General features: G+C 64.2%; 40 protein-coding genes and 1 pseudogene. 24 read left to right on the top strand and 17 right to left on the bottom strand.

From position 1 onward, the window contains the following. The 9 genes from BLR02_RS24485 to BLR02_RS28965 form a co-directional block, all read left to right on the top strand. A partial coding sequence (locus BLR02_RS24485) for a VirB4 family type IV secretion/conjugal transfer ATPase (protein ID WP_090665002.1) occupies positions 1-2,396 on the top strand: 2,396 nt, incomplete at its 5' end. Between the two features lie 19 nt (positions 2,397-2,415). Then, positions 2,416-3,138 (top strand): type IV secretion system protein, encoded by a 723-nt coding sequence (locus tag BLR02_RS24480; RefSeq protein WP_090665001.1) that lies wholly within the window; start codon positions 2,416-2,418, stop codon positions 3,136-3,138. Positions 3,139-3,148: 10 nt separating this feature from the next. Next, entirely contained in the window at positions 3,149-3,577 is a 429-nt protein-coding gene (locus BLR02_RS29770) for an EexN family lipoprotein (protein WP_176849795.1), read from the top strand. A gap of 13 nt (positions 3,578-3,590) precedes the next feature. Then, positions 3,591-4,631, top strand: coding sequence for a type IV secretion system protein (locus BLR02_RS24475; RefSeq protein WP_176849794.1), 1,041 nt, complete (start codon positions 3,591-3,593; stop codon positions 4,629-4,631). 287 nt (positions 4,632-4,918) lie between these two features. Continuing rightward, on the top strand, positions 4,919-5,635 hold the full coding sequence (locus tag BLR02_RS24470; protein WP_090664999.1) for a virB8 family protein: 717 nt from the start codon (positions 4,919-4,921) through the stop codon (positions 5,633-5,635). After that, positions 5,632-6,483 carry a TrbG/VirB9 family P-type conjugative transfer protein gene (locus tag BLR02_RS24465; protein ID WP_090664998.1) on the top strand — a complete coding sequence of 284 codons (852 nt, stop codon included), beginning with the start codon at positions 5,632-5,634 and terminating at the stop codon, positions 6,481-6,483. Before BLR02_RS24470 ends, BLR02_RS24465 begins: the two co-directional genes overlap by 4 nt. 482 nt (positions 6,484-6,965) lie before the next feature. After that, the gene (locus BLR02_RS29765; protein WP_176849793.1) at positions 6,966-7,604 is read left to right on the top strand and encodes a TrbI/VirB10 family protein; all 639 of its coding nucleotides are present in this window, start codon (positions 6,966-6,968) and stop codon (positions 7,602-7,604) included. Beyond that, positions 7,604-8,692, top strand: coding sequence for a P-type DNA transfer ATPase VirB11 (virB11, locus tag BLR02_RS24455; RefSeq protein WP_090664996.1), 1,089 nt, complete (start codon positions 7,604-7,606; stop codon positions 8,690-8,692). Before BLR02_RS29765 ends, virB11 begins: the two co-directional genes overlap by 1 nt. A gap of 564 nt (positions 8,693-9,256) precedes the next feature. Continuing rightward, positions 9,257-9,592, top strand: coding sequence for a hypothetical protein (locus BLR02_RS28965; RefSeq protein WP_143018288.1), 336 nt, complete (start codon positions 9,257-9,259; stop codon positions 9,590-9,592). On the opposite strand, the gene BLR02_RS24450 is transcribed toward BLR02_RS28965, so the two are convergent. From BLR02_RS24450 to BLR02_RS24420, 5 genes are all read right to left on the bottom strand, one after another. Next, positions 9,589-9,888, bottom strand: coding sequence for a hypothetical protein (locus BLR02_RS24450; protein ID WP_090664995.1), 300 nt, complete (start codon positions 9,886-9,888; stop codon positions 9,589-9,591). The two genes, BLR02_RS28965 and BLR02_RS24450, sit on opposite strands and share 4 nt — an antisense overlap. A 125-nt stretch (positions 9,889-10,013) precedes the next feature. Continuing rightward, positions 10,014-10,289: a hypothetical protein gene (locus BLR02_RS29760; protein WP_176849792.1), complete on the bottom strand. Its 276-nt coding sequence runs from the start codon at positions 10,287-10,289 to the stop codon at positions 10,014-10,016. A 443-nt stretch (positions 10,290-10,732) separates the two neighbouring features. After that, entirely contained in the window at positions 10,733-11,686 is a 954-nt protein-coding gene (locus BLR02_RS28955) for a hypothetical protein (protein ID WP_143018286.1), read from the bottom strand. Between the two features lie 72 nt (positions 11,687-11,758). Further along, on the bottom strand, positions 11,759-13,282 hold the full coding sequence (locus BLR02_RS28950; RefSeq protein WP_143018285.1) for a DUF559 domain-containing protein: 1,524 nt from the start codon (positions 13,280-13,282) through the stop codon (positions 11,759-11,761). 48 nt (positions 13,283-13,330) lie between these two features. After that, positions 13,331-14,281: a tyrosine-type recombinase/integrase gene (locus BLR02_RS24420; RefSeq protein ID WP_090664993.1), complete on the bottom strand. Its 951-nt coding sequence runs from the start codon at positions 14,279-14,281 to the stop codon at positions 13,331-13,333. 453 nt (positions 14,282-14,734) lie between these two features. On the opposite strand from BLR02_RS24420, the gene BLR02_RS28945 reads away from it, so the two are divergent. The 6 genes and pseudogenes from BLR02_RS28945 to BLR02_RS28940 all read left to right on the top strand — a co-directional run. After that, on the top strand, positions 14,735-14,998 hold the full coding sequence (locus BLR02_RS28945; RefSeq protein ID WP_176849791.1) for a hypothetical protein: 264 nt from the start codon (positions 14,735-14,737) through the stop codon (positions 14,996-14,998). Between the two features lie 23 nt (positions 14,999-15,021). After that, the gene (locus BLR02_RS24415) at positions 15,022-15,534 is read left to right on the top strand and encodes a biliverdin-producing heme oxygenase (protein ID WP_090664992.1); all 513 of its coding nucleotides are present in this window, start codon (positions 15,022-15,024) and stop codon (positions 15,532-15,534) included. Next, entirely contained in the window at positions 15,531-17,804 is a 2,274-nt protein-coding gene (locus BLR02_RS24410; RefSeq protein WP_245704941.1) for an ATP-binding protein, read from the top strand. The genes BLR02_RS24415 and BLR02_RS24410 overlap by 4 nt, the downstream gene beginning before the upstream one ends. A 1-nt stretch (position 17,805) precedes the next feature. Then, on the top strand, positions 17,806-18,282 hold the full coding sequence (locus BLR02_RS24405) for a response regulator (RefSeq protein ID WP_090664991.1): 477 nt from the start codon (positions 17,806-17,808) through the stop codon (positions 18,280-18,282). After that, a complete protein-coding gene (locus BLR02_RS24400; RefSeq protein WP_090664990.1) occupies positions 18,279-19,736 on the top strand; it encodes an HWE histidine kinase domain-containing protein in 1,458 nt (485 codons plus the stop codon). Before BLR02_RS24405 ends, BLR02_RS24400 begins: the two co-directional genes overlap by 4 nt. Positions 19,737-19,772: 36 nt before the next feature. Beyond that, positions 19,773-19,904 (top strand): annotated as a pseudogene (locus BLR02_RS28940) (IS256 family transposase); the annotation flags it as partial. A gap of 135 nt (positions 19,905-20,039) precedes the next feature. Here the strand turns inward: BLR02_RS28940 and BLR02_RS29755 are convergent. The 3 genes from BLR02_RS29755 to BLR02_RS24390 all read right to left on the bottom strand — a co-directional run bounded on the left by BLR02_RS29755 (position 20,040) and on the right by BLR02_RS24390 (position 22,405). Continuing rightward, the gene (locus tag BLR02_RS29755; protein WP_176849789.1) at positions 20,040-20,216 is read right to left on the bottom strand and encodes a hypothetical protein; all 177 of its coding nucleotides are present in this window, start codon (positions 20,214-20,216) and stop codon (positions 20,040-20,042) included. A 30-nt stretch (positions 20,217-20,246) separates the two neighbouring features. Continuing rightward, a complete protein-coding gene (locus tag BLR02_RS24395) occupies positions 20,247-21,227 on the bottom strand; it encodes a DUF3644 domain-containing protein (protein ID WP_090664989.1) in 981 nt (326 codons plus the stop codon). A gap of 140 nt (positions 21,228-21,367) precedes the next feature. Beyond that, positions 21,368-22,405, bottom strand: a complete 1,038-nt coding sequence (locus BLR02_RS24390; protein WP_143018283.1) for a hypothetical protein — start codon at positions 22,403-22,405, stop codon at positions 21,368-21,370. Positions 22,406-22,818: 413 nt separating this feature from the next. On the opposite strand from BLR02_RS24390, the gene BLR02_RS28935 reads away from it, so the two are divergent. Both BLR02_RS28935 and BLR02_RS24385 read left to right on the top strand, forming a co-directional pair. After that, positions 22,819-23,514 (top strand): hypothetical protein, encoded by a 696-nt coding sequence (locus BLR02_RS28935; protein ID WP_143018282.1) that lies wholly within the window; start codon positions 22,819-22,821, stop codon positions 23,512-23,514. A gap of 7 nt (positions 23,515-23,521) precedes the next feature. After that, positions 23,522-24,085, top strand: a complete 564-nt coding sequence (locus BLR02_RS24385) for a recombinase family protein (protein WP_090664987.1) — start codon at positions 23,522-23,524, stop codon at positions 24,083-24,085. 7 nt (positions 24,086-24,092) lie between these two features. On the opposite strand, the gene BLR02_RS28930 is transcribed toward BLR02_RS24385, so the two are convergent. The 5 genes from BLR02_RS28930 to BLR02_RS24370 all read right to left on the bottom strand — a co-directional run bounded on the left by BLR02_RS28930 (position 24,093) and on the right by BLR02_RS24370 (position 34,504). Further along, the gene (locus tag BLR02_RS28930; RefSeq protein WP_143018281.1) at positions 24,093-24,869 is read right to left on the bottom strand and encodes a hypothetical protein; all 777 of its coding nucleotides are present in this window, start codon (positions 24,867-24,869) and stop codon (positions 24,093-24,095) included. Between the two features lie 167 nt (positions 24,870-25,036). After that, a complete protein-coding gene (locus BLR02_RS24380; protein WP_090664986.1) occupies positions 25,037-28,501 on the bottom strand; it encodes a DUF7146 domain-containing protein in 3,465 nt (1,154 codons plus the stop codon). Between the two features lie 195 nt (positions 28,502-28,696). Beyond that, the gene (locus tag BLR02_RS28925) at positions 28,697-28,912 is read right to left on the bottom strand and encodes a hypothetical protein (RefSeq protein WP_143018280.1); all 216 of its coding nucleotides are present in this window, start codon (positions 28,910-28,912) and stop codon (positions 28,697-28,699) included. 243 nt (positions 28,913-29,155) lie between these two features. Beyond that, on the bottom strand, positions 29,156-33,781 hold the full coding sequence (mobF, locus tag BLR02_RS24375) for a MobF family relaxase (protein ID WP_090664985.1): 4,626 nt from the start codon (positions 33,779-33,781) through the stop codon (positions 29,156-29,158). A gap of 228 nt (positions 33,782-34,009) precedes the next feature. Further along, entirely contained in the window at positions 34,010-34,504 is a 495-nt protein-coding gene (locus tag BLR02_RS24370) for a hypothetical protein (protein ID WP_090664984.1), read from the bottom strand. 390 nt (positions 34,505-34,894) lie between these two features. Here BLR02_RS24370 and BLR02_RS28920 point away from each other — a divergent pair, with 390 nt between their 5' ends. From BLR02_RS28920 to BLR02_RS28910, 4 genes are all read left to right on the top strand, one after another. Next, complete coding sequence (locus BLR02_RS28920; RefSeq protein ID WP_143018279.1) at positions 34,895-35,497, top strand: hypothetical protein; 603 nt, start codon at positions 34,895-34,897, stop codon at positions 35,495-35,497. 2 nt (positions 35,498-35,499) lie between these two features. After that, entirely contained in the window at positions 35,500-36,360 is an 861-nt protein-coding gene (locus BLR02_RS24365; protein ID WP_143018278.1) for a hypothetical protein, read from the top strand. Between the two features lie 20 nt (positions 36,361-36,380). After that, positions 36,381-38,009, top strand: a complete 1,629-nt coding sequence (locus BLR02_RS28915; protein ID WP_143018277.1) for a coiled-coil domain-containing protein — start codon at positions 36,381-36,383, stop codon at positions 38,007-38,009. Positions 38,010-38,106: 97 nt separating this feature from the next. Beyond that, on the top strand, positions 38,107-38,664 hold the full coding sequence (locus BLR02_RS28910) for a plasmid fertility inhibition factor family protein (RefSeq protein WP_143018276.1): 558 nt from the start codon (positions 38,107-38,109) through the stop codon (positions 38,662-38,664). 328 nt (positions 38,665-38,992) lie between these two features. Here the strand turns inward: BLR02_RS28910 and BLR02_RS28905 are convergent, their stop codons facing one another. From BLR02_RS28905 to BLR02_RS24340, 4 genes are all read right to left on the bottom strand, one after another. Continuing rightward, positions 38,993-39,586: a hypothetical protein gene (locus BLR02_RS28905; protein WP_143018275.1), complete on the bottom strand. Its 594-nt coding sequence runs from the start codon at positions 39,584-39,586 to the stop codon at positions 38,993-38,995. Between the two features lie 137 nt (positions 39,587-39,723). Continuing rightward, the gene (locus BLR02_RS24355; RefSeq protein ID WP_176849786.1) at positions 39,724-41,478 is read right to left on the bottom strand and encodes a type IV secretory system conjugative DNA transfer family protein; all 1,755 of its coding nucleotides are present in this window, start codon (positions 41,476-41,478) and stop codon (positions 39,724-39,726) included. 853 nt (positions 41,479-42,331) lie between these two features. Further along, positions 42,332-42,844, bottom strand: a complete 513-nt coding sequence (locus BLR02_RS24350; protein WP_090664980.1) for a hypothetical protein — start codon at positions 42,842-42,844, stop codon at positions 42,332-42,334. A 447-nt stretch (positions 42,845-43,291) separates the two neighbouring features. Further along, positions 43,292-43,939 carry an AAA family ATPase gene (locus BLR02_RS24340; RefSeq protein ID WP_176849785.1) on the bottom strand — a complete coding sequence of 216 codons (648 nt, stop codon included), beginning with the start codon at positions 43,937-43,939 and terminating at the stop codon, positions 43,292-43,294. Between the two features lie 2,101 nt (positions 43,940-46,040). On the opposite strand from BLR02_RS24340, the gene BLR02_RS24335 reads away from it, so the two are divergent. The 3 genes from BLR02_RS24335 to BLR02_RS24325 are packed head-to-tail and all read left to right on the top strand — an operon-like array spanning position 46,041 to position 47,516. Then, a complete protein-coding gene (locus tag BLR02_RS24335) occupies positions 46,041-46,838 on the top strand; it encodes a lytic transglycosylase domain-containing protein (RefSeq protein ID WP_090664977.1) in 798 nt (265 codons plus the stop codon). Then, positions 46,835-47,161 carry a TrbC/VirB2 family protein gene (locus BLR02_RS24330; protein ID WP_090664976.1) on the top strand — a complete coding sequence of 109 codons (327 nt, stop codon included), beginning with the start codon at positions 46,835-46,837 and terminating at the stop codon, positions 47,159-47,161. Before BLR02_RS24335 ends, BLR02_RS24330 begins: the two co-directional genes overlap by 4 nt. Before the next feature lies 1 nt (position 47,162). Next, positions 47,163-47,516, top strand: coding sequence for a type IV secretion system protein VirB3 (locus BLR02_RS24325; RefSeq protein WP_090664975.1), 354 nt, complete (start codon positions 47,163-47,165; stop codon positions 47,514-47,516). Positions 47,517-47,676 lie beyond the last annotated feature (160 nt).

Here is a 47,676-nt window from a genome sequence, read left to right as displayed (position 1 = left end):
AAACCTCAATCCTCGATGACAGTGGCACCCTGCACGCGGTTTTGGCGGTCGAAGGCTTGCCGTGGGAGACTGCGGCGGCCTCGGCGCTAAACGGGCGGGTGCGTGGGTGGGCAAAGTTGCTGCGCGATCTGGCTGCAACGGCAGGCACTCACGCGGCGGTCACGGTGTCGGTGCACGTGGTGCGCTCTGCTGCTGATCGGTCTGTTTATCCGGCGGCTGAGTGTCGCTCTCCGTTCGCGGCGAAGCTGGACGACGCATATCGTCGCCAGCTATTCGGCGCGGTCCCGCTCTATCGCAACGAGCTGTTCGTAACCGTCTCCCTCGCACCCCACGCCTCACCATCCTCCCGCCTGCGGCGACTGGCGGGACACCGGCCGGCGGTGACTGAGGATCAGCTGCGTCGACTGGACGACGCGGTTGCGGTCCTGGTCAGCGGGCTGTCTGAGTACCGGCCGAGGCGGCTGGGCGTCAGGAAGGGTAAGCGTGCCGGGCAGAGAGGGCGGCGTGGTGCCTTGTTCTCCGAGATTGCCGAAGCAATGCGGCTTGTTCTCTACGGTGAGCGGTTACCGGTCCCGGTCGTCACGGGGCACCTGGGCTCCGCGATTTACTGCGAACGGGTGATTGTCGGCGCTGAGACTATCGAGTTGCGCGGGCCTGGGCGTAGCCGCTTCATGGCGATGCTGGGCTGCAAAGAATATCCCGAGAGCACTTGGGCGGGGCAGTTCGATGCCATCCTGTCGGCGCCGTATGCGTGTGTCCTGACACAATCCTTCTCGCTTCTGCCCAAGGTGGAAGCGAGGACGGTCGCAACCCGCAAACAAAATCAGATGACGACGGCGGGGGATCGGGCCGGGCACCAGGCGGCGGAGCTGTCGGTGCTGGCGGCGCAAATCGAAGGCAATGCCGTGGTGATGGGGAGCCATCACGTCTCGCTCGCGGTGTTTGCGGACAATCCGCAAAGGCTGGCTGATGTAGCTGCTGAGGCGAGGCGCGATCTGGCGGACGGCGGCGCTGTGGTGGTTCGGGAAGATCGCGGGCTAGGGGCTGCCTTCTGGGCGCAACTCCCCGGCAATGGTCGCTATCGGGTGCGTCCCGGCGTGGTTACTAACCGGAACATGGCCGCGATGGCCCCGCTGCATAACTATCCGGCCGGGGCGGCAAAGGGTGTGTGGGGCGTGCCAGTGACTGTGTTCCGCACCTCGGGCGGGACCGCTCTGCACTACCACTTCCAGCCGCCGCCAGGCGTCGGGGCGCCGGATGACGTGGGCAACACGCTCGTCATCGGTCCTACCGGTTCGGGAAAATCAACTTGGCTTGGCTTCGTGGTGGCAGAAGCGGAGCGGACTGGCGCCCGGTTCGTGATCTTCGACTACTCGAAGGGGCTCGCTATCCTGACGCGAGCCCTCGGCGGGACGTATCTGCCCTTGGAAATGGGCCGCCCGACCGGGTTTGCGCCGCTCCGTGCGCTGACTGACAGCGCAGAGGATATTGCATTCCTCGAAGCCTGGGTGACAGGCCTAGTCACTCAGGGCGGCGGGGAGGCTCCGACGACTGAGGAGAAGCGTCTGCTTTCGCAGGGCTTGTCAGCCGTCATGGCGGGGCCGATGGAGGCGCGAACCCTCTCCGAGCTGCGGGGGTTCCTCGGTCACAGCAACAAGGAAGGGATCGGCGCCAGGCTAGAGCGTTGGTGCGAGGGCGGCGCCCTGGGGTGGGCATTTGACGGCCCTGCCGATGTGCTGTCGCTCGATGCTGCGGTGTTGGGTCTCGATACGACGCACCTCCTGGATCATACCGAAGTGCGAGGGCCGGCGATGGCCTATGCCTTCCATCGCATTGCAAGCCTGCTGGATGGGCGGCCTCTGGTTCTCGTGGTCGATGAGTTCTGGCGGGCTCTCCTCGACCCCGCCTTTGCAAGCCTCGCAAACGACAAGCTCAAGGTGATCCGGAAGGAGAACGGCGCGGTTGTCCTGGCGACGCAATCTGCCCGTGATGTGCTGCGCTCGCCCATTGCCCATACGATTCTCGAGCAATGCCCGAGCAAGGTGCTGTTCGCCAACAACAACGCCAAGCGTGAGGACCACGTTGACGGGCTCGGACTGACGGACGCCGAGTGGCGGTTGGTGCGCGATGACATGCAAGGCGCGACCCGCCGGTTCCTTCTCAAGCAAGGGGCTCACTCGGTCGTCTGCGAGCTGAGCCTCGGCGCCATGCTCGACGACGTTGCCGTGATCAGTGGCCGCAAGGGGACGGTGAAGCTGATGGACCGGCTTAGGGCAGAGCTGGGCGAGGATGTGGACGCCTGGTTGCCCGCCTTCCGCGCCCAGTGGCGAGCGGTAAAGGCTGAGGACGCTGAGGAGGGTGAGGATACCGCAGAGTTTGCGGAGCTCGCGGCATGAACCAGGGAAGGACCGTAAAATGAGAAAGCGCATTCTTACCGCCGGGGTAGCTGCCCTGGCGCTCGCCGTGGCCTCTGTCCAGCCGGCACATGCAATCCTTGGCGTCGGGGATGTTGTGTTTGATCCGGCCGCCCTAGAGCAAGCCCTGGTGGAGCTCGAGGAAATGCAGCGTCACTATCAAGTGCTGCAAGGTCAGCTTCGCCAGGCGGAGAACCTCTACAACTCGCTCTCTCACACGACGGACATTGCGGGACTGGCTAATGTGCTGCGCTCGGCTGGGCTGCGGCTGCCGTTGCCGATCGATAGCGCCGCCTTCGCCAATCTGCTTTCCGGGCGAGGGAGTAGTGGGGATCTGGTGGGCCTATTGAGGCAGTTCTCTGACCGCAATCGAGTGTATGACCAGCCTGGAAGCGACTTCGCCGCAACCGAGTTGCGGCGGAACCGGGATGCCATCGCGGGACGTATGGCTGCGGCTCGTCAGCTCTATGACACGACTGCGCTGCGGGCGACGGGCCTAGCGGAGCTGCAAAACCGGCTGACTACGGCAACCGATCCGGCGGAAAAAATGGATCTGATCGCCCGCGTCGGTGCCGAGCAAGCCGCAATCCAAAATCTGCAAGTCCAGGCCCAGGCCGTCACGGTTTGGGCCTCGGCCGAGGATCGCAATGCTGAGCAACGGCGCCAGGAAGCGGACGCGCAGAGCCTTGATGCGACCGCCGATGCGCTGCTGGCCGGCAAGTAGGAGCACACTCATGCAGCGAGAGCTTAGGTACCTGAGCCTCTTTCTCCTTCTGGCAGCCTCGGTAGCTTCCGCAGCCGCCGGGGAGGAAGTGCGTGGCGTTGAATGGTATCGGCAGCATCCGACTGAGCGGGCCGCTGTCACTCGGCGGTGCGTGGACAATCCCGGCCAGCTTGAGCGGACTGCGGATTGCATCAATGCGGAGCGGGCGTCGCTCGCGGCCAAAGCCGATGCCATGGCCGGTACGGGCTCCGGATTGGGCAGAACCCCTGCTCGTCGTGGCGGTGGCCTCGAAAGCACGTCTCCGGAGGTGCTCGCGGCCAACCCGGAGGCTCGGCGGATGATCCTGGGCCTCTGCGCTCGCATGACGGCCGAGCAACAGGCCGCTTATGGCCTCTGCGAGCCCGCCCGCCGCAGCCTCGGCCCTGCACGGCGGACCTGAAGGGAGCGGTTTGATGGACCTGGCTCGCATCTTTCAAATCCTCGACCAAGCGATCCAGGCGCCGCTTCTGGCGATGGTGAGCGCCTTGGTCGGGGCAATGGTCAGCTATATCGACGGCCCGCTTCGGGCCGGCATGGTCGTCTATGTTGGCTGGTCAGCGTTTTCCGCTTGGCGGGGTCTGTCTACCGAAGCGTTTGGCGAGATCATTTCCCGCCTTATCAAGGTGGGCGTCGTCGCTTGGCTGGCGCTCAACGCAGACAACTTCCTGACTTGGATTGGGACGCCACTCCTCGAAACCTTGCCTCAGGGGATTACACGGGCGGTAGCAGCGGCGACTGGCGGGAGCGCAGACCCGGACGTTAACGCGTTTGACGCGTTGCTACGAAATGGCATCGCTGCTGGCATGAAACTGGAATCGCGCCTCTCGACGTGGGCGTTTCCAGGCCACGTGGCCGTCGTGATCTTGTGGGGATCGTCAGTCGCTGCAACGACGATTTCGTATGTGTATTTTATCGGCTGCCGCTTCGTACTCACGGCAATTGTGGCCCTCGGTCCTCTGTGGGTTGGCTGCTGGCTGTTCGGATTCTTGCGGGGGATGGCGAACGGCGCCCTGCGAGTTGCACTCACAGCGATTGTGCAACAGGCGATGCTCGTGGCGGCGGTGCAAATTATCAGCGGCGCGGAAACCATCATTATCGGTAATATTGTTCGCAACCCGGCGGTCGACCTGGGCGCGATCATCGCTCAGGCCATCGCGGGGATTGTCGTGATGTGCGTCGGTGTCCTGATGTTCCGGCGGGTTCCTCGGATGGCTGAGGGGCTGGCCGGTGGTGTGGGATTCCACTCCTCCGAAATTTGGAAGCACCTGGCCGAGCGACCGGCTTCTGCGGCGAAAAAGGGCGCTATGGCGGGCGGTGCTATGGCCCTCAACGCGACGCGCACAGCTGGTAGTGCCGCGATCCGCCGGGTCCGCGGGCCTCGGCCTGCGGCCCTCTCTGCCCCGTCCTCTGCGGCTTCTCCTAGCTCATCGAGAGAGCTTGCAGCGGCCGAGTGATCCCAAATTGAATAGATGGTAGTATCTACCATCTACCAATAATATGCGCTAATGTGGGGAGCCGGCAGAAGCCGGCTCCTCCCGTTTCGAGGTTCCGATGCTCCGCTCTCTCTCTCTCATCTCCGCCCTCGCGCTTTCGCTCGCTGCCTGCTCGACCGGCCCGAAGCCCCCGGCGAGCTGCACAGGCGAGGTCCGCCAGCTCAATCCGGGCCGGTGGACGACTGACGCAAACGCCCTCGCCGAGCCGCCGCACCCCGGTCGCTCTTTTCCAGCACCGGAGGCCCGCAATGACCGCTGATCCCTTCGCTGCTCAACCCGTCACTGCGGAGGACTTCGAGGCTTACTCGTCGCAAGTGCGGGATTTCCAGGCCTCCGCTGTGCGGTCGGCCAATCGCTCCAAGCGGGTTGCCTGGGTTCTGGCGGGTGTTGGTGTGGTTGTCGGCCTCGCCGGCCTCGGCACGGCGGCGGCTCTGGCTCCCCTCAAGACAGTGGAGCTGCGGACAATCGTTGTGGATCGCGCGACGGGTTCGGCCGAAGTGCTGCGAACTCTCGCGCAGCCGCCGGAGACAGTGGACGAGGCCCACGTCAAACACATGGCTTGGCAATACGTCCTGGCCCGCGAAGGATACAGCTCTGACACTGATGCGGACGATTTCCGCGTGGTCAATCTCATGTCCACAGCGGAGGAACAGGCGGCTTACTCCCGGTGGTTCTACAGCGCGGAAGGCCCGCGGAAAGAGATCGGATCGGGCGGGACCGCGAAAATCAAAGTCGCCTCCTTGCAGGTCTTTGCCGGCGCTGATGGGACGGCGGAGCGTGTCGTGGTCCGGTTCTCCCGCGATCTGCGGCGTGCCGGTCCTGGGCGGCCGGCTGAGACGCAGTTCTGGGTTGCAACAATTCGCTTCGGATGGTCGCGGGGTGCGATCCGCGCCGATGATCGGTTGGTGAATCCGTTTGGCTGGCTCGTCACTGACTACCGCCGCGATCCGGAGACGCCGCGATGATCCGCCCCCTTCTGCTCGCCCTCGTCACCAGCACGGCGCTCGCTGGGCATGCCTTGGCGCTGCAAGAGCCTCAACCGGGAGCGCATGACCCTCGGATGCGTGTCGCAACCTTCCGAGACGGGGAGGTGTATCGCGTCGTCGGCACGCTGCTGTCGTCGACGCAGGTCACGTTCGCTCCTGGTGAGGTGGTGGGCGAGGTCAGCAATGGTGATGCCCTGGCGTGGGCCGTCGCCAAGGCGGGCAATGTCCTATTCCTGAAGCCTGTGGTGCAGCGGCAAGGGCCAACGTCTATGCAGGTCCTCACCACCCGACCGGATGGCTCGCGGCGATCGTATGTGTTCGAGCTGGTGTCGAGGGATGGCTCTGTCGCTGTAGGCGAGCCCGCCTACTTTGGGGTTTCGTTTGTCTATCCCGAGGACGTGCGCCGGGAGGCGGCGGAGCGGGCAGCAAGGTTTCGCAAGGCCGCGACGACGGCCCGCAATGGCGACAGGCTGGAAACGGCCATCGTCTCCGGGCCGCGGAACTGGCGCTACACCGGGCAGGGCCCCGCCAGTATCGAGCCTGCTGAGGTTAGCGATGACGGCCGCCTGACGGCTTTCCGGTTCGCGGCCAACACGCCGCTGCCAGGCATCTACATCGTCGGCGCCGATGGCGGGGAAGCTCTGGTACCGACGACGGTTCGGGGTGACCTCGTCGTGGTCAACGCTGTCTCACGCGAGTGGCGCCTCCGCCTTGGCGCCACGGTGCTGTGTATCCACAACCAAGGCTTTGCTCCGTCGCCGATCGGCACGGGCGCCGGCACGATTACGCCTGAAGTAACGCGCGAACTCAGGGAGGCCCGTCAGTGAGCGATCACCAAGAGAATGTCGGACCGATCCCCGCGGATCGGTCCGTGTCTGCTGCCGGGTCGCGTGGGCCGACCATGTCGGGGACGAAGCTAGCACTGCTGTGTGGCGTGGCGACTGTCGCAGCGCTCGTCTTCATTTTCGGCCGGCCCGAGGGTCAGAAATCGGCCCCTGCCACACAAGCGGCCCTGGATCGGCTCAAAGTGGCGATGCGGGCGCACTACGAGCCGCCGCGCCCCGATCCACCTCAGCCAGTGGCTCCGCCTGCGCCTCTGGCAGCTAGCCCGGTGTCCCTGCCTCTGCCGAGCGGGGTGGCTTCGCCTGGGCCCCTGTCGGCACCTGCTCGGCAGGCAACGGCGGCGGTCGATCCTACTGAGGCGGCTCGCAAAGCGCCTCTGCTCATGGGTGGCAGCACTCAATCTCAACCCTCGCCGGATGGCGCTCCGCTGCGAGGGCGGGAACCGGGCGGGAAGGAAGAAAGCGAGTTGGCGGCGCAGCTCCGTCCGACACGCCTCGCGGGGGTCCGTGCAATGCGGCGGGAGAACCTGGCGCTGATCGTCCAGCCAGGAACCCCGCTGTCCTGCGTGATGCAAACCGCCTTTGATTCCACACAGCCTTCAATGCCGGTCTGCATCCTGACGCGGGACGTTTACGGCGCGACGGGGACGGTCGTTCTCATGGAGAGGGGGACGCGCCTTGTGGGCGAATCCCGCGGCCGGCTACAGCAGGGCCAAGCCCGCGTGTTTGTCATGTGGGAGAGGGCTATCACCCCGGCCGGGGTCGAGGTCGAACTAGCGTCGCCCGCCACGGATGCGCTGGGGCGAGGCGGCATCGGTGGTGATCTGGACACCCAGTTTTGGTCGCGCTTTGGCGGTGCTTTGCTGCTTTCCCTCGTGTCGGATGGCGTGTCTGCTGGGGCGTCTGCGCTGGCGGGAGGCTCGGGCGGCATGGGCTTTATGGGCGGTCGCACTCTCGGAACCGGGCAGAGTGCAGCGTCTGAGGCGATGCGTAATTCGGTCAATATCCCGCCGGTTCTGAAAATCAACCAAGGGGCTGAGATTGCGGTGATGGTCGCTCGGACGTTGGATTTTTCCGGCGTCTATAGCCTGGGGGATGCACGCTGATGCGGCCCGGGGAGCGCACCCTTCGCCGGTTGCTCGGCCCGATCAACGACTGGCTGGCGGATCCGCTGGTGACGGATGTTTGCATCAATAGGCCCGGCGTGGCGCATGTCGAGCGGCGAGGCCAGTGGTTGCACTACGCTGTGCCTGAGCTGGATTTCAGCCGTCTCGACACGATTGCCACGCTTGCGGCGTCCATGTCGCGCAAGGACGTAGGACCGGCCTGGCCGCTCTGTTTTACGGAGCTTCCTGACGGCGAGCGATGCCAGATTGCTCGGCCGCCTTCTGTGCGGGATGGTCTCTTGAGCCTGACTATTCGCCGGCCTCCATCTGTGGCGCCGGATTACGCCGCCATGGAGGCGGAAGGAGAGGCGACTGCGGGCCAGGGCTCTAGCTCCAACCTTGCCGCGTCTCGTGCGGTTGCCGTCGATGCCGAGATTTCCGACCTTCTGGCGGCTGGTAAGCGCCATGCGGCTCTCCGGGTAGCCGTCCAGGCGAAGCGAACAATCGTCGTCTGCGGCGACACTGGCTCCGGCAAAACCTACCTCGCCCGCGCCTTGGTCGGGCTGGTGCCTGAGGGTGAGCGGCTGGTGACGATTGAAGATACGAACGAGCTCAAGGTGTCTCGGTCGAACTCTGTTGCTCTGTTCTACGCTGGCGCAGGGCAGACGGTAAGCACTCACGGTGCCGTCGATCTGGTTGAAGCAAGTCTACGGATGCGGCCGGATCGGGTGCTGTTTGGAGAGCTGCGTGATGGCGCGGCATATTCGTATCTGCGGGCGGTTCTCGGCGGGCATCCGGGGTCGATTACGACTGTTCACGCAACTTCGGCGCGTAACGCCATCAAAACCCTTGCTACACTGGCTCGGCAATCACCCCTCTGCCACGACACGCGAGAGGATCTGACTGCCATGCTGCACGATCAAATCGACCTGGTGGCTTACCAGGAGCGGCTAGGCGAAGGGCGCTATAGCCTCTCGGACATCTGGTTTTGCGGCCAGGGCAAACGGTCAGTACCGGCTAACGACCAGGCCCTGTCGGTGAAGGCAGAAACAGGGCCAGCAGATGCACGCAGCCTCCTAGCAGGATGAGGCAGACCAAGGCGGTAGAGCCGAACCTGATGGCGTGGACCATGTCACCCTGCCAGGCAAAGATGCCCGCGGCGATCATCGCACCCAGGACGACGACGCTGAGTAATATCACAAGAGGTGTAGCGAGTAGAGCCAGCAATGCCGCCATGAACCTCAACGCAACCCCTGCAAGTCCAAGGACTGCGACAACAGGGCCCAAGCCATCTTGCGAATGATGGCCGCGACACCGGAGCGCCGGGGTGAAGTTCTCAACTCGATAAATGGGGCGTCGTGCATCTCGTTATCCTCGCTCGGCCAGAACGTGTATGGGAAGTCTAGTTTCATTCTTGGTTGCAGCTTGCAGCTGCAACCCTGCCCAAGCGGCGAGCGCGGGGATGGGGGAGGCATTCCGGCGGGCGAGGCCGGGTTGCAGACAAGCGGGGCAACGCCCGGCGCAGGCTGCGGCCCTGCCTCGCTGTAGCCGGAATGCCAGGGGTAAGGGGCAGCGCCCCTTGGCCCCTTCTTGCTTGGCACCAGAGCCCCAGACTGGCAATCCTTGGTACTGACACGGAGATACCTACGAGCATGAAGCGCCTCACCGTAACGGCCACACTAGCCGCAGCACTCCTTGGTAATGCGTCCCTGGCAGTAGCCCAGGGACAAGGCAGCAGAGAGCCGCAGAACCTTGCCGAGGCGCTGGCTGTGGTGGATAGGCAGGTGCCATCGTTGGAAGAGCTGATCTCCCGCAATGGATGCCGGGAGATTCAGACACCCCGTGACCGCGATTACTGCCTCCTGATGGCGGCGGTCGAGCAGCAGGAGCGCGAGGACAGCACGCGCCGTCTCAAAGAGGCATTCCGCCGCTTGCGTGACGCCAACTATATCGAGTTTCAGCCTACTGGTGGGAGCAGAGCACGTTAGGGGCGGCGGCCCGAAGTACGGCGAAACGCGTTTGGAGCGGGTGGCTCCTGCACTTTGAGAAGGGCTTGCTGCAGCGCCTTAGCAGCAATCTCGGTTGGAACGTTGATGCTGCAGGCCGATAGTTGGCTGGCATCCTTATGGTTCAAGCGATACCGCTGCCCGCGGACCACGATCGAGCTTCCATCCGGAAGCTCAGCGATGATCACATGCCGCTGCTCGAAACCATGCATGGTCAGCTCAAGTCGAGCTTCGTACTCTTTCAGCAACTCGTCGAACGTCTCTGTCTGCTGCATCATGGCGGTGCCTTTCCAGTCATGCCACCACAAGCCTGGGCCGTGCTTGCGGTGAGCCTGGATAATCTACTTTGCGGCGGCTCCACGCCTATAGTGAGTGGTGCCTCACCTCCGCTTGGCGCCGCTAGCTAGGCCGGTTGCCGTGCCACCATCAGGATAACCTGATCCGGCCTCAGGCTCTGCTGTGCGCTCCCAACCACGACGCCAGCATCATCAAAGAATTCCATGATCGAATTCGCGGTCGATGTGTGCTTCGCGGACTGATCTTCCTTTGGCCGGAGCACATGGATCCCGCTCGCTGTACTAGGCAGAAAGGGGGTCGCTTGGAAGGTCACTAGCCAGCCGCTGTCTTCAAATGCCTGCGCCATCTTTTCGCCCTGAGCCACTGCATCCACAGGAGACATGATAAGGATCGGAAACCGCTTCTCTGGGCGGGTGCGGGACAGGGCTGTCGTGAGGCGGTCCCGCTGTGGCTGTGTGAGCGGGTACATAGGCCGCCGCTCGAGTTCATCCGTCTTAGCCTGGCTGTCGCCTGACGATGCTCCACTGGTTTTGCCTCTGAGGTCGTCGGCTTGGCGTTGGAGCAGGGCAATGTGTGCCTGCTGGCTCTCGTGGCGTGACCGAAAGGACCAGTGAGCAATTGCCCACACTGCGAGAGCGGTGCTTGTGACCAGATCCCAGTTAGCAACGACCCTCTTGTATAGCTCTTCCATCTGCTCAGCGGCTCTCCTGTCGCGTGTGGGCCGTTTCTTTAGGGCCTACCCTAATTGTCTTATCCATGGGTATGGGTGATATGAAACGAAGTCGCGTAGAACTAAAGCGAAAGAGAAAATTCCGGAGGGTTAAATTAATCGAGCGGAAGTCCGAGCCTCGTAGTTAACACCAATTTTACTGCCTGAAGCACATCATCAAAAACATTAGGCAAATTAGGATCGTCGCCGTTGTGGGATATGTTGCTTCGAACTTTATAAGCGGTATTCATTCTTTCAGCTAGTGCTTCTTTTCCACTTATATCTAATGGCACCTCAGAGCGCACCAACGATTGAATCCGCAGCTTGATCGACTGCTCTTCGCTGAAGCCAATTTGGCTGAGTACACCTTCGATTTCCCTCTCTTCCTCCTTAGAAGAGTTCACCCTCAATTTATTAAGCCCAGATCTGAAACACCGCAAAGCATCGATGAGTTTTTGATGCCGCTTTGGACGTGGCGCCATCACTTCAAGACACATTATTAAAGTTAAAAATCGGGCTCGCTGAGATGTCTCATAGTAGCTAGCTAGGTATAAATCACGTGCAATAGCTGTTTTAGGATCAATTAGGCGAGGCGTCGCTTGCAATCCTTCAAGAAGGCTAGCCTGCGCGCTTATCCAGCCAATGCTAGTCGTCAAATTTCCTGGCTGGAAATCAATGAATGATATTTTTTTCTCGCTTTCATAAATAGAGTACCCTTCGGCTTCTGCAACGCCATCGATCGAAGCACTTCTTGCACCAAGTATATTGGCAAGATGCGCGCTTAAAGCTATCGGGCCATCGAAATAATTAATCGGGTTGCGCGGAAAGTTATGGCGATATGCGATATTGAATTTCACTGCAAGATTGAATAGAGCTAGTTTTACCTTTTCGAGAAAATCCTCTGCGTCAATCTCACTTTGGAAACCGTGCGCGGAAAGAATGAGCTGCGGCCAATTCTGCTTGATCGTCACAACGATCCTATTCACTTCGATCGTTGGTGAGCTTTCCAAGCCTGCGATTGGCTTTTCGCCTTGAACTTTTATAGAAACACGCAAGGTATAGGCTGTCATCTATCTTATTACCCTAAGGGGCCGATAGCGGTTGATGAAAAAGCTGATTGAGGAATGGCGAGCAGCTTGTTACTAAAGTTTTTTCTGGCTTTCTATGGCGGCGAAACTGATTTGATGCATGAATGTGGGATTGTTTTTTACATAATCGGGATTAGCTTTGGCCCAAGCGGAGGCGAGTTGAAAGAAGTGCGCAGCCTCAGTATCGCTTTGTGTCACACCTCGGCCATCTCGGTACATGATGCCCAAATTGCGCTGCGCTGGCCCAATACCCTGACCGGCAGCGAGGCGGAATAAGCGAGCAGCTTCGGTATCGCTTTGTGGTACACCTCGGCCGTCACGATACATGGTGGCTAAGTTATTTTGAGCTATTGCATTGCCTTGATCAGCAGAAAGGCGGCAGAGGCGAGCCGCTTCAATGTAATTTTGTTCCACGCCACAACCACTGGAGTACAATAGAGATAGGTTGAGTTGGGCCCTCGCGCTTCCTTGCTCTGATGCAAGGCGAAATAGGCGGGCAGCTTCATGGTTATTTTGCTCGACAGCTCGACCCTCTAAATGAAAGTTACCGAGATTGTTTTGAGCGTCGGCGTGTCCTTGAGTGACGGCAAGCTGATAAAGTCGAGCGGCTTCCGTGTCGTCTTGCTGAATTCCGCGGCCCTCGCGGTACATGAAAGCCAATTGGTTCTGAGCGTGTGCATTGCCTTGGTCAGCGGCAAGCCGGTATAGATGGACGGCCTCGCTGTCGCTTTGGGCTGAGCCTCGTCCCTCTCGGATTGCGATGGCGAGGTAGAGTTGAGCTTCAGCATATCCTTTCTTAGCGGCAATGCGCCACAACCGGACAGCCTCACTGTCGCTCTGCGTTACATCGCGACCATTCCAATACATCAAAGCCATTTTGGTTTGACCTTCGGCACTGTCCAAAAATCTGACGGTACGAAGTACGTCCGACGAGATGACCCGCTTATTTGGCTGTACTTTTCTAGGAGAAATCTTAGTTAATGTTAATGGTGTTTGCTCAGTAAATGCTGCGTTAAGCGAAATTCGGCCTGAAGCAATCGCTAAATTTACTTTTTCAACCGCTTTTTCTGGTGTGTCAAACACTACCTTTGCAGGTATGCGTAAGACAGCATATCCTTGTGTTCTAAGAAATTTGTCGCGCTGTTTGTCTCTGGCCACTGCCTCTGGAGATGAGTGATAAGCCGCACCGTCGATCTCCACAACCAGCCAAGCGTTTGCTAGAAAATCGAGCCTGTAAGGCTTTACGCTCACTTGAAGGTCCAATGTTAAGCCAGATCCTTTCAGGACCCCCTTATCCGGGGTGAGATTGTGCGCCTTAATCATGGCCTCAAGAAATTCGGTTTCAGCGGGTGACTCGCAGAAAGCTAGAAAGTCGCTTCTCCATCTGGGGTCTGCAGCGGTTGTCGTCCACCGCCGTGTATACCATTCATCGGGAGGCGGTGGAGGTGGGTTCTTCAGCGTTTCATAAATCGTCCAGCCTAACCAGGCCGCTACGATGAAAGAAAGAGGAAACAGAAATCCGAGTAAGCAGAGGGCTGCGATGATTATAAGTCGAATTGCTATCGTTTTGTCGTACATATCGGCTTCCTGGCGTCAATATTATTGAATACGCAGCGCGGTTTCGAATTAGAGCCCTACCAATTTAGCTGGGCTTCCACTGACCAGCCGGGCCCGCCGAATGTAGCTGCGCATCGTCCTGACGTCCTTGTGGCGGGAATGCTCCATGATAGCTTCGTCCCGAGCGCCGGCCTTGTAGGCTTCGGTGATGAAGCCCGCGCGTAGACCATGGGCGGAGAGGCGCTCCATCCCGGACGCAGTCAGCCCGGCCTTGGCCACGCGGCGGGCGAGGATCTTCGGCAGCGCATTGGGATGCAGCGGGGTCTGCTCTACCGATCCCCAACGATCGATTTTTCGGAACACGGGACCGTACTGGCAACCGGAGGCGCGCAGCCAAGTCTCCATTGCCCGGACCGGACAGGTCTCGGGCTTCGCACCGCGCGGGACGCCAATCTCAGCCCCCTGCCCTTCCTGATCCGTTTTGGCCCGGGGAATAAGCAACCGCAGTCCCTCGGCGGTGAAGACCACATGCTCCCGCTGTACTGCGACCAGCTCTGAGCGCCGCAGCGCTGCGGCAAATCCCAGCAAAAGCATGGCTCGGTCGCGCCGCCCGGCCAAGTCGCTGCCACAGGTCGCCACCAGACGCCGCAACTCGGCGGTGCAGATGGCCGCGGCCCGGCGCTGCGGCATGCCGTGCTTGCGGAAGATGCCCGCCAGCGTGTCCCGGATGGCCGGATGGGACGGCATCCAGGCAATGCCCTTCATGCGGTGCGCCCGACCGATCGCCGCCAGCCGGCGGCGCAAGGTCGCCCGTGCATGGCTTACAGCCCGTGCCGCCAGATAGGCGGCGACGGTGATTGGTTCGGCGGGCAGCGCGGTCGCATTGCGATCGCGGCACCAGGCGGTGAAATCCGCCCAGTCGGCGGCATAGGCCCGCAGCGTCGCCGGGGCGAGCGCCTGGCGGGCATAGTCTGCGGCAAGGGCCAGGTCGGCGGCCGGCAGGGTGACGAGGTCGGACATGCCGATATTCCAGGGGCTTGGGCCAATCAAGCCGGAGATTATGGCACGTCCTACTAAGGCTTGGGAAAAGGTGTTATCGAGCCTTAGTTGAAGCTCGAAGTGGGCGATGCCACAGGCGAAACTAACCGGGCGTGTCAGGTGACCAAGATCGCCGAGCGCACCAGGGATGGCATCGCCGCCGCGCTCACGCGCAGGCATCCGGGCTGCCGGCCGTTCGGCAGGTCGGCCTGGGACGGTCAACGGTTTATCGCGAGCTGCGCCGCCCAGTCCTTCAGAGAACCATCTGATGGATACTCTCAGGGCAGATATCCCGCGCGGCTGGACATAGCCGACAGGACAACGTAAGTTCCGGAAGACCAATTTCCGGAACTGTTGTTGTTGCCTCCTAAATCTCCGTCCTTTGAGATTCCTGCCGGATCCGCCGATGCGGTGGCCGAAGTCCAACTCTGCGTCATGGTCGCGCCCCCCATTCGCGCCAGGGTCCGGGCAGTCGCCAAGGCACGTGGCCTAACCTTGCGTGCGCTGGTGCTGAGCGCCTTGCGCGATGCCGGGGTGCTGGACGAACTCGGCGACGTCGAGTTCGCCGATCGCCGTGCCACTCTCGCCGCTGCCAAGGCGCGGCTGTGGCGAGAGCGTGGCGGGGCATCGGTCGAGACAGCAGCCGCTCCGGACACCTCGCCGCCCCTCGGGCGAAAGCTCGGAGGCGGCGCCACCTGACGCCCAAGCATGCCTCCTGCGACGTGCTCCGAGCCGTCGCGCCGTTCTACGTCGCGCTCGAAGACATGCTCGACGATACCGGTGCCGGGCGATGGCTGCTGGACTGGCCGCGGCGCCGCAAGGCGGGGCTGATCCGCGCCGATCTGCGTGCCCTCGGGGTGGACGAGCCCGAAGCCTCCCCCGTGCACGCGGCGGTGGCCGATGCGTTGCCCTTCCCCTGGCACGCGGGCGCCGTCCTCGCCGTGCTCTCCGTCCTGGAGGGGGCAAAGCTGGGCGGCGCCGTGCTCGCCCGCCGCGTGGCGCATCTCGGTCTGACGCGGGATCACGGCGCGTCGTCCTTCGACCCTTACGGAGCAGACCGCGGCGCCATGTGGCATGAATACCTTCGCACCCTCCAGGATGCGGAACTCGCGCCGAACGAGGAGGCGGAGTTCGGCCCTTGCGCGGCCGCGACTTTCGCCCTGTTCGCCGTGCGGGTGCCCGCGCCTTGCTTGGCGCACTTTTGCATCCCGTCCGCGCCGGCCCCGTTGCCGTGACACCGCTGGACCGTGCTCCGCTCGCCGCCGACCCGACTGCGGGATGCGATCGCGAGCCCATCCACGTCCCCGGCAGCATCCAGCCGCACGGGCACCTGCTCGCCTTCGCCGGGGACCATCTCGTCCTCACCCACGCCAGCGCCGGCGCCGGGGCGGTGCTCTCGACCGAGGTTGCCGCCGCTTTCGGACGGCCAATCGGGCAGGTTCTCGCCGGTGCGCCGGTTGAGGCGATGCGCGACGGCCTGCACTGCCTGCCGGAGACCGGCCCGATGCAGCTCGGCCGCTTCCGTGCGGCCTCGGGCACAACCTTCCAGGCTATCGGGCACCGCTCGCCCTGCGGCCACACCCTGCTCGAGTTCGAGGCGGAGGCTGAGAAGGACGGGCTGGAGGCGCGGGCCACGCTCGAGGCGCTCTACCCCGGCGTCCGCGACGCCTTCGCCCGGCTCGGGCGCGCCACCTCGATTGAGGTGCTGGGCTCCACGGCCGCCGCGGCGGTGCGGCGCATCACTGGCTTCGACCGGGTGCTCGTTTATCGCTTCGAGGAGAACTGGGACGGCACCGTGGTCGCCGAGGACAGTAACGGGCGGCTGCCCGCCTACCTCGGCCTGCGCTTCCCGGCGTCCGACATCCCGGCGCAGGCGCGGCGGCTCTACGAGGCGAACCCGCAGCGCCTGATCGCCGACGCAGATTACGCGCCGGTGCCGATCCTGCCGGCGCGTCCCGGCGATGCTTCTCTCGACCTCACCTTCGCCGGCCTGCGCAGCGTCTCGCCCGTGCACCTCGAATACATGCGCAACATGGGTACGCCGGCCTCGATGTCGGTCTCCATCCTGCGCGCCGATGGCCGGCTGTGGGGACTGGTCTCCTGCCACCACGCGGCGCCGCGCCGAGTGCCCTTCGCGGCCCGGAACGCCTGCGACCTCGTGGCGCAGATGTTCGCTGTTCGCGTCGCGGCCCGCGAGGAGATGGCCTATGCCGAGGCGCGCACCCAGTTGAAGGGCCTGGAAGGGCGTTTGCTCGCGCGCATGGCAGCGGTGCCCGGGCGCCTGGAGGACGGGCTCCTCACGGTGCCGGCGGACCTGCTCGACCTGACGGGGGCCGCCGGCGCCGCGGTGCTGACCGAGGGCGGCTGCGTCCTCGCCGGGGCGACGCCGGCCGAGGATGAGGTGCGGCGCATCGCCAGTTGGCTGGCGGAACGGCGGACGGAGGAGGTCTTCCAGACCAACTCCTTGTCGGAGTTGCTGCCCGGGGCCGAGGGCTTCGCCGACATCGCGAGCGGGCTGCTGGCGGTGCCGGTCTCTAGGCTGCACCCGAGCTTTGTGCTGTGGTTCCGCCCGGAGGTGGTCCGCACCGTGACCTGGGGCGGCGACCCGCGCAAGCCGGCTGAACCCTCGCCCGACCGGCTGCACCCGCGCCGCTCCTTTGCGGCCTGGGCCGAGACGGTGCGCTTGCGCTCGGCGCCCTGGAGCGCCGCCGAGGTCGAAGCGGCGCGGGACCTGCGCAACGCGATTGTCAGCGTCGTGCTGCGCGGCGCCGAGGAGCGGGCCGAGCTGACCGATCGGCTGGAGCGGGTCAACAAGGAGCTGGCCGCGTTCTCCTATTCGGTTTCGCACGACCTGCGTGCCCCGTTCCGCCACATCGTGGGCTTCGCCGAGCTGCTGCGGGAGAGCGAAGGCAGCAGGCTCAGCGAACGGGGGCAACGGTACGTCGCCACCATCACCGAGGCGGCGGAGACTGCGGGGCGCCTCGTGGACGCGCTGCTGAACTTCTCGCAGATGGGTCGCACGGCGCTGGCCCCGGTCGAGTTCGACCCGATGGCGCTGGTGATCGAGGTGCGCCGGGCACTGCAGCCGGAGCAAGCCGGGCGTCACGTCGAGTGGCGGATCGGGCCGATGCCCGTCGTCTGGGCCGACCCCATCATGTTGCGGCAAGTGTTCCAGAACCTGCTGTCGAACGCGGTCAAGTACACGCGCGGTCGGGACCCGGCCGTGATCGAAGTCGGCTGCGAGGCCCTTGACGGCGAGTTCGTCTTCAGCGTGCGGGACAACGGTGCCGGCTTCGACATGGCCTATGCCCATAAGCTCTTTGGCGTGTTCCAGCGGCTGCACCGTGCCGAGGAGTTCGAGGGCGTGGGCATCGGCTTGGCCAACGTGCAGCGCATCGTCGAGCGGCATGGTGGCCGGATCTGGGCCGAGGGCAGGCTTGGCGAGGGCGCAACCTTCCACTTCACGCTCCCGCGGCACGATGCGCCCGGGCCGGAGGCATTCTGACATGGCGCAGCTAAGGCCCGTCCTGCTGGTCGAGGACAGCCCGAATGACATCGAGCTCACCCTGGCCGCGCTGGAGCGGAGCCGCCTGGCCAACCCGGTGGTGGTCGCGCGCGACGGCGTCGAGGCGCTGGACATCCTGTTCCGCCGCGGCAACGCGGTGGGTGGGTGCATGGCGCCACAGCTGCCCGCAGTGGTTCTGCTGGACATCAAGCTGCCCCGGGTGGACGGCCTCGAGGTGCTGGAGCAGATAAGGAAGGACCCGAGGACCCGGTACATCCCCGTGGTGATGCTGACCTCCTCACGCGAGGAGCAGGACCTCGTGCGGAGCTATGGCCTCGGCGTCAACGCCTTCGTGGTAAAGCCGGTCGGGCACCGCGAGTTCTTCCAGGCGATCCACGACATCGGCGCTTTCTGGGCCGTGCTGAACGAGCCGCATCCGATCTCCCCAGAGGTCCCCGACGCCGGCGGCGAGGTATGACGGCCCTGCCCAGCTTGGCGCCATCTGCTGAGCAGGCGGCCTGCCGCATCCTGCACCTTGAGGACAGCCCAATCGACGCCGAGCTGGTCGCCGCGCACCTGGCCCGGTCGGGCTTCGCCTGTGTGATCCGCCTCGTGGCGGAGCGGGACGCCTACACCGCCGCGCTGGCGGAGGGCGGCTTCGACCTGATCCTGGCCGACTACGTGCTGCCGGGTTTCGATGGCCTCGCGGCTCTGGAGCTGGCTTGCGAGCGCGCGCCCGAGACGCCCTTCATCTTCGTCTCCGGCACGCTGGGCGAGGAGGAGGCGGTGGAGGCGGTCAAGCGGGGCGCCACTGACTACGTGGTCAAGCAGCGGCTCGCGCGCCTTCCGATCGCGGTCAGACGGGCCATAGCCGAGGCGCGAGCTCGGGCCGGGCAGCACAAGGCGCTCGTGGCACTGCGGGAGAGCGAGGCCCGGCTGCGCCTGGCGCTGCAGGCCGGGCGGCTCGGCGCCTGGGAACTCGACCTTCGCAGCCGCGCGCTCACCGCCTCGCCGACCTGCCGGGCCAACTTCGGCTGGGCACCGGACGCGCCCTTCACCTACGACGACCTCTGCGCCGCGATCCATCCGGACGACCGGGAGCGGATGCAGGCGGCCGTGGCCCGCTCGGTCGCGGAGGGCTCGGACTACGACGTCGAGTACCGAGCCGTGTGGCCCGACGGCGCGGTGCGCTGGGTACAGGTCCGCGGCCGGCCGGAGCACGCCCCGGACGGGACACCACTGGGCATGGCCGGAGTCTCGCTCGACATCACCGAGCGGAAGATGGCAGAGGAGCGGCAGGCGCTACTGTCGCGCGAGGTGGACCACCGGGCCAAGAACGCGCTGGCGGTGGTCCAGGCGGCGCTGCGGCTGACCAGGGCGGCGGATCTGCCGAGTTATACCCGCGCGATCGAGGGCCGGGTCGCCGCCCTGGCGCGGGCGCAGACGTTGTTGGCGCAGGACCGCTGGACGGGCGCCGACCTGCGAACACTGCTGGAGGGGGAGCTCGCACCCTTCCTGGGCGGCGACGTAAAGCGCAGGGCGTTGAACGGACCGGAGGTCTCGCTACCGGCGAGAGCGACGCAGCCGTTGGCGATGGCCGTGCATGAGCTGGCCACCAACGCCGTGAAGTACGGTGCCCTGTCGGTGGCGAACGGCTGCGTGTCGGTGTCCTGGGCCGTCGAGCGGGAGCCGGGTGGACTGGCGCTGCTGCGGCTGCAGTGGGCGGAGGCTGGAGGACCGCCTGTGGCCGGTGCGCCAGCGCGGCGCGGCTTCGGCGGGCGGGTGCTGGACGGCACCGTGCGCGTGCAGCTCGGTGGCAAGGTCTCGCTCGCCTGGAAGCCAGCCGGTCTGGTGTGCAACATGGAGGTGCCGCTCGGGCTGATGGCCGACCCGCTCGGATCCGCACCCGGGCGCCACCTCGAAGGCGCGTAGCGGAGGCCCGACAAACAGAGCGCACGGCTTCGCGGCCCCTCGGCCGAGACCGCGGCCATGCTGTTTTGGACCCTGCTCGCGTCAGGTCAGATCAGCATGCGCAAGGTCGATGCCTGGCAGAGCTTCGGTCAGCCGCCCGCCAAAAGCATGATTGACCTCGCCGTCTGACGCGATACCGCCCTCGCGCCGACGTCCCGAACTGGGGTGATGATGCCGTTCGGTCGGCCCGCCCTCGCCATCTCATGCATCCAGCGCCGCCTTGGCTGCGTCATAGCTGTGGTAGCACCACCGATCCTCATGTGGTCACCGTCCGAGCTTCGGGCTGGCGCGCATGTAGTCCGGCAGCCGCCACGTGGCTTCGGCTGCCGGCATCCTAAAGAGCGTGCGTTCGACTTCCACGGCGAAGCCGCACTCCCGCAGAATGCGGGCCACCTCCTCCTGCAGCTGCTGCCAGGTCTCGGGTTCATTCGTCGTGATCATCGTGGTCCGCTGCCCGTCTGGCCGAGTCTGCTAAGGTAGCGTCAGTGGCTCCAGCGCTTTCACGGCGGCATCGACCGCCGCATCGCTAAAGAACTCCTTGTAGACGGTGCATTTCGGGTCGCGCGGGTCGAGCCTGCGCCTGAACACGTAGCGCGGCTGCGTCTTCATCGGCCGGACCGCGTCATGGAAGGCCTGGTTGATCTTCAACCCGGGCAGCCGCTTGCGAATGCGCGCGCAGAAGGCCGCATAGTCGAGCGGCCAGCCCGCCGCGACCTGCTCATCCGTGAGACGGACCTCCGGCGCGGCTGGCCCACCAGTAATCCGCACCGGGGTGGCGTCGGCGTTGCGGGCCCCGACGATGCGGGTCTCGACCTTTACCGAGGCGGCGTAGCGGCTCCCCGCCGTGACCGGGTACATGTCCCCGGCCCGGTCCAGATATGCCATGAGGTTCGCGGCCTGCTGGGAGCGCCGTCCCGGCACGGCGAGGCCCGGCGCCGTGGCCGCCTCGAACGACAGCGGCAGGATCATGAAGCGGTGCTGGCTCAGGTCCTCGTCGAACCACTCCCCCGCCGCGACGACGAAGTTGCGGATGCAGGCCGCACCGGCCTCGTGGGTCCGGCGCGCCATCTCCGGATCATCGTTCAGGAAGTGCATCGCGTTGTCGCGGATCTCCATGAGCGACACGATGTTGGCCTCGCAGGCCTTGTCCAGCTTCTGCTTGGGCAGCGCCGCGACCCGGCGCATCGCCTCGCCGAGGGATATGGTCTGCGGGTTCTTCGCCCGGTTCAGCTTGACCCGCAGGCGCTTCGTCGGCTTGCCGTCCTTGCCGGTGACGGGCTCGATCACCTGGATGGCCTTCAGCTTGTTGCCCGCTTCCTTCAGCAGGCGCGCTTTCAGCAGAAGCTCCCATGCGTTGACTGCGAGCATGGCGAAGGTCTCATCCCGGTGCGGCATGATCGGCTTGTTGTAGATCTCGATCGCCGCGACGCAGGCCGAGATGGCCTTGCGCACCAGCGCTTTGTGACGGGCCTCTCTCACAGCGCGATCGATCTCCGACGAGAAGGCGAGCGCTACCCCATCTCAACCCGAAAAATCAAGAACTTACGGCTGTATCGGTCGTCGGAGAGAGTCGTCCTGGGTGATGTCGGCCTTCAGCCTGCCGCCGCCTTGGCAGGGCCATCGATCGTCTCCGACATCTTGTCGATGACGCTGACCATGAAGCTCTCCCAGAACGCCTCGGGCACGCCCTCAAGCGTTTTTAGGTTCTCGATCGAGAGATAGCGGCACCGCATGTGCAAAGGGGTGCTCAGCGCCTCCGCGAAGGTGGGGCGGTGCAGCTCCGAGCGGACCTTTTCCCGCCGGACGCCCGGCGCGACGATATACATCTTCATGGCAATGTTCGGCTGCAGCGTGACCAGGTCGGACATGCGCAGCAAGCCGGAGTAGACGGATGTGGTGCATTCGACCTCGAAGGCCGCCTCGAAGTCGCCGTTGCGAAGCCAAAGGACGTCAATCAGCTCAATAAGATTCTGCACGCGCGGATTGTTCGACAGCTTCGGCAGCATATCGAGCATCACATCGCTGGCCGCTGATCCGTTTAGCGCTGCTAGTTTGGCGCGATCGTTCTTCGCCACCCACACGTCCCGACCGAGCTTGCGGCCGAGCTTCACCAGCAGCGCCTGTGCCGCATGGTGCTCCGTGGTCTCGGCCTGGTCTTGCGCCACCGCGACAGCGACGGCCGGCGGTACCACGACCGGTGCCGTCGTGATCGGTAAGGCGGGCGGGGCCGGAGCAGCGACGGTGATCAGCGGCGATGGCAAACGAGCCACCGGCTCCAACCCGGCCGCATCGATCTGCTTGGCAACTTTCGCCAGCTTCAGGATGGCGTCCACGACCTGCTTGCCGTCATCCGGCGGGAAGACGTTGCCCGAGCTTCCGACGCGGCCGCGGCTCGGCACCCGCCGCCCTTCATCGCGGCCCGCCATTGTCGGCAGAAATTCGAGGCTCAGATAACGGATGGCCTCGTCGGGCTCGAGAAACGCGAGGTTTTTGATGGGCAGCGTCAGGGGGAACTGGTTTCCCCAGACGACGCTGCCGCCGTCGCGCATCGCGTCAGTCACTTCCTGCACGCCGATAAAGGCAGAATCGGGTGACGACAGATAGCACAGCAGGAAGTCACCCTTGCTCATACGGGCAACTCGACCGCGCGCGCCGTCGGGGAAGCAGGCCTCCGACGGACTCCCAGCGTCCCGCCACTCTTTATAGGTTTTGCGGGAGAAGAGGCTGATCCAGTAGTTAGGCATTTTGGCGTCAGGTCCGGAATCGAGGCGAAAGCGCGGAGCGGCGCCGCCAGCAACCTATCAGTGCCCGGCAATCGGGAGGAGGGTCGTTCGCCGTTTTGACGAACCTCCATGTACAAAACCAACGCGTTTGCTCGTGCAACGGAAGCGGATTGACGGTTAGCCCGTCGGGTTGGGTCACGCATGCCTACCCCTGTGTCCTACATTCCACCCGACATTTTAACCGGGACATAAGGATTGTGCTTCACCTTTTGTCCCAGGTGTGCCACATACCTATAGACCTTTTGTCCCAGGATAGTCCCATGTCATTGCATCAACTGGTCGATCTGCCGGTCGAGGTCCGACACGGCCTGCAAAGCCTCAAGCACCACTATTCCGACCAGCAAATGATCGAGATCCGTGGGAATGAAATCGAGGTCAACTGGTCACCCAAGGTTTGGTACACGAGGAGCCTACTGCTCCCACTCATCGTCTTGACGACAGCGATAGATCCCGGTGCAGCTCAGGCACGATGGGCTGGGGTGAGGTTTGCACAGGCATTGGCGACCGCGCCCGACCTCGATGGACCTCAAAAGGACGTCGTGGCCTCGATGGCTAGCGTCGAACCGCCTGCGCCCGACAACTTTGATCGGTTCAGCTGGCGATGGGGACATTTGGCGGACGAGCTATGCGAATGGATCGACCGGCATTCGCTTGAGGGCTCTACCGTCACTGTTGACCGGCGTCGTCTGACAAGCGGTTCGCTCGATGCACATTATGCAGTGCGGCCGGTCGTGGCCAAGGACGAGATGCCGGTGATCCTCCGCAAACTTCCCGAGGTCAGGGCCCTCGCGGGAGTTGCTGTGCTATGCCTATACGATCCCGATGTGGCCCACAGCGTGTTCAAACGCCAGGCGAAGCTAAATCCTCCGGTTGTTGACGCCATCCTGCTCCTCAAGGAGGATTCAGGCAGCTACGACAATCTGCTGCGAATGGTTGCCGCGTATCGCGGCTGGTGAGGCTACTGTGCTTGTCGGGTATGCAAGGACGTCGACCGCTGAGCAGACGGCTGGGCTGGAGGCGCAAATCCGCGATCTTCGCGCTTTAGGCTGCGAGGAAGTCTTTGCCGAGCAAGTGTCGTCTGTGGCTAAAGCAAGGCCCCAGCTCGAAGCAAGTATGCAGTTCGTCCGTAAGGGCGATGTGTTGGTTGTGACCCGGTTAGACCGCCTTGCACGCTCGCTTCCTGATCTGCTGCGCATTGTCGATAAGCTGCGGGCAAAGGGCTGTGCATTTCGGTCGCTTGACCTGGGTGCCGACACGTCGTCAGCAACTGGCGAGCTGATCCTGCATATCCTGGGGTCTATCGCTGCGTTCGAGCGTCGCCTCCTTCTTGAGCGGCAGCGCGAAGGCATCGCCAAGGCCAAGGGGGAGGGTCGGTACAAAGGGCGTGCTCCGACTGTTCGTCGTCAAGCCGCCGAGATTTTGAAATTGAAGGCAGAGGGCGTAAACGTCTCGGAAATTGCTCGCCGCCTGGGTTGTCACCGGCGAAGCGTGCATCGAGTGATCAGTGAGGCTGAGACGGAGGGATAGCTACAGTCTACGGACTGTATGCTGGCGTCGTGGCCGGCTCAGGATCTCGCGTCGGCGCCATGTCGCGCACTGGTGCCTGCGTGTTGCTGGCATTGATTGCAGCTTGTAGCGAGGCGGCTTCGGCAGGCAGTAAGTCCGCCTCGTATCTCTCAAGCTCTGCCAGTAGCTTGGGTGCGGCCTCATGGGCCATTTTGAAGATGTCCCACTTCTCGCCCTTCCGAAATGCCAGTTCCGCTCGCCGTGCTTGGTACTCGGTCACGTCAACGGCGGTTCGCAGACCGGACAGGGCGGCCGTGTTGCCCAGGCGAACGGCCTCGGCAAGGTTTCGGCGGGCATCGAGCACGTCCCGGTCGAGTTGTTCAAATCGCTCGGGATGGCTGCGGCGTACTAAAGCGGCCCATCTCGCATCCAGGTTGCCGGATCTAGGCTTATCCATCAGGCCTCGGGCCGATCGCTTTCCCAACCGGTGCTGTATCTCTGACAGACGCTCGCGAAGCAGCTGCAGTTGATTCTGTGCCTCGGCAACGGACCCTAGATAAGCGGGGGTCGCAGGCATATAGGCCGCCGCCTCCTCCATCTCGCGGTATTCCGCAAGGCGCCTAGCGTGGATCTCGGCGTCACGGACGCCGGCTGCCTGCAGAGTACGGCGGACCGCCCGCACGTCTGCTTCCCGCTCAGCTTGGCTGGAGGGCGTGGTGGCAAGCTGGTCGGCATCCCGAGCCGGTCGGCGGTTGGGGTATTGGGTAGCAGGCGGGGGCGTTGCCGATGTTCGGGTCTCGTTCATTGGCTGGGATCATAGGAGGCGGTGGGCTGCCTTGAGGTAAATGGCGCCTACCCGCTCCGGATAGCTGGCGCTCTTCGAGGTCGGTCACATCCCCCTATAAGGGCGCGGTAGCCCATACAGCGCCATCTGGCGCCCTTTGGCGCCGTTCTGCCTTTCCTGGCTGCAGCCTAGATTGGCGGCCAGTGGGGAGGCCCTATGGCCCCCTTGGCCGGCTGATGGGAGGAGGCGGCGCGTAGCTCAATCTCGGTAAGCGGCTGCGGACCTCGGTGGGGAATAGCGATCTGCCGTTCTCGGCTTGCCTCTGCCCCGGCTTCCTCGTGTTCCTGGTGCGATGGCTGCGGCTGCTCCGGCGGCACGTCAATGGTGAGCTCTGCGATCGCGCCGACATGCAGCGTGAGCCAGGCCAGTAGGTCAGGCACTGCGGATGGGTCATAGGCAAGGACTGCTGGTTTGCAGCCGGGGCCCTCCCGTCGATACGTCGCTCGGACCAGTGGAGCGGTCAGCGCTGGCGGCTCGCCGGATGCTGCACGATGGCGCTGCCATGCCATTTTTGAGGCGCTGGGGGTATTCCAGACGGCGTTGTAGGCCCTTGCCGCGTCTGTCGGAGAGGCGAGTGCGACGCCGCCGATGGCCAGCATCAGGTCGGCTGGGCTGGGTGCTAACGCCTCCCAAGTCACTAGCTCGACGGGCAATGGGATCGGTCGGTCGGTTAGAATCAGGACGTTAAGCGCATTGGCAGACGTGCGGTTGACGCCGCGGCCTCTGCCAGTGATTTGGACCAGCTCCCCCTCACAGATTTGCCGCCGAATGGCCTCGGCTACGGGATCTGGGTGTTGCTCCGTCTCGACAACGCGGGTAGTCCCGTCGTTGAGCTCGATGCAGACGGGCACCCGCGGCAAGCGGCCTTCCACTGGATTGCTGACCGCCGCGCCAGTGAGAGCGCCGGCCATGCGTTCCACATCCCCTGTCCGGGGCATGGTCCGCCCGACGACAACCAGGCTTGCCACGTTGCGCCACTCGTCGCGGCCCGCAACGGCGTTGTGGTGGGCAAGATCCACATAGGTCGGGACGGCACACTCGTCGCGCCAAACTGCCTTGACGGCCTGCTGGGCAACGATGAGGCCCTTACGCCCTCCGTGGCTCCGCACGGCTGCTAGTGCGACGGCGAGAGCCGCACGGGCATTGTACTCGCGGCGACCTTCCTCGACCTCATCGCCTGCGCAGAACTCGTCCACAACCAGTCGGGACTTGGGTAGATCGCGGCCGGTGAGCTGCAGGATGCGCATCCAGGGCGCCTCAGCCTCGATCTCGGCTGTAACCTCAACTTGGGGCCAATACGGGCGGAGCAGGAGCGGATCTAGTGTGGCGTCCAGATGGATCGTTGGGACAAGCCACCCCTTCGCTAGGCTGCGGCGTCCCCGCAGCCGAACGATGCGTTGGGGACCGGCGTCTGTCGGCTGTGTCTCTAATGCGATCCAGCCACTCGCCTCTGGACCATCCGATGCAACGAGCTTGCCCAACGCCGCGAAAAAGCGGCCGAGCTTCATAACCGTGGCGTTCTCGGCCACTTCTGCCACTGCTGCTTTACGATCTGCGGGGGTCATGTCCGGCCGTAAATCGGGGTCGGCCTTCCTCCGCCAGGTCAACGCCACACCGTCTGCGGCGGTGCAATCCAATATGTCAGCAGCGAGCATGGCGTCCCGACGCAGTGGGCCGTCCTGCAGCGTGCAAAGGGCCATGCTGACACGTTGGTGCACGTCGCGAATGCGGGCGGTATCGATGCCCTGGCGGTCGCCTGGGATGCTGACAGTTGGCCGCAGAGCTTCAAGCGAGAGAGTGATGCCTCGGCCCGAGACGCCTTCTAGGCCGTCCTGCCACGCTGCTTCGTCAACAACCAGAAAAGCGAGATTTCCGATTGCCTTGGGCTTCTGCGAGTAGATTAACTCGTGTGGCACAATCATGAGGTCGGGCCTCTGAACAGCCTGCCGCTGATAGCCACACTCGTCGAAGAAGGGGCAAAGGATCTCAGTTCTCTCGCCGCTGTCCTTGTCACGCCGAACCTGTCGGCAAACTGATGTCTGGACCGTGGCGCCGACTGCTTGTGCGTCCGCCACGGCCTCGAGGTTGCGGCACATCGCAAAGCCCGGTGCTTGCGGATCGGGCGCCCTCCGGCCTCGCCACACCGCCGCGCTAAGACCATTAGCCCGGCTTTCAGGCAGTGCCTCAAATCTACGAGCCTGCTCGTCACCTAGCGCGTGGGTTGGCACAGCAAGGGCTGCCGTGCGCAGGTCGCCTCGGTGACGCATGGCGGCCAACTCGCGGGCGATCATGCGTCGCGCATTTTCTGACTTACCAATGCCTACGCCAACCCTGATCGCATGGACCGGAGGAGGCATGGCAGGCTCATCGGCGGCCTCTGTATCGCCGCCCTCCTGAGGCGGGGTCCAAGCCCCCGCAGCCACCATAAAGCGGTCCAGTGCCTCAGTAAGCCGCACGCGGGCTTCGGACAGCGGCACCCGATGAATCGTCGGTGCGGGTGTTTCAACGTCCGCCCGCGCTGCGGCAAGACGGCTCTGCACGGCCGCCATCCCGTCACGCTGCAGAGTGTCATTAAGGTCGGATTTGTCCCCGCGCCGTTCTGCCCATGGCCAAGCGATTGCAATTTGATGGCCCGCGGCCTGCCAGGTTGCGATCCCCTTACGGAGGGTTTTGGCAGCTGGATGGTGGTGCGGATCGTCGTCAGCACAAACCAATAGCGTCGCACCATCCGGCGGGAGGATCTTGGCGATCGATCCAAGCGCGACCCACGTCTCAACACCGGTAGCGGCCCAGACAGAGAGAGCGGTCTCAGGTCCCTCGGCGAGCTGGAGCCACCGTACGGCGGCACCCGTCACAGCGCTGCGCTGTTCGGCGGGCTCGTCCTGCTGTGGCCGGGCGGTGAGCCGAACAACCGTACCGGAACCGGCGAAGGCCCCGTAACTGCGCTTTTGCTCGCCATCCGGGGCAGGCTTGTCGAGCCGCTTGCGGGCCTCTGCGTCCAGGAACACAGCCTGCACCGCGCGCACCGCGCCGGTATCGTCGGTAGCCGCCAGGATCAGGGCTTGCCGGCCTTGGTGGAACCTCACGGCCTCGGGCCAGCCGCCGGCTGGCATGGGGATGCCGCGGGTGCGGGTCAAATAAACCTCGGCCAGGGTGCCGGCGACTGGCACAGCCTCAGCCCATAGCCGCCGCGCGAAGCCGATCCGGCGGGCGGTTTCGGCACTGGCCTCAGCCTGCCTAGCAGCCTGAGTCGTCCGAGGGGCGATCTGGCGGACAGGCCGGACCCCTTCGGGCAAGCCAAGATGGGCGCGGGCCCATTCCACAGCACGGGCGAAATCGCCGCCGTTCTGCCGCCTAATAAGCCAGAAGAGGTCGCCGCCATCTCGCGCAAGGTGATCGTAGACAAGCCCCTGCCGTGGGCCAGCCACATCAACTGCTAGGGCCTTCCCGCTGCCCCATCGCCATTGGCTGCGCCCACCCCCGAGGGTCGGCTCTCCTAGCAGGGCAAGCGCAACCGAGCGCACGGAGGCTCTAAGGGCATCCCGTAGATCGTCTAGCGCGTCATCGGCGCTTGCGGCGCCATCAAGCGGCATGGTGGTCGCGACCTTTGGATCACGATCCGCCCCGGGACGTGGCTCGAACCCTTGCCGTGAGCCGCACTTTCGCGCATATTCCGCGAGAGAGAGAGTGGTTGTGCGGCTCCGAGCTTAGTACGGGGTTCGGGTCACCTACCAAGACAGTTCAGGTTAAGGGCAAGCCCCGGCGTTGGAAGCGCCGGGGTTTTCTCGTTAAGCGGTCTGCATCTCTTTCTTGTTGTCTTTGTCGAAGGCATTGCGCAACGCTTCCTCAACGATTGAGGTAAGCGTGCGACGGCTCTTGGCAGCCTGCACGCGGACAGTGGTCATTATGTCCGACGGCAGATGGAAGGCCACCCGCTCGCACTCCTGGTTGCGAGTTGGGCGACCACGGCCTCGCCGGGGTTTGGTCTGATCGTCGTGCGGCATGGAAGCCTCGTGGAATCGATGCGGACTGATACTAGCCCCCCAAATTATTGACACAAGAAAAAAAGCAAATGTCTTGATGCCTCACATCCGCCTTCGCTGGGCAACTCGTCCACAGAGTCCACAATCCGCCGTAGCGGAGCCGGCCCTTATGTGGCCGGCGCAGCGGAGACGGGTTGTGGGCCCCTGTGGGCGAGCAGACGGACAGTGGAGCCCGCGCCTTCCTTCCTTCCCAGGCAGGGAAGGCTAGAGCGTGTTGCCCCGGCTCCGCGGCATCTTCAACACTGGCGTCTGTGCGGCTTCGCGGGCCTGCTCGACAGCCTGGCCGAAAGCCCGGCTTTCAGTCGCACGAGCTGCGGCCATCAGCGTCTCCGGGGTGATAGCCTGCTCTGCCATGCCTTGACGGATCGCCTGGGCTGCCTCGGCGTAGCTGCGGGCGGGTGAGCCTGCCGGGGCTGCGGCAGCGGCCTCTGGCGAGCCTGCTAGGCGGTCGCGGACACGCTCAATGGCGGCCAGCACGTCGCCGGCTTTCCGCTGCGAGCCATCCAATCCGGCCCGCTCCGCCAGATGCTGGGCCCGCTGCTCGACGGTCAGCCCGGCCGGCACTCGATCCTCGAGGGCTTCGAGCAACGCTCTCTTGGCCTCGGCACGGTTGCCGGGAGGGGCGGCCCGGATTTCATCGGCCAGCGAAAGCCTGCCTGTGTCGACGGCGCGACGGACCTCGAGGATGACATCCTCGGCGCCACGGGACCGGCGGGCCAGCTCTGCCAGCGCCCCCTTGCCGGCGATCGCGTTCTCGCGGATTGCGAGCCAGTCCGCACCCTGGCGGCCCTCGCTGGCAAGCATTCGGCCCGCTTCGCCGTCGGCGGTCTTTACCTCGGCTGCAAGCCTGGCGAGGTAGGTTTCAACCCGTTCTGCCGCACCCCAAGCCGCAACCGGCGGCTGGACTACGATAGGCCGTTCGTCGCGCCTGGCTTCCTCGGTTCGACGCACCGCGTCGTTCTTCGCGGCATCCGATCGGGTGTATGTCTCGCCGCGCTTCGCTGCTTCAGCCATGGCGATCGCTTCCTTCGCATCTGCTGCGCCCAGTCGGCGTAGCCATTCCTTGTTCTGAGCCTGATGCAGTATCCACTCGCGCTCACTCGGGAGCGTGAGTTGTGGTGCCTCGCGTCGTAGCTGCGCGATCACATCGGGAACTTTGCTGCGGCCCGACGCGCTGGCCCGCTCGAACGCGGCACGGCGGCGCTCTGCAAAGCCCTTCCAATCGGCGGCGGCGGTCACGTTGAAAACTGCCATCCGCGCGTCCCGTGTCGGTGGGCTGTGTGCACTGGCAATCTCCTGCCGCCGGCCCTTGTGGCGCGACCGCAGAACCTCTTTCCGTAGCCACCACTCGGCTCGAGCCACGATGCCCGGTCTGCGAAGGCGATCCACGGTTTCGCTAATCCGCCGCTCGTGCGCGGCGACCCTTACTGCATGAGCTGCAATCTGACGCTTCGCGTCCCGCTCAAAGGCTCGGCGTATCAAGTCACCGGGCATCTGGCCCCGTGCAGGTGCGAGTTTATCTCGTAGGCTCTGCATCGTAGTCACCACGGCAACCATGCGGGCCTGCCGCTGTGCCGCCTGGGCCTGGGTGGGAATGTGGGAGTATGATGCGCCAAGCACCTTCCCCACAAAACCGGCCCGTTTGGCTGCTGCCTTAGCGGCCCGGTCCATGGCAGCAACGTCGCGGTCGTACAAGCGGCGCTCCTGCGAGCCGTCCGGCATCCTGACCGTGACGCCCTGGCGCTCACGAAGCTGATCCAGAAGTTCGCGGTTGCTGACCCGGATTTCCTTCTCGCCCAGGTCGGCTGCCTTCCGGCCGAGGGATGCGAGAACGGCGTCCTGGGTCCCCTCGGCTGCCATCTGCATCCGGCTTTCCGCGGTCGTCGGCACCTCCCGCCCGTCCGCCGAGGTAGCAAATGGGTCGCCGCTGTGCAGCCAAGCCTTTTTGTCCTGGACGTAATCAGATGCGTTCAGGCCGTCGCTGCTGAGTTTGGCGGCGGACAAGAACGCTTTACGGATCGCGTCCTCCGTGGCCTGCTCGCCGTTCTCTGCTAGTCGCTCCGCGATGGCGGCCGAATCAACGTAGCCGCGCACGTCCTCGACGTGCCGGGTAAACGCGACATAGGCGAGATCGGCGGACATGCCGTCTCCGGCATACACAAACGTCTGTCCGACTGTCTGCCCTTGAGACTTGTGAACACTGAGGGCGTAGGCGTGTTGCAGGACCGGTAGTAGCGGCGCTTGGTTCTGCTCGTCCCCCTGCCCTTCCCGACGTGGTGGCGTCAGTTCGGACAGGCGGAAGAACAGTTCTTGGCCTGTCCGATCCAGCCGCAAACGGAGCTGGGGATCGGCACCAGGCTCAAACCCCACAACGGTCGCTACGTCGCCATTGACGGCCTTGCGGGCCTCCTCGGGGCCTACGGTCAGCCCGATCATCACCCGGTCGCCGGCCCGGACCTCCATATCTCGAGCCTCGCCGCTGCCGTCCCGGCCGCCGGAGTGTTGGGTCCGAAGGGTGATGGTGTCGGGTCCGAGAGCGCCGCTTTCCATAAGGCGTTCGCGCAGTGTCCGATTGAGCTGGTGCACGTCAGCATTGCGACTGGCCAGCACAATCCGGCTTCTATCGGGATGTGCCTGGAGGCTAGCCATGTAATCGTCAGCGAGACGCTTCATAGCATCAAAGCGGTCGGCCGCGAACGCAATGTGCCCCTTCGCATCGTAGCGGGCCAGGCCCTCAACGCTGTTACCAAGTGCAAACTGGTAGCTGGCCTTCCGCATCCATTCCTCGGACTGCCGCCGGATCTCGTCCATGCGTGCAACGCCGATCGTGTCCGCCACGGCGGCGAAGGCCGCGCCTGGCTCTACGCTCTTGAGCTGCTTCCGGTCGCCCGCGAGGATTACGGTTACGCGGTGCTGTCGAGCATGGCGCAGCAACGCGGCAAGATCGGACGATGAAGCCATACCGGCTTCGTCCAAGAGCAAGGCAACGCGCTCACCGAGGTAGCGAACCCCTCGGTCTCCGCCGCCAGGTGGGGGGTTTCCGAACCGGATGCGGCCGGATTCCAGTCCCAGCACAAACCCCTGCAGGGCCCGGGCACTCTCAAGCTGAGCGTCGCGTCGAATAATGTCGGCGGCCTTCCAGGACGGGGCGATGCCGATACAGGTCAGCCCGCTCGCCTCTGCTGCTTCCTTGATTGCCCCCGTCGTGAATGATTTTCCGGCACCGGCCGCGCCCTCAATAACCACCACGCCGTCACCGTTCGCCGCTCGGCGGACGGCTGCCGCCTGCTGTTCGCTAAGGTTTCGGCGCTTCTTCGGATCTGGCTCGGCGGCGGCTCTGGCGGCAATCGCAGCAATAACACGCTCGGCCGCGGCCTCCTCGATGTAAGAGCCTCGGCCCCGGTTGCGGTCACGCTCGCCGCGGCGCTCTGCAGCGTCGAGAATCATGCATCGCTCGCGGTCCAGGACTTGGCGGGTTGTCCACACAGCCTCGCCAGCCTGGGTCTTGCCTGGCAGCAAGATCAGCTTGCCGCTGGCAACCGCTTGGTCAAACTCCGCATGAGCGCCGGCCGCGCCAATCCCGCGCACCTGGGCTTCCTCGGCCACCAGGCGCCGCAGCATCCTCTCTGTCACCACGGCATTGCGGGACAGAGCTGCGTCGATCGCTGCCTCGGCCGCGCTCTTGCGGGGCGCCTGTTCCTCAGCAACCTTCTTGGCCGCTGCCTCTTGCACCAGCCGTAGCACGTCCTCACGGGAGTGACCGCATGCGGCCAGTTCCGCAAGCCACCGTTTCTCAAGGTCGGTGATGCCCGGCACCTTGCTCTTGGTGGCCCGCGTCTGCTTAGTGATCCGGTCCTTCAGTTCCCGCTGCCCCTTGCCCTTAATGGGCTGGGCAGTAGTGGCGTCTACCTCGCCGCGAAGGGCGCCGTCAGTGTCCGGGGTCCGCGCTTCGGCGTCAGCCGCATTGGCGCCTTTCTCCAGCGCGGCCTTTACCCGGTCAAACTCGGTGAGGATGACCTTGCGCCGCTTGCTCCACGTTGCCACCAGATTGTCAGGGACGCCGGCAACCTTGAAACTGCGGCCGTCCTCCTCCAGTGCAGCTCCGATCCTCGCCTGCGTCCGTGCCGCCAGTTCGGCACGGAACACTGCGCCGGCGTACGTTTTCCACGCATAAAGGCCGGGGCTATCCAGCGTGCCGGTGCTGCCGTCGGCTCGGACACACACGTTGCCGATGACCGAGTGGCAATGGAGCTGGGGATCGCCGCTGCGAGCCGTGTTCTGTGGGAACAATGCAACCGCTACGTCCGCGGCTTGCTCCCGCACTGTGCTGCCCGCGCCTGTGCGAGTGACGAACACGCCGCGGTCCGCCAGGCTCTTTAGAGCCGCCCTCGCGCTTTCGGCTATGTCCTCCATGATCCTCTGCCGCTCCGCTGCGTCAGAAGTGGCCCAGATTGCCGAGACCGACTTGGGCGCCGAGAATGTCATATCCCAGCCATGGACACGGCTTCGTCCAGCCTGCTGCTGAACCAGTGATGCCGAGCCGTCGAGGCTCCTGCCGTCCAGCAAGTTGGTAAGCTGGCCGGGGTGGATCGGTGCGTTGTCCGCCGCGAGCTGACCCGTAAGGCTGAACCACCGGGCGAGGGGAGCTGACGGGTCCGCCATCTGGTAGCCTTCAGTGGCTTCGGCGGTGCCGGACTTCCCGGCCTCCCGCGCCGCAGTCCGGCGGTCCTGCTCCATCTCTTTGAGGATGGTGTCGTAATATTTTGAGGCGGCTGCGCCAGTGAGCGCGGATTTGCCGCCTCCACCGATCTTCTTCAGGGATGCGACCACAGCAGCCTCCTAACAGCGAACGAGCAAGGGCTTGCCTGTCCTGCCTTTGCTTGTGACAGCCGGCCGGGCTGCGCCGACTTGGTTTAGGGTGAGCATGAGAGGATGCAGGCTGGGGTCGCCGCTGCGAGGACGATCCCGCTCCATCTCCTTGAAGCCGGATTCGTAATAGCCGGCGATGGCTGCCGATCTGTGGAAGGGCCGGAGCGTGAGCATTGGGTTCCTCCCCCCTCAGCCTTCGGCCTCAGCGGCCATCCCATAGCGAGCTGCTACATCGGCCGCGACGGTCCCGATCCCGTCCGCAATGGCTGCCAGGTTCTCGCGGATTTCGGTCTGGGCCTCGGCCTGGACGACTACGGAAGGCACCGCCGAGGCCAGGACCTCCGCCGCCCGCTCGAAGGTCACCGCCGCTGCGGCCAGGCGGTCGACGTAGGACTGCGCAAGCATCGCGGAGACGGCCATAGGCACAGACACCGTTGCGTCCAGCGCGGCTTGCTTGGCCGGCGTCATCATGCCTGCCAGCTCCGCTACAGACGCGGAAGGTAGCGGGGTCGCCAGGTAGGCGCGGATCGCCCGAAGGGTGATCTCGCTCGGTTTCACTCTCTCGGCCTGGGCGCGAGCGTCCAGAGCCTCGGCGTCCTGCTTGGTCAGGAAAGCCCAAGCACGCGACTTGGCGCCCTCCTGGCCCTCAGTCTCCGCGGTGGCGGTCTTGGTCTTGGCGGGCATGGCGGCCTCCTGGTCAGTGACGCACGCGGTCCCGGCGTGCCTCTGGCGGCGAGCCTCAGTTGCCCGGTGGTGCCGTGAGGCACCGGCCCGGGAAGGCCCCCGGCTCTCGGAGGGCCATACTGGCGGGGCATGAAACAAACCATTCCTCGTCCGTTCTATATAGGGCCCCAAGGGTTAACTGTGCAAGAATGTGCTCCGAAGGAGCATCGCCGTGTAAAACACTTTCTACCTTTTTGGCTTGGCTTCAGAAAACGCTTTAGCTATGCTTTAGGTGCTTCAGGGTGCTTCGGTCTGCGCTTCCGAAGGCTTTGCGGCGTAAACCGCTGAAACGTATAGGAGTTAGGACAACAGCCATGTTGCATGACGCATTATCGTAAAGAGGAGGATGCTATGGCTCAGACCGGCGATCAGGACGAGGAACGACAGCGCTTAGAGGCCGAGTTGGCCAATGCTGATCTGTCCGCTTCGTCGGGGGCGAGGAGTGCCAGCGCATTCACCCAATACGTTCGGGACCATTACGACACGTTGGCTGCCCTCAAGAGCGACAACGGATTGAGCTGGTCCCAGATGGCGGTTCTGCTCGGTAGGCGCGGGCTCCGGGCAGACAACGGGACGGACCTAACCGGCCCGCTCGTAAACGCCACAATGACCCGTGAGAGATGGCGCCGCGATCCCAAGAGCCGAAAGGTCAGGAATCCAGCTCCTAGAAAATACCGCAGGGGATCGACGCTCCTGACCGAGTTGCCAAGCGAGACCCCTGCCCCGCTGGCTACTGCATCTGAACCGACGCCCGCTCCTACTGCCCCGGCTCAAGCGGCTGGATCTTCCGTAACGGGTGGCCCGACTAGGTCGGCCAATCCCTATGCGGAGTTTGACCAGCAAGTGGCCGAAAACCGGGAAAAGGAAGCGGCGAAGAAAAAATCGCGTCAGACAATCGAGGACAAGTTTGCTGCGATCCACAAACTCGAAAATCCCCCTGAGGGAAAGGACTGACCGTGACGCACAGCCCAAACAAAACCGCTCTCAAGGCCAACACCCCCGCCGACGCGGTAACTGCGACCGCCCGTGCCGCTGTGGAGCGGTATGTGGTTCTCAACGACAAGGGTGGTATTGGAAAATCGTTTGTCGTCCAGGGGCTTAGCCTCGAAATGGCCGCCGTTGGGAAAGAGCATGTTGTGGTGGAAGCCGAAACCTCGCCGCGCCTACAGAACATCCTCGGCGCCGACCGGGTGAAGTACCACGAGCTGTCCGAGGATAGCCTGTCGGCTATCCGCAAGAACCCGGATCTGCTGGGCGAGTATTGGGACAACGTCATTGAGGACTTCATGGGCGGCCCGGCCGTCATGGACCTTTCCGCGAACGCGACCAAACTCCTGTGGCAGTGGTGCGACGGTGGCGTTGGCAAGCTGGTTTTCGGAGACGGCGCAGGCATCGGCGCTCTGGTAGTCGTTACGGCCGATCCGGAGGCCCTCCGCCTGGCTGCAGAGGCGATGACGCGAGCGGCGACGGAGTGGCCTGCAGCCCGGTTGTTCCTGGTCGTCAATCCGCACCATGGCGACCTCGCTCCCAACTCGCCGGCGCTCGACCTGATCTGCTCCCAAGCGGGCGAACGGGCTGGCGAGGTGGTGCGGGTGTTCCTGCCGAGGAACGTAGCGAAGGCCTGGCCGGTGATGGTCGGGTCAGGCAAACCGCTGCACGAACTGGCACTGCTCAAGCCGCAGGCCCTGATGGGCCACGGGTACAAGCTGGGCGAGGCGGCCCGTTCCGTCGCGGATGTCATCGAGTGGCTGGAGGTATGGCGTCCTCAGGTCCGCCGCATCCTCGAAGCGGGCGGAACCCTCACGTCCGAGGCCTAAACGTGGGAGTGGAGGCGGGTATGCGCTGGAAGCACGATGCCGCGGTGGCGGAAAACTACCGCGACGCATTGGCGATCATCGCAGCGGAAAGCGCTAAGCTCCGCAACCGCCTCCTCACCCTGCCGGAAGTTGACCGCCTAGTAGCGGTGGAGGACAAGGAAACACGGGAAACCCTGACGAATGAGGACCACCGAACGGTGATCCTTTCGCTCGCACAGGCTCTTCCCGCCACTCGTCGCCTACGATCCTCCATCCTGCCCCCTGCTGCTCCGCCAGATGGGATCGAGCCGGCTGCTGAGGTGCCGGCTGGCGTGCTGATGGCAGGCGATCTGCTGACCGTTCTCGAGGGCCGAGCAGAGGCCTTGGTGCGCGATGGTGCAGTTCTAGCGGTCGCACCTGGGGTGTCCGAGAGCGAGGCTCGCCGCCGGTTCGTGGCCTGGGCCGGTGAGCCCCCTGAACGCCTACCGCCTCGGGTGGCTGCCGTTGTTGAAAACTGGCGCCGGATGGCGGTGGCTGCACTAGAGCTGCGCCGCTTGTTGCGCGTCGATCTATCTCCCTCTGACTTGGTCGAAACCACTGGCTCTGACAAATCCGCCCGTCTCGGGGCAGCCGTGCTGGGTCTTGTCGTGGAGCGCCGCCGGCTGCGGGCCCTGCTATCCGTCCCGCTGACTGCATCCCCAATGCCGGTCACAGTTGCCTCCGCACTTGCCTACGCCGAGGCGGAAGCCGCTGTTTGGCGCTCTGGCCTTGCCTCGCTGCCTCCTGAGCAGCGCCACATTGCTTCGCGTTTCGCTGCCCAGCTCCGCACCCTAGCGACCGATCTGCGTAGCGACCTGATAAAGGGCCTACTACGCGAGGACGATGCGTTGAACGCGACCGTCGATCAGCCGGAAATGGTGGGGCGACAGGCGGCGGAACTAGCTAAGGCGCGCAGCCGCGAGGCGGCTAAGAAAGAGAGGGATGCAGCTGAGGCCGAGAAGGTTCGGCGGATTGACGCTGAGAATGCTCTCCGCATCCGGCAAGCCGCGCACGAAGCTGAACAACGCAAGGCACTGGCGGAAGCAGCCGAGGAAGCACGGCGCGAAGGGGAAGCTCGCGCAGCTCGCGCCGCTCTAAGGCGGTCAATGTTGGTGCGTATGGTCGTGGCTGGCTCCGGTCCAGCCCTGGCATTGCTAGCCGGGCTTTCGATCCCTGCTGGCTCGAACGCCGTCGCGTGGTGGCGTACCCCATCTGTCTGGCTATGGGCCGCCAGTGCCTCACCTGGCGCCGGGCTCGGCGTTCTGATCCTGGCAGGAATGCTGGTTTACGCGGTTTGGACAGCGAAGAAGGCAATGGAGTTCGCAACCACTCCCCTTCTAGCTGTCGGCCTATTCCTGCTTGGGCTAATAGTCCCGGTGCCCCTGATCCGCTGTGCCAATATCAGCATGGCGCCGGTGGGTTTTTTGGTGACGGAGACGCACCTCTCTCCCGGCGGCCCGGTCGCGGTTGGCATGGCGGATCTGTCAAACCGACTGATCCACTACAGGTACACAGGCTTTTGGGGATGGGAAGCCGTGATCCAGATCGCCGGCTATGAGCCGCCAGTCGGAGTGATCTATGTCGCAAGCGGAGACATGATGGCAGCGTGGCAGCGCGGGAGAGGCGGCTAGTCAGTCTGTTGGCATTCGGGCTGTCACTCGGCTCTGGCGTCAGTTAGTCGACCGTCACGCTGCCCTGTTCTCTGCGGCCTAAAAGGATTGAGACGGTATGCCCGACCAAGCAGCAGTTACCAAGATTACCTATGGCGCGCAGGTTCCAATCTTCCCCGTCGAAAGCAAGCATGGTTTGGTCTGGATGGAAGGTCGTCCAGACATCCCGTGGCAGCGCGCCTACGTCGTCTGGTGCAGGCCATCACGGCTGGAAGCCTTAGTGCGTCACACGACTAGGCACCAGTGGTGCGGGCTGCCTCCGCGTTGGTCAGAGGATGAACGTGAGCTCGTTCATAGCGGAATGACCAGCACCACTGCGGAGGAGCCAATGCCAGTTGGTTGCCTGCATCTGAATTACCTCGTGCGCAGAATGCCGGCGCAACTGCTGAACTTCTTGGAAAGTCGCGGCCTGCATTCTTGGACAGTCGAGCTACGCTGCGGCTTCATGGACGGAATGCACCGGACAGCTTGGCTTATCGAAAACGGCGCACCTTTAGTCCCAATCATGACTACATCGCTTGCAAGCGCTATGGCACTGGAGCAACACGCAGGCGACCGATTGTGCCACATCGATCTTGGACGGCTGGAAGACGAGGGCAAACGTCCACGCAAATAGCCCGGATGATACGATAGCTCAGTCTGGAGGTACTTTGGTTCCAGCCCTCGCTCTGCTGCGGGCCTCCTGACGCAGACGGAGACAGGCATCGATATTGTCTCTGTCGCTCCGCGCGCCGCAAATTCGGCGCAGCCTCGCCTCTGCATCGGCAATGGCCTGTTCGTAGATCTCGGCTCCTCGCGCCGCCGCTGCGGCGGTGGGCGAGGTCGGGGCGACCTCAGCCGCCCCCCCGCCGTTTGACCAGGCTACTGCGAGTGCCAGCACCAGCCATGTTCTCATAACACCCTTGCCGCCTGCCCATATCGAGTGAGCATCGCGCCAAACTCGTTTACGCAATCTTCCGTAGATCCGCGAAAACGCGGGGCCAAAGCGCCGGCCCGCTCTCCGAGCGAGCCGGCGCTTTGGCCATAACAATCGCCACCACATCCGCCTCTGCCTCACCCAAGGTCCGCGCCTCACCTCGGCGTACCGCAGGGGCCTCGTCTCCGACCGTCGCGGCAGTCGTCACCACCCAGGCGTAGATTGGCAGCCCAAGCCGGGCACATTCGCTCTCCCAGGCGCCGGGCTTCTCCGCCCATGCCGGCGGCGGAGCTGCGCGGACGATAATGGCGCTGTGCAAATGTGTTGCGCCAAGGCGGTCCGTAGCTGCGCCCTCCAGGACGGTGTAGGCCGAGAGTGTCCACTGCCGCGCCCCGTCCTGACGGGCCTCGGTCCGCAATACTGGCGCATTTACCGTGGCGCCGATCCGTGCCAGGTGATTGCGGCCGCTAGTTAGCGCTTCGTCCAGGTTTTCAGCGAGGGCGGCAATCCGCTCAGCCTGCCGCCAGTCTGCCGGCTTGCCGGGCATCGGCTGAGGCAACACCAGCAAAATATCCTCCCACAACCCTCCCGGCACAAGGCGGACCTCTGCGCGAACCAGCACCCGCTCGCCCCCTGCCAAAGTCACTCGAGCGTCGGTGGAATAGAGGGCCCACTCCCGGCCGACTGGCGGCTGGACAGCTGGCGGGTTTGGGACGAGGCCGAGGTAACGGACAGCGGGCGTAGAGGCTGGCGGGACCATCATACTTGCGCCTCCTGGGCCGCCTGGGGCTCGGCTAATGGTTCGGTTTGCTCGGCCTCAGCCTCAGCCTCCGCCTGGGCTTCGGCCTCGGCCTCTAGGCCGAGATCTGGCCCGGGAAGGGGAACCAGGTGGGAAGTAAGACCTTGGGCCTGCTCGGCCTCGATGCCGGCGAGAATGCCTAGCGCGGGCAGCGGCGGGCAGGGAGACGAACCTTTAGTGACCCGCCGTTTGTAGTCAGGATCGTTGAACCAAAACGGCCGCTTGGCTCGGATTGGCCGGTTCGCAAAGTCTTGGACAAGCACAATCTGCACGTCCTCGGACAAGCTCATGAGCTCTTGGGGAGAAACCAGGTGGCGACCCTGCCAGGACCAGTTGCGCCCCTGCCTGCGTAAGCCAAGCGGCTTGTCGCCGTCATTCTGGCTCTCTGATTTCGAGCGATAGGTGTATTTTCCAATCATATCCGCAAGTCGCTTTGCGACTTTGTCGTTATTTTGGCCTAGAATTACCTTTGCCGCTGTATTGGTATAAAGAACTTCTACGTCCTGATCGCTGTATTTCTGGCGAAGCTGTGCCTCGTCTTGTGCCACATACAGTGCAAACACGCGCTTAGACCTGCCGACCGCCGGAAGGTTCATTAGCTCCTTCATCCGGGGGAACTGCGGGAACTCGTCTAAGCAGAAAAAAACATCCCGGTCGCCCATGACACGTCCGCCGCGGGCCGTTGCGTCAGGACCGTTAGCAATCAGAAAGTTCGCCAGGAGCTCGCAGAACAGAGTGGTAATCGCCGCGAAGGCGGCAATCTCTTCCTGCTTGATGACAAGATAAATCGTCACCGGGCGCCACTCGCCGTTGACTGGATCGCGCAAGCCGCGGAGATCACCAAAGCTGAACGAGCTGACCCGCATCCTGTCTTTCGCAGCCAGGGTTCGGAAAGGCGAAAGCGCATTTGCGACGCCCGCCATGATTGAGCTGCGGGTGCGCTCGTTAGTAGCTCCCAAGATGGCGATTTCGTCTAGCGCGGTTTCGTCATAAGGTGGGCGCTCGCCCTCCATTTGCTCGCCACTTCGCCATGCTTGGTTTGCCTCTCGCCCTGTCGCAGCTAGGGCAACGAAGGCATCCCTCATGCAATCCACCTCGCCAGCACCGGGCTTCTTAGCGGCCTCTAGGCTCTCAGTAGCGGCCAAGGCCATCATCCTGCCCAGCCAACTGACGTAGCCCGGCATCGACGGACCCTCGTCCGCGTAGTCTTCTGGGATACCGTCGCGGTTTCCAGCCTCTACAGCGTCGATATAGTGCACGAGGAAGCTCTTGATCGCGGTGCGACCAAGCTGCGCCCACGTCGGATCACCGTGCGGCGGGTCAGGCAATATCGCCTCGACCATGATCTGCAGGTACGTGTCGCGGGCATGGGCCTCGTGGCGCGGTGGTAAGCTCTCGGGACTAAGTGGATTCCAGCTCGCGCCGGGAGTGCGGCCAGGCCGATCCTCCTCACCCCACGCCAGGCGGAATACCGGGCCGTGCCTCGCGCGGTCAGCCGCGGTCAGATCGTACAGCTCAGGCTTCAGGTCGATGATGACCTGGGAGGCAGTGGGCGCGTCCAAAATGGACGGGACAACAACTGCAGACGTTTTACCCTGACCAGGTGGCGCGAAGGCCAGAACCGACAGGCACTCATCGAGCCGGACAGTGCGGCGGCCAACACGGCCGAGTGCCAAGTGCCGACCTGCAAGCGACACCTTCTTCGCCCGCGCCATGCGTCGCAGATCCCGCGCGCCGGCCCACTTGGCATCTCCGTGAATGTTGGGGATTGCGGAATATGGGTTGGCGAGTACGCCGCCGAGCCACCCCACAGCGGAGGCTGCGAACGGGGCGGAAAGCCAAGCGGCTCCGATCGGATCAGCCGCAAACTGCCTGATAGCCGGCCACCAAGCGGCTCGGGTGGCGGCCGTGCCGAGATAGACGTCGGTGAGATACCGGCTCGCTGCATCTAGCCCGTCTGGAGCCAGGCCAGTGGTCCAGAGGTGGGCGACAGCAGGCATTGCGGGTGTCGCTACGGCAGTCACCGCGAGCGCTAGGACACTCGTTCCTGCCATCCAAACCACACGGCGGCGCGGCTCGGCGTAGGCATCTGGTTGTTTGGCCATAGATAGGCTCCGGTCACCACTGAACGGCTATATGGTAGTTTCTACCATCTTCCTGGTAGTGTCTTCCAGAGGGAGAAAATGGCGGAGGTGTTGGGATTGGCGAGGCCGCCCCCGAGGGTCCACCGGCCGTCTGCGCTCTGCCGGCTATATTGGCCGGCGTCGCTACGGGCGGCCCGTGGACTTCGGGGACGGAAGAGGTCAGCGCGGAGGGAGGATTTTGCCGGTATTGGTGACAGTGCTGCCGACTGGCGGCGGCTGTCGCCAAGCCCGCTCCCAGGGCTGGCACGACACAGCACCGCTACGGCAGGGTGGAGCGTCTGCAGTAGTCGGCGGCGCCGGTTGGGCACAAGCGGCTAGGATCGCTGTTGTCAGGATCACCGCGAGAACTTTGCTCAAAGCCGAACCTATTTGGGGGGGGTTAAGGAGCGTCGGCACGCTAGCCCTTCGCGGGGCTGGCGGCTTCTCAGAAATCGCGCAGCTCAGCAGTGGCGGCGCGGGTCGGCGTCGGCTCGGGGATGATGCCCCGTTCTTCGACCTTCTCGCTCCCCATGGGCCACAGCATGACGCGGGCGAACATCTCGACGGTTTGCCAGTTGGCGAACCACAGGGTGGGCGTCGGCGGCTCCATGGTGTCCCATTCCAGCTGCCAGGCCAGATGATCGCGGCCCCGGAAGCTGAGCATCATGAGGCGGACGTAGAGCCAGCCATGGTTGCTCAGAGGCTTCAGGATCACGGTACCGAAGCAATGCGTGGTGTAGGGCGGTTCGCCGGCATCTGCCCGGATGTCGTTGAGGACGGTCCAGTGTTCCCGGAAACGCTCCAGCTGCAGGGGTTCGGGCGGCGGTCGACCAAAGGCGGCCGGGTATCCGGCGGCCAGCAGCCCATCAAACAGGCTGGTGGCCCACTCGGATCGGGGCCTGCCGTCAGTCGTCGGTAGCCGTATAGCGCTGCCGCAGTCGACGGCGATCGCTTCCATAGGGGTAGGTTCCTCGCTCCTTACCGACGGGCGGCCGAGGCACCCCGACGCTTCGGGATCGGCCGCTCGGTGAGGTCAGCGGAGCTGACCCGGACGCCAAATGCCTCGAGCGCCTGGCAAACTAACACCTTCTGACTGACGCCGCGGGCGATAGCGGCGTCAGCTAGGGCGTCGGCGGACTGTTGGCGCACCTTAAAGTTGACTTGGACGTTCGCTGGCCCGGCCTCGGCCGCGACCGCTGACGGTAGGGTCGGCGGAGCGACCTGGCGCACAACCGCCATGGCTGCGGCAGCGCGGTCTTCAGGCTCCGGTGGTAGTGCGGGTGGCGAAGCCTCGGCGTCAGTGGCTGGTGTGCGGCTCTTTAGAGTGGGCTTAGCCATACGGCGCCTCCAGGGCGTATCAAGATAGTCAGTAGATGGTAGCCTATACCGTAGACCTCGGTAGTAACTACCGCCTTTGCGGTCGCGGGAGCCAGGAAAGGTCGCGTAGCTCTGCAACTAGGGCTGCAATCTCCTCAGCTTCAGGGCCGCTACTAAACACAGCGGGGCCGCCAAAAAAGATGCTGGCGTATGCGGTCCGGTCGCCAAGGCTGGCGGCGAGGCGAGGTAAGCGAGCGCTCTCCAGCTCGCTCAGAGCGTGGCGGGCAAGGGTGGTTCTTTTGGTCCTGGCCACCAGGACACGGGCGGGGATCGGCCGGCGAGCCGCCGTAGCTGCGTCATTGACCAGCTGCACAGTCCGCTCCGCCTCGTGGATCTCCGCCTCACCGGGCAGGACCGGGATCAGCACCGCATCGGCGGAGGCAATGGCAAGCAAGGCCGAGCGGCTAGCGAAGCCCGCGGTATCCACCAGGACGGCCAGGTGCTCCTTAGCAAGGTGGGCGATGGTCCGCGCTAAGGCGCCCTCGTCTGCCTCGGCGCGGACTTCGATCTTCGGGCCGTCGTAGTAGCGGTCAGCCCATCGCGCAAATGAGCCATTAGGGTCGGCATCTACTACGGCGACGGACACACCATCTGCAGCCAGCCGGGCCGCAAGCAATGCCGTGGTTGTCGTCTTGGCCGATCCGCCTTTGCTGCTGGCAACAGTTAAGATGGGCACCGAGCCTCCTCCGCCAATTGCTGGCGCAACCTGACGGTAGGACAGGATGCGAGCAAGCGGATTGTTGGTAGCCGGTAGAGGATTGTTGGTAGTTGGTAGGGGATAGGCGTCCTCTGGCAGCTCTCGAAGAGCCAGAATGCCGTGGTCACTGCTATACGGCGGCCATGGCCCTTTTTCCGGATCCACCTCCGCCGGACTTCCACCCTGAGCCCGAGCAGACAAGCGCATCTGGCCCGTTCAGCGGCCCCTCGTATAGGTACCGTGGCGCCATCATCGATTGCCAAAAGGGCGGCTACATCTGCCGATTGGTGATGCCGGATCACCCCCTGCATGGACGGAGCTTCGGCGTGGTTGGGACTATCACGCCTCTGGTCGACCTATGGCTCAATGAGCGCCGGTTGCCTCGCCACCTGCGAGTTGTGCCGCCGGCTGGCCAGCCCTGACCCGCTACGACCGTCTTCTCCGCTTCGCCAGCCGCCTCGGCGAGGTCGAGGCCGGGAGTGCTGTAGCCGATGCGGCTATCCATGAGCTAGTCGGCCTAACCGGGCCCGCGCAGCCTTACACCACAGACGACGCCGCGGCGCGTAGCCTGCTGCCGCCGGGGTTCGAGTTTATGCAAATCACCTACACCGCCGGCTGGGTCTACGCCCCATGTCGCCAGGCCGGGTTGGATGTGGACGGGCTGGCGTTCCCTCACCACGGACAATGGGCCAGAACCATGCCCTTATCCATATGTGCTGGCGTCCTGCGGGCCTGGGCGAAGTTGGACCGCCAGAGGTAGGGACCTACCCGATTACCGTTTGGCGGATCCGATAGGCGTCGGCCGTCGCCGCTTGTGCAAGCAGCCGGGCTTGGCGTGCGCCTTCGGTCGCTAGTCGGCTTGGGGCTTGTTGGCCAGCAAGCCACGTCTCTGCCTGAATCGCCGCGAGGACGGCCATGGCTGCTTCTGCGGCGGCCCTTTGCGTGGCGATCCTGGCGGCGCCGGGGTCCATTCTTCGCAGAGCTGCAGCGCCTCGCAGGACAGCGGCCCTTACCGCGGCGAGGTGCACGCTACCCGCAACAGCGTAGCAAGCTGCCACTTCCCCAGCTGAGGCCAAAGCAGGTTCGTCAGGCCATTCGGCAGGTAGCAGGGGCGGGCAGGAGCTACGGGGCATGAGGTTTCCGGACTGACCCATGTGGTCCTGGGATGGTAGCGGATAGTTACTACCAACCAATCACCCTACCGATGCATTCCTCATAGGGGGATGTGACCAACCTCCTCGCGGCTAGACCGGCGAGCTCCACTCAGTGAACAGACGGGGATTTCTCGACTCCGCCGGAGTCCGGATCGACTAACGATTGGGTCGAGGTCGGTCACATCCCCCTATAGGAATCACTATAGGGGAATGTGACCGACCTCCTGCGCTGCCAGGTAACCCGGCACCGGGCTATTAGCAGATGTGTGAAATCCTAATTTTGCACATCTTCACCGCTTCACTTTCGCACTTGCGCACGCTATATAAGCCCTGCCCCGGCTGTACCGGGGCGGCGAGGCGTCCGCTTATCGGCGCCATTAGCAGGGCATCCGAATGACCCGCTCTTGCGCCAGTGGCCTGACCGGCCTCCGCCTCTGGGCGCGGCGCTCCACGATTACGGAGGTCCGCCTATGGTCCGTCTGGCTGCCGATGAGGCTGCACGGCCGCGCTATGACGTTTCGACAGCCCTGCGTTACAACCCTCCCGGGGATGGCTGCGGGGGTGTGGTGGACGGGGCTTTGTCAGAGGGGGAGATGCGAGCAGAGCTGGCTGGCGGCAGTCGGGTACGCCGCTGCTTGGTCGTCGTCACGGCTACTGCCGCCGGGACGCTTTACGTCCCGTATTTCCAAATTTCCGGGCGCTCTGGCTTGCTGGCTATCGCGCGCTATCGCAACCGGGGTCTCCGCGCCTGGCGGGACGTTGGCAGTTTCGTACGCGTCCTGGCAGATCCGCTGGATGCGGGCGGGTTTGCCTACACTGGCCCAGTCCTGCTGGTCCGCGGGGATGACCCGCGCCTTGCGCGTCTCGGTCTTGCGGGCCTGCGGCAACCTCCATCAGCTTAGCCCTGCCGCCCTTCGGGGTGGCCAATGAGCGGCCCCCTGTCTGTCGCCGCTGTCGTCGCTTTGGCGACGTCCTGCGCGCCATCCATTGCGCCAGATACCCTCCTGTCGGTCGTACAGGCCGAGAGCGGGCGCGATCCCCTGGCTATCAACGTAAACCGTCCTGGGGGCGGCACGCGCCGCCCTGAGACTCTCGAGGCAGCTATTGCCCTCGCGGTCGAGGCCATGCGGCAAGGGTGGTCGGTGGACCTGGGCCTCGCCCAAATCAACACCGCCAATCTGCCGCGACTGGGTATGACCCTGGCGGAGGCCTTCGATCCGTGCCGGAACCTGTCAGCGGCGGAGCGGGTGCTCCGGGATGGTTGGGCTGCTGGGGTGGGGGAGGCGGATCCACAAGCTCGGCTCCGCGTCGCATTCAGCCACTACAACACCGGCAACCCGACCCGCGGCTTCGCCAATGGCTATGTCGGCCGCGTAGAGCGGGCGGCTGGCTATGTAGTCCCGGCAATCCGTCTGCCAGGACAACCCACGCCGTCCAGCACCGCCGAGGCCGCAGTTCCGGCCGCCGTCACCCCACCTGCCGATCCGCCTGGGGCTCCGCCTTCGTGGGACGTTATGGCACGGGCCGAGTGGGAGCTGCAGCAAGCCGGCCGCCAGGGTGTCCAGGCTGCGCCAATCGCCCAACCCGATCCCGCCGGGGAGCCTGTTCGGCTGCGCGCTCGCGCCGTCTCGACCTCTGACGGCTCTGACGCGGAGGCGCCGGCCTTCCGCCTGTCAGCAACCCTGCCGGCAACCCTGCCATTCACCGAAGGAAACCGCCCATGAGGCGCCTTGCTCTGACCCCTGCTCGCCGTCGGTCCGCTGCTGTCGCGCTCTGCGCGGGTGTGATGCTTCTCGCGTTCGCTGATCCTGCGGCGGCGCAGGCCGCGGGCGGCAACACCGACCTGACGCAGTTCGTCAACAATATCTCGAACCTGCTGACGGGGCGGCTTGGTCAAGCCATCGCGGTCGTCGCAATCGGCGTTACCGGCGTGATGGCCGCGCTCGGGGCGGCGTCGATGCGCGCCTTTGGCGGCGTTCTGCTCGGCGTAGGCATCCTGTTCTCGGCCGGCTGGCTCGTTTCCCAGCTCACCGGCGGCGTCGGCTGACATGAGCGGCGATGTGCAAGGCGAGGAAGGGCTGGATGAGGACACGCTGTTCCTGGCTTGCACTCGCCCCGCCTTGTTCCTGGGCGTCCCGCTCGAGGCCGCGATGCTCAATGCGGGCATCGTCACGGTCGCTTTCGTGCTGGTGAAAAACCCGCTCGTTCTCGGGATCGGCGTTGCGACGCACTGGGCCTTCCGCCAGCTCGCTGGCCTCGACCACAACATTTTTCGCGTCTGGGGCCTTTGGGTTTGGTCGCGTGGTTGGGCTCGCAACGCGGAGTTTTGGGGTGGCGCCTCGGTCGCGCCGCTCCCCCTTACGCCAGCTAAGAAAGCCGCTGAGGTCCGTCATGTTCGGTAAGTGGTCGTTCGCGTCGCGTGAGGCCCAGCCGGAGGCGTTTGTGCCGTATCTCGGCCATGCCTCCGAAACCTCAATCCTCGATGACAGTGGCACCCTGCACGCGGTTTTGGCGGTCGAAGGCTTGCCGTGGGAGACTGCGGCGGCCTCGGCGCTAAACGGG

The organism is Belnapia rosea, from assembly GCF_900101615.1.
GTDB classification, from domain to species: domain Bacteria; phylum Pseudomonadota; class Alphaproteobacteria; order Acetobacterales; family Acetobacteraceae; genus Belnapia; species Belnapia rosea.
Note: the sequence above shows the minus strand (reverse complement) of the source record. Positions and strands in the feature narration are given on the sequence as shown.

What these genes read in the sequence shown, in the direction of transcription:
- BLR02_RS28945 (WP_176849791.1), top strand. Translation starts at nt 14,735, where the DNA reads ATGGTCGCGCCCCCCATTCGCGCCAGGGTCCGGGCAGTCGCCAAGGCA.
- BLR02_RS29755 (WP_176849789.1), bottom strand. Translation starts at nt 20,216, where the DNA reads ATGATCACGACGAATGAACCCGAGACCTGGCAGCAGCTGCAGGAGGAG.
- BLR02_RS24450 (WP_090664995.1), bottom strand. Translation starts at nt 9,888, where the DNA reads ATGATGCAGCAGACAGAGACGTTCGACGAGTTGCTGAAAGAGTACGAA.
- BLR02_RS24405 (WP_090664991.1), top strand. Translation starts at nt 17,806, where the DNA reads ATGGCGCAGCTAAGGCCCGTCCTGCTGGTCGAGGACAGCCCGAATGAC.
- BLR02_RS24355 (WP_176849786.1), bottom strand. Translation starts at nt 41,478, where the DNA reads ATGGCGCGGGCGAAGAAGGTGTCGCTTGCAGGTCGGCACTTGGCACTC.
- BLR02_RS28925 (WP_143018280.1), bottom strand. Translation starts at nt 28,912, where the DNA reads ATGCCGCACGACGATCAGACCAAACCCCGGCGAGGCCGTGGTCGCCCA.
- virB11 (WP_090664996.1), top strand. Translation starts at nt 7,604, where the DNA reads ATGCGGCCCGGGGAGCGCACCCTTCGCCGGTTGCTCGGCCCGATCAAC.
- BLR02_RS28965 (WP_143018288.1), top strand. Translation starts at nt 9,257, where the DNA reads ATGAAGCGCCTCACCGTAACGGCCACACTAGCCGCAGCACTCCTTGGT.
- BLR02_RS24420 (WP_090664993.1), bottom strand. Translation starts at nt 14,281, where the DNA reads ATGTCCGACCTCGTCACCCTGCCGGCCGCCGACCTGGCCCTTGCCGCA.
- BLR02_RS24390 (WP_143018283.1), bottom strand. Translation starts at nt 22,405, where the DNA reads ATGAGCAAGGGTGACTTCCTGCTGTGCTATCTGTCGTCACCCGATTCT.
- BLR02_RS28935 (WP_143018282.1), top strand. Translation starts at nt 22,819, where the DNA reads ATGTCATTGCATCAACTGGTCGATCTGCCGGTCGAGGTCCGACACGGC.
- BLR02_RS28920 (WP_143018279.1), top strand. Translation starts at nt 34,895, where the DNA reads ATGGCTCAGACCGGCGATCAGGACGAGGAACGACAGCGCTTAGAGGCC.
- BLR02_RS28910 (WP_143018276.1), top strand. Translation starts at nt 38,107, where the DNA reads ATGCCCGACCAAGCAGCAGTTACCAAGATTACCTATGGCGCGCAGGTT.
- BLR02_RS24480 (WP_090665001.1), top strand. Translation starts at nt 2,416, where the DNA reads ATGAGAAAGCGCATTCTTACCGCCGGGGTAGCTGCCCTGGCGCTCGCC.
- BLR02_RS28955 (WP_143018286.1), bottom strand. Translation starts at nt 11,686, where the DNA reads ATGACAGCCTATACCTTGCGTGTTTCTATAAAAGTTCAAGGCGAAAAG.
- BLR02_RS24475 (WP_176849794.1), top strand. Translation starts at nt 3,591, where the DNA reads ATGGACCTGGCTCGCATCTTTCAAATCCTCGACCAAGCGATCCAGGCG.
- BLR02_RS24330 (WP_090664976.1), top strand. Translation starts at nt 46,835, where the DNA reads ATGAGGCGCCTTGCTCTGACCCCTGCTCGCCGTCGGTCCGCTGCTGTC.
- BLR02_RS29770 (WP_176849795.1), top strand. Translation starts at nt 3,149, where the DNA reads ATGCAGCGAGAGCTTAGGTACCTGAGCCTCTTTCTCCTTCTGGCAGCC.
- BLR02_RS24380 (WP_090664986.1), bottom strand. Translation starts at nt 28,501, where the DNA reads ATGCCGCTTGATGGCGCCGCAAGCGCCGATGACGCGCTAGACGATCTA.
- BLR02_RS24325 (WP_090664975.1), top strand. Translation starts at nt 47,163, where the DNA reads ATGAGCGGCGATGTGCAAGGCGAGGAAGGGCTGGATGAGGACACGCTG.
- BLR02_RS29760 (WP_176849792.1), bottom strand. Translation starts at nt 10,289, where the DNA reads ATGTCTCCTGTGGATGCAGTGGCTCAGGGCGAAAAGATGGCGCAGGCA.
- BLR02_RS24335 (WP_090664977.1), top strand. Translation starts at nt 46,041, where the DNA reads ATGAGCGGCCCCCTGTCTGTCGCCGCTGTCGTCGCTTTGGCGACGTCC.
- BLR02_RS24370 (WP_090664984.1), bottom strand. Translation starts at nt 34,504, where the DNA reads ATGCCCGCCAAGACCAAGACCGCCACCGCGGAGACTGAGGGCCAGGAG.
- BLR02_RS24470 (WP_090664999.1), top strand. Translation starts at nt 4,919, where the DNA reads ATGACCGCTGATCCCTTCGCTGCTCAACCCGTCACTGCGGAGGACTTC.
- BLR02_RS24350 (WP_090664980.1), bottom strand. Translation starts at nt 42,844, where the DNA reads ATGGAAGCGATCGCCGTCGACTGCGGCAGCGCTATACGGCTACCGACG.
- BLR02_RS28915 (WP_143018277.1), top strand. Translation starts at nt 36,381, where the DNA reads ATGCGCTGGAAGCACGATGCCGCGGTGGCGGAAAACTACCGCGACGCA.
- BLR02_RS28950 (WP_143018285.1), bottom strand. Translation starts at nt 13,282, where the DNA reads ATGTACGACAAAACGATAGCAATTCGACTTATAATCATCGCAGCCCTC.
- BLR02_RS28930 (WP_143018281.1), bottom strand. Translation starts at nt 24,869, where the DNA reads ATGAACGAGACCCGAACATCGGCAACGCCCCCGCCTGCTACCCAATAC.
- BLR02_RS24465 (WP_090664998.1), top strand. Translation starts at nt 5,632, where the DNA reads ATGATCCGCCCCCTTCTGCTCGCCCTCGTCACCAGCACGGCGCTCGCT.
- BLR02_RS24400 (WP_090664990.1), top strand. Translation starts at nt 18,279, where the DNA reads ATGACGGCCCTGCCCAGCTTGGCGCCATCTGCTGAGCAGGCGGCCTGC.